The 57671-nt window shown below is 36.7% G+C and carries 49 protein-coding genes and 5 pseudogenes (1 of these 54 running past the window's edge); 21 read left to right on the forward strand and 33 right to left on the reverse strand.

Annotated elements, in window-relative coordinates:
* From BLT04_RS14085 to BLT04_RS14095, 3 genes and pseudogenes are all read left to right on the forward strand, one after another.
* Window positions 1-213, forward strand: a pseudogene (locus BLT04_RS14085) (peptidoglycan-binding protein LysM); the annotation flags it as partial.
* A 361-nt stretch (window positions 214-574) separates the two neighbouring features.
* Entirely contained in the window at window positions 575-2110 is a 1536-nt protein-coding gene (locus BLT04_RS14090; RefSeq protein WP_228421960.1) for a gluconokinase, read from the forward strand.
* Between the two features lie 14 nt (window positions 2111-2124).
* Window positions 2125-3447, forward strand: coding sequence for a gluconate:H+ symporter (locus BLT04_RS14095; RefSeq protein WP_089756451.1), 1323 nt, complete (start codon window positions 2125-2127; stop codon window positions 3445-3447).
* Here the strand turns inward: BLT04_RS14095 and BLT04_RS14100 are convergent.
* Window positions 3444-3698: a hypothetical protein gene (locus BLT04_RS14100; protein WP_089756452.1), complete on the reverse strand. Its 255-nt coding sequence runs from the start codon at window positions 3696-3698 to the stop codon at window positions 3444-3446. The two genes, BLT04_RS14095 and BLT04_RS14100, sit on opposite strands and share 4 nt — an antisense overlap.
* Window positions 3699-3939: 241 nt before the next feature.
* On the opposite strand from BLT04_RS14100, the gene BLT04_RS14105 reads away from it, so the two are divergent.
* The 5 genes from BLT04_RS14105 (at window position 3940) to BLT04_RS14125 (ending at window position 8344) form a co-directional block, all read left to right on the forward strand.
* Window positions 3940-4854, forward strand: coding sequence for an NmrA family NAD(P)-binding protein (locus tag BLT04_RS14105; protein WP_089756453.1), 915 nt, complete (start codon window positions 3940-3942; stop codon window positions 4852-4854).
* Entirely contained in the window at window positions 4851-5588 is a 738-nt protein-coding gene (locus BLT04_RS14110) for an SDR family oxidoreductase (RefSeq protein WP_089756454.1), read from the forward strand. Before BLT04_RS14105 ends, BLT04_RS14110 begins: the two co-directional genes overlap by 4 nt.
* A 69-nt stretch (window positions 5589-5657) precedes the next feature.
* Window positions 5658-6569 carry a helix-turn-helix domain-containing protein gene (locus BLT04_RS14115; RefSeq protein WP_089756455.1) on the forward strand — a complete coding sequence of 304 codons (912 nt, stop codon included), beginning with the start codon at window positions 5658-5660 and terminating at the stop codon, window positions 6567-6569.
* 374 nt (window positions 6570-6943) lie between these two features.
* Window positions 6944-7174 carry a hypothetical protein gene (locus BLT04_RS14120; protein ID WP_089756456.1) on the forward strand — a complete coding sequence of 77 codons (231 nt, stop codon included), beginning with the start codon at window positions 6944-6946 and terminating at the stop codon, window positions 7172-7174.
* A gap of 849 nt (window positions 7175-8023) precedes the next feature.
* Entirely contained in the window at window positions 8024-8344 is a 321-nt protein-coding gene (locus BLT04_RS14125; protein WP_185114306.1) for a hypothetical protein, read from the forward strand.
* Between the two features lie 376 nt (window positions 8345-8720).
* Here the strand turns inward: BLT04_RS14125 and BLT04_RS14130 are convergent, their stop codons facing one another.
* From BLT04_RS14130 to BLT04_RS14155, 6 genes are all read right to left on the reverse strand, one after another.
* Window positions 8721-10841 carry a cation:proton antiporter gene (locus BLT04_RS14130; protein ID WP_089756457.1) on the reverse strand — a complete coding sequence of 707 codons (2121 nt, stop codon included), beginning with the start codon at window positions 10839-10841 and terminating at the stop codon, window positions 8721-8723.
* 7 nt (window positions 10842-10848) lie between these two features.
* Window positions 10849-11421 (reverse strand): hypothetical protein, encoded by a 573-nt coding sequence (locus BLT04_RS14135; RefSeq protein WP_089757285.1) that lies wholly within the window; start codon window positions 11419-11421, stop codon window positions 10849-10851.
* Between the two features lie 203 nt (window positions 11422-11624).
* Window positions 11625-12476 (reverse strand): helix-turn-helix domain-containing protein, encoded by an 852-nt coding sequence (locus BLT04_RS14140; RefSeq protein WP_139166251.1) that lies wholly within the window; start codon window positions 12474-12476, stop codon window positions 11625-11627.
* Between the two features lie 91 nt (window positions 12477-12567).
* Window positions 12568-13683 (reverse strand): alanine racemase, encoded by a 1116-nt coding sequence (locus tag BLT04_RS14145; protein ID WP_089756459.1) that lies wholly within the window; start codon window positions 13681-13683, stop codon window positions 12568-12570.
* Between the two features lies 1 nt (window position 13684).
* A complete protein-coding gene (locus BLT04_RS14150) occupies window positions 13685-14131 on the reverse strand; it encodes a GNAT family N-acetyltransferase (protein WP_089756460.1) in 447 nt (148 codons plus the stop codon).
* A 10-nt stretch (window positions 14132-14141) separates the two neighbouring features.
* Entirely contained in the window at window positions 14142-15050 is a 909-nt protein-coding gene (locus BLT04_RS14155; RefSeq protein WP_089756461.1) for a universal stress protein, read from the reverse strand.
* Window positions 15051-15323: 273 nt separating this feature from the next.
* Here BLT04_RS14155 and BLT04_RS14160 point away from each other — a divergent pair, with 273 nt between their 5' ends.
* From BLT04_RS14160 to BLT04_RS14170, 3 genes are all read left to right on the forward strand, one after another.
* Window positions 15324-15878 (forward strand): DUF421 domain-containing protein, encoded by a 555-nt coding sequence (locus BLT04_RS14160; RefSeq protein ID WP_228421961.1) that lies wholly within the window; start codon window positions 15324-15326, stop codon window positions 15876-15878.
* Between the two features lie 78 nt (window positions 15879-15956).
* A complete protein-coding gene (locus BLT04_RS14165) occupies window positions 15957-17189 on the forward strand; it encodes a DUF2254 domain-containing protein (protein WP_089756463.1) in 1233 nt (410 codons plus the stop codon).
* A gap of 77 nt (window positions 17190-17266) precedes the next feature.
* A complete protein-coding gene (locus BLT04_RS14170; protein WP_317040697.1) occupies window positions 17267-18490 on the forward strand; it encodes a cation:proton antiporter in 1224 nt (407 codons plus the stop codon).
* A gap of 1491 nt (window positions 18491-19981) precedes the next feature.
* Here the strand turns inward: BLT04_RS14170 and BLT04_RS14175 are convergent.
* Both BLT04_RS14175 and BLT04_RS14180 read right to left on the reverse strand, forming a co-directional pair.
* A complete protein-coding gene (locus tag BLT04_RS14175; RefSeq protein ID WP_170828484.1) occupies window positions 19982-20908 on the reverse strand; it encodes a mechanosensitive ion channel family protein in 927 nt (308 codons plus the stop codon).
* 1175 nt (window positions 20909-22083) lie between these two features.
* Window positions 22084-23121, reverse strand: a complete 1038-nt coding sequence (locus BLT04_RS14180; RefSeq protein WP_228421962.1) for an AI-2E family transporter — start codon at window positions 23119-23121, stop codon at window positions 22084-22086.
* A gap of 675 nt (window positions 23122-23796) precedes the next feature.
* Between BLT04_RS14180 and BLT04_RS14185 the strand changes: the two genes are divergently transcribed.
* Both BLT04_RS14185 and BLT04_RS14190 read left to right on the forward strand, forming a co-directional pair.
* Window positions 23797-24237: a Crp/Fnr family transcriptional regulator gene (locus tag BLT04_RS14185; RefSeq protein WP_228421963.1), complete on the forward strand. Its 441-nt coding sequence runs from the start codon at window positions 23797-23799 to the stop codon at window positions 24235-24237.
* Between the two features lie 207 nt (window positions 24238-24444).
* Complete coding sequence (locus BLT04_RS14190) at window positions 24445-25179, forward strand: SDR family NAD(P)-dependent oxidoreductase (protein ID WP_089756466.1); 735 nt, start codon at window positions 24445-24447, stop codon at window positions 25177-25179.
* A 181-nt stretch (window positions 25180-25360) separates the two neighbouring features.
* On the opposite strand, the gene BLT04_RS18935 is transcribed toward BLT04_RS14190, so the two are convergent.
* Genes BLT04_RS18935 through BLT04_RS14200 form a run of 3 tightly spaced genes read right to left on the reverse strand, consistent with a single transcriptional unit; the run spans window position 25361 to window position 27638 of the window.
* Window positions 25361-25729 (reverse strand): hypothetical protein, encoded by a 369-nt coding sequence (locus BLT04_RS18935; RefSeq protein WP_089756467.1) that lies wholly within the window; start codon window positions 25727-25729, stop codon window positions 25361-25363.
* Window positions 25722-25892 carry a hypothetical protein gene (locus BLT04_RS18940; RefSeq protein ID WP_170828485.1) on the reverse strand — a complete coding sequence of 57 codons (171 nt, stop codon included), beginning with the start codon at window positions 25890-25892 and terminating at the stop codon, window positions 25722-25724. The genes BLT04_RS18935 and BLT04_RS18940 overlap by 8 nt, the downstream gene beginning before the upstream one ends.
* A gap of 57 nt (window positions 25893-25949) precedes the next feature.
* On the reverse strand, window positions 25950-27638 hold the full coding sequence (locus tag BLT04_RS14200; RefSeq protein ID WP_228421964.1) for a chloride channel protein: 1689 nt from the start codon (window positions 27636-27638) through the stop codon (window positions 25950-25952).
* Between the two features lie 380 nt (window positions 27639-28018).
* On the opposite strand from BLT04_RS14200, the gene BLT04_RS14205 reads away from it, so the two are divergent.
* Window positions 28019-28789, forward strand: a complete 771-nt coding sequence (locus BLT04_RS14205; protein ID WP_089756469.1) for a 4-hydroxy-tetrahydrodipicolinate reductase — start codon at window positions 28019-28021, stop codon at window positions 28787-28789.
* Window positions 28790-28851: 62 nt separating this feature from the next.
* Here the strand turns inward: BLT04_RS14205 and BLT04_RS14210 are convergent.
* Window positions 28852-30137, reverse strand: a pseudogene (locus BLT04_RS14210) (DUF389 domain-containing protein).
* Window positions 30130-31473 carry a Na+/H+ antiporter NhaA gene (gene nhaA / locus BLT04_RS14215; protein WP_089756470.1) on the reverse strand — a complete coding sequence of 448 codons (1344 nt, stop codon included), beginning with the start codon at window positions 31471-31473 and terminating at the stop codon, window positions 30130-30132. Before nhaA ends, BLT04_RS14210 begins: the two are co-directional and overlap by 8 nt.
* Before the next feature lie 237 nt (window positions 31474-31710).
* Between nhaA and BLT04_RS14220 the strand changes: the two genes are divergently transcribed.
* A complete protein-coding gene (locus tag BLT04_RS14220; RefSeq protein WP_089756471.1) occupies window positions 31711-33447 on the forward strand; it encodes an APC family permease in 1737 nt (578 codons plus the stop codon).
* Window positions 33448-33499: 52 nt separating this feature from the next.
* On the opposite strand, the gene BLT04_RS14225 is transcribed toward BLT04_RS14220, so the two are convergent.
* The 9 genes and pseudogenes from BLT04_RS14225 to BLT04_RS14260 all read right to left on the reverse strand — a co-directional run bounded on the left by BLT04_RS14225 (window position 33500) and on the right by BLT04_RS14260 (window position 41128).
* Window positions 33500-33814, reverse strand: a complete 315-nt coding sequence (locus BLT04_RS14225; RefSeq protein WP_317040698.1) for a DUF305 domain-containing protein — start codon at window positions 33812-33814, stop codon at window positions 33500-33502.
* Between the two features lie 277 nt (window positions 33815-34091).
* Window positions 34092-34646: a YciE/YciF ferroxidase family protein gene (locus BLT04_RS14230; protein WP_089756473.1), complete on the reverse strand. Its 555-nt coding sequence runs from the start codon at window positions 34644-34646 to the stop codon at window positions 34092-34094.
* Window positions 34647-34909: 263 nt separating this feature from the next.
* Window positions 34910-35284, reverse strand: coding sequence for a response regulator transcription factor (locus tag BLT04_RS14235; RefSeq protein WP_228421966.1), 375 nt, complete (start codon window positions 35282-35284; stop codon window positions 34910-34912).
* A gap of 95 nt (window positions 35285-35379) precedes the next feature.
* Window positions 35380-35754, reverse strand: a complete 375-nt coding sequence (locus BLT04_RS14240; protein ID WP_089756475.1) for a sensor histidine kinase — start codon at window positions 35752-35754, stop codon at window positions 35380-35382.
* A 946-nt stretch (window positions 35755-36700) separates the two neighbouring features.
* Window positions 36701-37870: an amine oxidase gene (locus BLT04_RS14245; protein ID WP_089756476.1), complete on the reverse strand. Its 1170-nt coding sequence runs from the start codon at window positions 37868-37870 to the stop codon at window positions 36701-36703.
* Entirely contained in the window at window positions 37854-38984 is a 1131-nt protein-coding gene (glf, locus tag BLT04_RS14250) for a UDP-galactopyranose mutase (RefSeq protein WP_228421967.1), read from the reverse strand. Before glf ends, BLT04_RS14245 begins: the two co-directional genes overlap by 17 nt.
* A complete protein-coding gene (locus tag BLT04_RS14255) occupies window positions 38953-40053 on the reverse strand; it encodes a glycosyltransferase family 1 protein (RefSeq protein ID WP_089757288.1) in 1101 nt (366 codons plus the stop codon). The genes glf and BLT04_RS14255 overlap by 32 nt, the downstream gene beginning before the upstream one ends.
* Before the next feature lie 520 nt (window positions 40054-40573).
* Window positions 40574-40729 (reverse strand): hypothetical protein, encoded by a 156-nt coding sequence (locus tag BLT04_RS18945; protein WP_170828486.1) that lies wholly within the window; start codon window positions 40727-40729, stop codon window positions 40574-40576.
* 3 nt (window positions 40730-40732) lie between these two features.
* A pseudogene (locus tag BLT04_RS14260) lies at window positions 40733-41128 on the reverse strand (NAD(P)H-dependent oxidoreductase).
* Window positions 41129-41210: 82 nt separating this feature from the next.
* Between BLT04_RS14260 and BLT04_RS14265 the strand changes: the two are divergent.
* Window positions 41211-41558: pseudogene (locus tag BLT04_RS14265) on the forward strand (winged helix-turn-helix transcriptional regulator); the annotation flags it as partial.
* A gap of 177 nt (window positions 41559-41735) precedes the next feature.
* On the opposite strand, the gene BLT04_RS14270 reads toward BLT04_RS14265, so the two are convergent.
* Both BLT04_RS14270 and BLT04_RS14275 read right to left on the reverse strand, forming a co-directional pair.
* A complete protein-coding gene (locus BLT04_RS14270) occupies window positions 41736-42926 on the reverse strand; it encodes a cation:proton antiporter (protein WP_089756478.1) in 1191 nt (396 codons plus the stop codon).
* Between the two features lie 70 nt (window positions 42927-42996).
* Window positions 42997-43455 carry an Hsp20/alpha crystallin family protein gene (locus BLT04_RS14275; protein ID WP_089756479.1) on the reverse strand — a complete coding sequence of 153 codons (459 nt, stop codon included), beginning with the start codon at window positions 43453-43455 and terminating at the stop codon, window positions 42997-42999.
* 881 nt (window positions 43456-44336) lie between these two features.
* On the opposite strand from BLT04_RS14275, the gene BLT04_RS14280 reads away from it, so the two are divergent.
* Window positions 44337-45830, forward strand: coding sequence for a sensor histidine kinase (locus tag BLT04_RS14280; RefSeq protein ID WP_228421968.1), 1494 nt, complete (start codon window positions 44337-44339; stop codon window positions 45828-45830).
* Between the two features lie 413 nt (window positions 45831-46243).
* Here the strand turns inward: BLT04_RS14280 and BLT04_RS14290 are convergent, their stop codons facing one another.
* Together BLT04_RS14290 and BLT04_RS14295 are read right to left on the reverse strand one after the other, a co-directional pair.
* Complete coding sequence (locus BLT04_RS14290; RefSeq protein WP_089756480.1) at window positions 46244-47896, reverse strand: T9SS-dependent choice-of-anchor J family protein; 1653 nt, start codon at window positions 47894-47896, stop codon at window positions 46244-46246.
* Between the two features lie 149 nt (window positions 47897-48045).
* On the reverse strand, window positions 48046-49461 hold the full coding sequence (locus BLT04_RS14295; RefSeq protein WP_089756481.1) for a hypothetical protein: 1416 nt from the start codon (window positions 49459-49461) through the stop codon (window positions 48046-48048).
* 269 nt (window positions 49462-49730) lie between these two features.
* Between BLT04_RS14295 and BLT04_RS14300 the strand changes: the two are divergent.
* Window positions 49731-49906: pseudogene (locus tag BLT04_RS14300) on the forward strand (histone H1).
* A 369-nt stretch (window positions 49907-50275) separates the two neighbouring features.
* Here the strand turns inward: BLT04_RS14300 and BLT04_RS14305 are convergent.
* From BLT04_RS14305 to BLT04_RS14315, 3 genes are all read right to left on the reverse strand, one after another.
* The gene (locus BLT04_RS14305; protein WP_089756482.1) at window positions 50276-51172 is read right to left on the reverse strand and encodes an NmrA family NAD(P)-binding protein; all 897 of its coding nucleotides are present in this window, start codon (window positions 51170-51172) and stop codon (window positions 50276-50278) included.
* 7 nt (window positions 51173-51179) lie between these two features.
* The gene (locus BLT04_RS14310; protein ID WP_089756483.1) at window positions 51180-52109 is read right to left on the reverse strand and encodes an alpha/beta fold hydrolase; all 930 of its coding nucleotides are present in this window, start codon (window positions 52107-52109) and stop codon (window positions 51180-51182) included.
* 70 nt (window positions 52110-52179) lie between these two features.
* Window positions 52180-52776, reverse strand: coding sequence for a Crp/Fnr family transcriptional regulator (locus tag BLT04_RS14315; protein WP_228421970.1), 597 nt, complete (start codon window positions 52774-52776; stop codon window positions 52180-52182).
* A 284-nt stretch (window positions 52777-53060) separates the two neighbouring features.
* Between BLT04_RS14315 and BLT04_RS19180 the strand changes: the two genes are divergently transcribed.
* The 3 genes from BLT04_RS19180 to BLT04_RS14330 all read left to right on the forward strand — a co-directional run bounded on the left by BLT04_RS19180 (window position 53061) and on the right by BLT04_RS14330 (window position 55264).
* On the forward strand, window positions 53061-53267 hold the full coding sequence (locus BLT04_RS19180; protein ID WP_089756484.1) for a response regulator: 207 nt from the start codon (window positions 53061-53063) through the stop codon (window positions 53265-53267).
* A gap of 139 nt (window positions 53268-53406) precedes the next feature.
* Window positions 53407-54162: an alpha/beta fold hydrolase gene (locus BLT04_RS14325; RefSeq protein ID WP_228421999.1), complete on the forward strand. Its 756-nt coding sequence runs from the start codon at window positions 53407-53409 to the stop codon at window positions 54160-54162.
* Complete coding sequence (locus BLT04_RS14330; RefSeq protein WP_089756486.1) at window positions 54155-55264, forward strand: PAS domain-containing sensor histidine kinase; 1110 nt, start codon at window positions 54155-54157, stop codon at window positions 55262-55264. The genes BLT04_RS14325 and BLT04_RS14330 overlap by 8 nt, the downstream gene beginning before the upstream one ends.
* Window positions 55265-55883: 619 nt before the next feature.
* On the opposite strand, the gene BLT04_RS14335 is transcribed toward BLT04_RS14330, so the two are convergent.
* The 3 genes in view from BLT04_RS14335 to BLT04_RS14345 are tightly spaced (at most 16 nt apart) and all read right to left on the reverse strand, a layout consistent with a single transcriptional unit that may run on beyond the window.
* Window positions 55884-56882 (reverse strand): NADP-dependent oxidoreductase, encoded by a 999-nt coding sequence (locus BLT04_RS14335; RefSeq protein ID WP_089756487.1) that lies wholly within the window; start codon window positions 56880-56882, stop codon window positions 55884-55886.
* A gap of 4 nt (window positions 56883-56886) precedes the next feature.
* A complete protein-coding gene (locus tag BLT04_RS14340; protein WP_089756488.1) occupies window positions 56887-57654 on the reverse strand; it encodes an SDR family oxidoreductase in 768 nt (255 codons plus the stop codon).
* A gap of 16 nt (window positions 57655-57670) precedes the next feature.
* On the reverse strand, window position 57671 holds a 1-nt sliver of the coding sequence (locus BLT04_RS14345) for an SDR family oxidoreductase (protein WP_089756489.1). The gene runs 728 nt beyond the window's last position; just 1 of its 729 coding nucleotides falls inside the window; its start codon lies beyond the right edge, outside the window — the gene reads right to left on this strand; its stop codon straddles the right edge of the window (only 1 of its three bases is visible, at window position 57671).

The following is a 57671-nucleotide window of genomic DNA, read 5'->3' on the forward strand; positions in this document are numbered from 1 at the left end:
GCTACAGCTGCCGGAACAATGGGCGGAACAAAAACACCTGTCGTTTTATCTGCAACGGATCAGACTTTAGTAGCAAACGCTCCGCTTGGAAGCGCATTAACACTTAATTTAGACTACACGATTCCAGCGGCGAAATCATCTTCTTCTGATATTTTAGGTAAACCAGCCGGAACTTATACGCAGACAGTAACTTATACTGCAACAGCTTTATAAATAAATTTTTCATATTAATATTTTGTGATTTGGTGTTTCGAAGGCTTCCTACAGGAGGCCTTTGATTTTGTATGTATTGATACCGATCTAGAGAAAATTCAAAAAAGTGTCTGTCAACAGTAAGGTAGAATCTATGTTTTTGACATTTAAATCTAATTAATATATCATGATAAACATTCAGTAAATTTATTAAGCCGTTTTATATTTTTTCAAGTTATCAAATCCAAAAAACGATTAAATTACTGAATATTTGGAGTGCTTAATACAGCGCGATCTAATTAAATATATTAGTTATAAAAGTTATATAATGAATATATTTAAATTTATGTTTTGTCTTTTATAATGATTGTTAACATATTGCATGACTTTTGTATATTTAAAACAATTACCTCACAAAACGATTATAATTATGATAATAGGATTAGACATTGGTACTTCATCTACAAAAGCCGTTGCATTTGACCTTGAAGGCAACGTTTTGGCAATACATAGTATATCTTATCCTATACTGAATCCTTTGGAAGGACATTACGAACAGGATCCTGAAGTTATTTATAGAGCGTGTATAGATTCTATTGCGCGTGTGATGATTGAATTACAGGACCTTAATAAGATGCTACAACCTATGTGTATTTCGGTTAGTAGTGCCATGCACGGATTAATAGCTGTTGACAAATTGGGCAAGCCACTCACAAATTGTATCATTTGGGCTGACCGGAGAAGTGAAGATATAGCTGTTGAATTGAAGGCCAATGAAAAAGGATCACTATTATATCAACAGACTGGAACGCCCATTCATCCCATGTCTGTGCTTTGCAAATTAATGTGGATAAGGTCCTATGATGAAAAAGTGTTCGTTCAATCGCATAAATTCATTGGTATTAAGGAATTTCTTTTTTACCGGCTCTTTGGTGTCTATCTGGTTGACCATTCCATTGCATCGGCTACGGGACTATTTGACATACACCAATTAGTATGGTCGGACTTAGCATTGAATGTAGCGGGAATCTCTGCCGAACAACTATCGACGCCTGTACCTGTTGATCATGTTTCAAGATTGCTCGATCCAGGCATCGCAGTCTCTATGCATATCCCCGAAGATACTTTATTTGTTATTGGCGGTAGCGATGGTTGTCTGGCCAATTTGGGAGTTGGAGCTGTGAAACCGGGAGTGGCTTCTGTAACTGTTGGTACCAGCGGAGCTATACGGGTAACCAATCCTCTGCCAAACCCGGAGAAAAAGCAGCGTTTATTTAGCTATCTCCTTAGGCCGAATGAATATATAATTGGAGGAGCTGTTAATAATGGGGGTATTTTACGGAACTGGTTTAGAGATACTTTCTCATACGAATTGGTTGAAAATATACAGGATAAAGATCCTGACGTTTTATTAAATGAAATGATAGATTCCATCGATCCTGGATCAGAAGGCTTGATTTTTTTGCCCTATTTAACCGGTGAACGTGCTCCTCACTGGAATTCCAATGCAAAAGGCGTTTATTTTGGAATACAGTTGCAACACACCAAGGCCCACTTCGCTCGTGCAATGATGGAGGGCATGCTGTTCGCAATCTATAGCGTTGGAATTGCGTTGGAGGAAAACACTGGTCCAATTCACAAAATATATGCAAGTGGCGGTTTAGCACGTTCTCAGAATCTGGTTCAAATGTTAGCAGATATTTTTAACAAGCCTGTTTTCATCAAAAACACAGTAGAAAGCTCTGCATGGGGAGCGGCACTAATAGGTATGGAAGCATTAGGAATTGAGTGTAAGCAATCGGATATGGCAGATAATGCTGAAAAATTTTATATGCCAAGTGGGGAAAATCATGCGGTCTATTTGAGAAATTTTGAACAATTTCAACGACTTTATCATAAACTAGAAGACGAGTTTTAATTATATCAATCGCTATGCCTTTATTAATTATCATATTTGGGGTGGTTATGCTACTCATTTTAGTAACTGTAATCAGACTAAACACTGTATTTTCCTTGCTTATAACATCTATCACCGTGGGCTTTGCCATGCGAATGAGCGTTGTGGAAATCCTTAAATCTGTTGAGACAGGAGCAAGTAGTACTATGGGACAATTAGGACTTTTACTGGCCTTCGGATCAGTTCTTGGAAAATTGATGACAGAAGGCGGTGCTGCAGAACGTATTACAACGGTATTGACAGCGGTATTTGGCAAAAAGAATTTACCGTGGGCAATGGTGCTTACGGGCTTTTTGGTAGGCATACCGTTATTTTACAATGTTGGATTTATCGTATTGGTGCCATTTGTTTTTATGGTTTGTGCGTCTAACAAATTGCCTATGCTGTATGTAGCCATTCCACTATTGGCAGCGCTATCCGTAACGCATGGTTATCTGCCTCCCCACCCTGGCGCTATGGCCATAGCGCTTACCTTTAAAGCTAACATAGGCTTGACGATGGTCTATGGTATTATAGTGGCGATTCCTGCAATCCTTATTGGCGGGCTTTTATTTGGACGAACGCTTAAAGGCATCGCAACTAACCCACCCCCAGAATTTTTTCCTCAAAAACGTCATGATGATGAAATAATACTTCCGGGGTTTGGAATTAGTCTGTTCACAGGCCTGTTTCCAGTATTGCTGATAGCGTTGGGTTCTTTTTCTTATTTGATACTGCCGGAAGGGTCATTTTGGCTGATAGCCCTAAAGTTTTTAGGGGATCCTGTTATTGCTTTAATGGTTGCATCACTATTGGCTATGTACACGATGGGCATTCGGCAAGGTAAAAGCTTAAAGCAACAGTCGGAAAGTGTGGAAGAAGCCTTCCGTGGTATAACTATGATCCTTTTTATTATTGCAGCATCAGGCGTTTTCAAGCAGATATTAGTGGATAGTGGTGTAGCTAACTATATAGCAAGTTTGACAAACAATCTCAGTCTTTCGCCGCTGGTACTTGCGTGGTCTATCGCAGGGATTATTCGCCTGGTTATAGGTTCAGCTAGCGTTGCCGGGCTTACGGCGGCAGGTATTATGCTGCCTATAGTACAGGCTGGCGGGGTTACTCCGGAATTAATGGTGCTGGCAACCGGTGCAGGCAGTCTGATGTTCTCACATGTTAATGATCCAGGTTTTTGGATGTTTAAATCTTATTTTGGAGTTAGTATAAAGGATACGTTTCGCTCTTGGACACTTATGGAAACCCTAGTGTCCATTACTGGATTAGCTGGCGTGTTAGCATTACAATGGCTGGGAATTTAATAATCAATGTTTCTATTGCCGACGGATTTCCAGTGTGCATGTGACGTGTCACAGAAAGACACCATTTGTGCGCTGAGGTCATTTAATTCGTTTATTGCTGCTCTACGATTAAGTTCGCTCTCGATTAGCTCATTCAGTTTTTCCGGCTCTATTTGCCCTTTATACATTTCTCTTAATTGCAGCTCTTTAAGCTCGCAAAGAAGATCAATTCCTTGTTCTGAAGCAACCGTAAATTTCGAAATTATATCCATTATTTAATTTTATTTTTCAAGCAAAATTAAATAGTTATACAATATCATGTGCAGTACAGAATTGTAGCAAATGATAGATACAGTTCAGTAAATATTTCGCTTCCTCCAGCCGAAATCGATTTTAATGAATTAGAAATTAACTTAACTAAAAAGCCGTTTCGCATTTTGGTTAAGTGTTGCCCCGATTCTGTTCATTCTATGAGTAATGTTTAGCGCAACTTTGTACTTATAAATCAAGATAATGAAAATAGTATTAACAGGTTCTCTAGGGAACATCGGAAAACCCCTTACCCAATTATTGGTTGAGCGGGGACACGAGATTAAGGTCATCAGCAGTAAAGAAGAAAGAGCTTCTGAAATTGAAAATCTGGGCGCTGTTGCAGCTGTAGGAAGTATTAAAGATGTAGAATTTTTAACGGAAACCTTTAAAGATGCTGATGCGGTATATTTAATGGAAGCCTGGGAAGGTATCGGAAGCCTTTTCGATAAAGAGATTGACTTCTTAGCAGAATTTAAAAATATTGGCCAAAATTATGTAAAAGCAGTCCAACGGTCAGGTGTCAAAAAAATCATCCACTTAAGCAGTATCGGGGCACATTCTGATAAAGGCAACGGAAGTCTTTTGGTGCATTATAATGTTGAGCAGATTTTACAGACACTTCCCAAAGATATTGCGATCAAATTTATGCGGCCTGTAGGGTTCTTCAGCAATATTTATCGCTGGCTTCCGACCATAGAGTCTCAGGGAAAAATTATTCAGAGCTATGGTGGATCACACAAGGAGCCTTGGGTTTCACCTTATGACATTGCAGCGACTATTGCAGAAGAAATGGAAAAGCCCTTCAGAGGAAGGACAGTTCATTATATCGCAAGCGATGAGGTTTCTCCTGAAGAAATTGTCAATACTTTAGGAAAAATAATAGGTAAGCCAGATTTGGAATGGAAAGTAATTCCGGGTGAGGAATTATTAAATCAAATGTTATCTGCCGGTGTCAATGAATGGATCGCTAAAGGAATGGTTGCCATGCAGAAAGCGCAGGGGGACGGTAGTCTATATGAAGATTTTTATGCCAACAAGCCAATATTAGGAAAAGTGAAATTAGAAGATTTCGCAAAAGAATTTGCTTACATCTATAAAGAAAATAAATTAAAATGAAAACAGCATTCATAACAGGAGCCAACAAAGGAATAGGATTTGAAACGGCTAAACAACTTTTAGAAAACGGATATTTTGTCTTTATCGGAAGCCGGAATATCGACAACGGCGAATCTGCAGTACAACAATTAAAAAAAGCAGGTTTCGAAAATATCCACGCAATCCGGTTGGATGTTTCTGACATTACTTCCATAGAAGAAGCAAGAAAAGAGATCGGAAAACAGACCGATATACTGGATGTACTCATCAATAACGCAGGAATAAACGGTGGGATGCCACAAGCTGCTCTGGAAGCGCCGGTAGAATCTTTTCAAAAAGTTATGGATACCAATCTGTACGGTGTTATCAGAATGACCCAGGCATTTATGGATCTCCTTAAAAAATCCGAACAGCCAAGAATTGTCAATGTCTCTTCCAGTGGCTGCTCGCTCACGCTGCATTCCGATCCAGAATGGATTTATTACAGTCACAAAGCCGCCGTTTATACTGCTTCAAAGGCTGCTATGAATATGTATACCATCAATCTCGCATACGAACTTCGCGATACAGCCTTTAAAGTCAATGCGGTATGTCCGGGATTCGTTGCTACGGATTTTAATAATCACAGGGGTACCGGAACGGTGGAAGAGGGTGGACAAAGAATAGCAAAGTATGCAATGATCACCCAGGACGGGCCGACTGGAAAATTCATCAGTGAAGAATATAATTCCGAAACAGGTGAAACACCTTGGTAATTAATTCACTATTTTTACACTACAACACCTGAAAAGTTTTATTCAGGTGTTGATTATTGAGATATAAAAATGAAAAGCAATCAAAATTATCTGCATAAATTTCAGTCGGTATCTGAATTCCATAAGATGTTCGGATTAGCAAAACCTGAACATCCATTGGTCAGTTTTATCCGTCTGGAAGATATGACCCTACCAGCAGAAGGACTATCGGAAAATATGATATTGGACTTTTATAAAATAGCCTACAAAGATACTATCGGCAGAGCTAAATATGGCCAGCATCAATATGATTTTGGTGAAGGAGGTCTGGTATTTACTGCTCCGGGACAGGTTTTTGAAAAGCCGAAGAATAATAAAAGTAAAGGGTTCATCATTCTGCTGCACCCTGATTTTTTGCTTTCCTATCCATTGGCAAAGAAGATCAAGCAATACGGCTTTTTTTCCTATTCAACGGACGAGGCATTGCAGGTGTCAGAAAAAGAAAAGGAGACCTTATTTTCAGTATTTAAGATTATTGATGAGGAGCTTAAAAGCAGAACAGATGACTTTAGCCAGGATGTTGTCATCTCGCAGCTAGAACTGCTTCTGAATTACAGCAGGAGGTATTATAAACGACAATTTATCACGTACAAGGCAGTCAATGATCATCTCATTGAGAAGTTTGACAAAATTCTGGACCATTATTTTAATAATGATGAGGAATTGCAGAACGGAATGCCGACGGTGCAGCACCTGGCCGATCAGCTAAATGTCTCGGCAAGCTACCTGAGTGATATGCTGCGTTCTTTGACAGGACTTAACACGCAGCAGCACATTCACAACAGATTCATTGAAACCGCAAAGGAAATATTATCAATCACTGATATGTCGGTATCTGAAATTGCCTATCATATGGGTTTCGAATATCCGCAGTCTTTTACCCGCTTATTCAAAAGCAAGACCAATCAGACCCCTTTGGAATTCAGAAAGTCATTTAATTAGGGTAATTCCTGAATATAAATCAATACAATAGGTGTTATCATTTCTAAAATGATGATTTGTTATCAGATTCTAATTGATTAATTTAAAGAATATTTGAAAAAATATGGTAATATATGCCTACATTTCAACATAAACCGGGAAATTTGTTCAGGAAATTGAATGATAGAAATTCAATAGATATCTGTAAAATTGTCTGAGTAAAATGTGCTATACCTTTCTACTTTTCTAAAAAATATCAGCAGTTTCAATGGTAAGGCGTCTATATCAGGCAATGATCCTAATTTTAAAAGCGTATACAAAGCAATGACTGAATTTAATAGACGTAATACTAAATAATTATGCGATCATATATTTTTTTATTAACCATTTTTATTATGTTTTCTTGTGAAACTAAGGAAAACAAATGTTCTCTTGAAAAAAAGAATATAGGAAATATGAGTTTTCAAATGCCATCGGATTTTCAATTAAAAAAATCCAGTAGTATAGATTCTGAAACTTATAATATTTTTTATAAAAACAAGCGTATTGGTTCTTGTTATTTAGGTGGCTATTACAAACCTTTTGTAGAAGACTATTCAATTACAGAAGAAAAAGAAATTTATTAACAAGTTAAATCAATAAAATATAGCTCAAATAATGTTACCAAAGAAAAAAAAATAGAGGTCTAATTGGGATTTATTTTGATAGTATAGATGTACATAAAAATAAATTTACCATGGTTACTAATGATTTAAGTAATGAAAATAAAAATAAATTCTTAGAAATTTTTAAAACAATAAAAGCTAAATAATTTAAAGCCACCTCTATTTTAGTGGCTTTAAATTTAATAATACCCTTATCCTATGGTGCAGTTGCTGCAACGGTAGAAGCCTCAATTCCTATGGAACCACCGAAGATGACAGTTGGAAGCCATTGATATAGTGTGAAGGAATTTTAAAAGTGGCAAATGATCTTTTCTATGGTATACAGTTTTGTAAATTTCAGTAATTCCCTTATTTCTTCTGTTTCGAAAAATGCTCACAAAGACCCAAATCGAACAGTTAGAATTGGAGCTTCAGCATATTGTATCAGAAAGCAAAGAACTTGATCAGAACAAAAATAGAAAATGCACTCGATTCAATGGAAAACCTTGCAAACCTTTATCCCCAGGGAGATCTTTCAACAAAAAGAACAATAGGGTTTTGATATTTCCCCAAAAAGTCGAATTTGCCGGAAAAAGTTTTCAAATACCTAAAATGAATATTATTACCCAATATATCCATCAGTATAACAACGGATTAGGAAATAAAAAAACCGACAAAGAAGTGAAAAACTTCAAATGTCGGTCTTGTGAACATAACAGGACTCTATTCAAACCAATTATTAGAAGATATTGATAAAATTTTAAATATATTTAATATGATTTAGAAAGAGAAGATGCAGAGTTTTTATTTAAGTTGTATTCGAAGATTTTTTTGTTATATATACCGGAAGATTTAAGGATCTATTTAGAGATCCATTATGATGTGGTCAATAATTTTATCTATGGCGTGATAGGGCAGAAAAGAATTGTTTCTGATTATATGGTGGACGATGAAAACTTACCTGATTTGGACAGTAACTTGACTTATTTTCCTAAAACATATTTTGGTGATTCACGGGAAGGATACGATGTTCAGTACTTTACCAAAAATGAATTAATAAGCGATGTTCTAAAACACTATGACCGGTTCCTTAAGATAGTTGCTGAAGAGTCAAACGAAATGTTTATAAGCAGCGACAATAATTCTCAGTAGACTTAATACTTTAATCCAGGTTTCAACCAATCGGATTTCGGTTCACTTAAAAAAGACAAATATTTTAAAAACCATTCAATATAATTCCGGATTGGATAGCTAATCTTAATTAGTTATAAGAAGATTTAGTGATTATATGGCATTTTCGATTGATGATGTCTCCCCTAAAACATTCAAAATAAGATAATACAACATTTATTATCAAGCATTTCTTGCTATAATCAGGCTGATGTTGCTTTTTCATATTTTGTGAAAGCCATTTTTGAACTTTATGATTATGATAAACTGATTCAGAAAAGTTACTTATCAATGTTGATTATCTTGCTGCCTTATCATTTTACCTCTAACTTTGAGGGCTACGGAATGTTCTATAATTTTACTTAAATATTTTTTTAATTACATTTCCTATTTCTATAAAATCATCATGATTGGAAACATTTCGTTTTTCAATATTACTATTTTCGTATTCTGAGAAAGGGAAGATCAACAGATAATTTTTATTGAGTAAACTTCTGTTAAGTAATTCAGGGATCATTCTCATCCGTGGAATATAGGAATGCATTCCTCTTTTGGCCATAAAAATGATCAACCCTTCGTCATCTTTAATGCCTGAAGCCATTTCTTCGCTGTCTTCCCAGGTGTGTATCATTATAAATTCTGCTTCGATATTGGATTTTTTTATGATGCGCTGCAAAAGATTAGTGGTATTTTCAGGAGCATAAAAAACCATTTTTGCTCCAGAATTTTTGGCAATATTCCATACTCTGACCAGTGAGTGAAAAAAACCTGCTTCCTTTTGCGCATTTTTAGGAATTATCACTGCGTATTTTTTTATAGTAGATAGAGGCTGGACAGCATGATAGATGAAGATGTTTACATTATCGTTCTGTAGGTAACCATTATAAAGATTTTGTGCAAATGAAGTGGAAAACCCTTTTTCATCTTCCAAACCGATCATTAAATCAGTGATATTGTGCTCTTTGATCACATTATTAATTCCATTGATCACATCATTGTCATACCTTTTTAAGGCCTGAAGTGTTACATCTGCCGCTGCTGCTGTATATTTTGCCTGATGTAGCAACTTTTCGGCATTTTTAACTGAGGATTCATTCTTATCTTCATTAATAACATTAAGAGCAAAAAAATCCTGAGTATTCGAATGCGCCTTGATCAAAATTCCGAGATTAACCATTTTTTCAACAGTTTCTTCGTAGTTAATAGCCAAGAGAATATTTTCTTCTTCATGATTGTTACCCGAAACCGTATCTTCGTTGCTGCTTTCTACAATCTTCTGTCCAGCTGACATGGTAATAAAAGACGATATCGTACATGAGACAAGGATTAATAAAATGCTTCCATTCAGTACATGTTCGTTCAGTAATCGTACAGGTTCGCCGCTCTCAGTTTCAGAGATGATAATATTGTATCCTACGATCACAGTCGCTAATGTAGCAGCTGCGGAAGCAGAACTCAGTCCGAAAATCAGTTTACCTTCATCTTTTGTAAACCGAAATGTTTTCTGAGTGATCACAGCAGAAATGTATTTCCCTCCTATTGATGCAACGATCATGATCCCTGCGACTATCAGAGTATCGAAGCTGTTGAAAAAAACTTTAAAATCGATCAGCATTCCTACACTGATCAAGAAAAAAGGTATAAAGATAGCATTACCGACAAATTCAACACGGTTCATCAATGAAGAACTATGCGGTATTAGTCTGTTTAAAGCCAGACCAGCAAAAAATGCTCCTATGATGGCTTCTACGCCGGCTAATTCTGCTAACAAAGCAGCCAGATATATCATAACCAATACGAATATGTATTGTGAAATTTTATCATTAACTTTTTTGAAAAACCATCTTCCTAAGATTGGAAATACCAATAGGACAATCAGTGCGAAAATAGCAAAAGACCCTGCGAGCTTAATCCAGAACGCCATATTCACCTCACCTGTCACCATGCCCACGACTACTGCAAGTACTAGAAGAGTTGCCACGTCAGTAAGCATTGTTCCACCTACGGTAATATTTACGGCTTGGTTTTTTGCGATGCCCATTTTACTGATTAACGGATACGTTATCAATGTCTGTGAAGAAAATAGACTTGCAAAAAGTACGGAAGTAAGTACGGAAAAACCTAAAAGAAAGTAGGACCCTATAAATCCGAGGATAAAAGGAAAGATAAAAGCATAAGCTCCATAGCCTAAACTTTTCCACTTGTTTTTCTTAAAGTCTCCAAGATCTATTTCCAGACCTGCTAGAAACATAATGTAAAGAAGTCCCGTAGTTCCTGTAACAACGATGCTGCTGTCTCTGGTCAATACATTAAACCCATTTGGGCCGATAACAGCACCGGCAATAATCAGTCCGAGCAGATGGGGAACCTTGATTTTATTCAGTAAAATCGGTGCAGCGAGAATAATGACCAGAACCAAAAAAAACTTAAGGACAGGATCTTCAAACGGAAGATTTAGGTGTTGTAAGCTTAAAATCATAGGTGTTTTATTTTGAAGGTCTTGTCAATTCCACGTTAAACTTCGTCAGGCATTCATTATCAATCGTGACGGTTCTGGTCCCTTTTATTCTGGTAGACGAAATTTCATTGAGAACAACATTCATTTCAACGCTCTTATCGGCTGAAGAATCTGTTTTATACTGCAGGTGTACCTCGCCGTTTTCATATTTGCCAGAGTATAATCTGACCAATTTATTATTATTTATAATTTTACAAACCAGCGGCGTGGAATCATTATCAAACTCCCAGTTATCAACCCGTTGATCACCTATCACATAATCAGTGCAGTTTGATTCTGTGCAGATTACTGTTCCGGTCCATGTCCCCAAGACTTCTGGCGGCCATTCCTTGATCAATTTTACAGAATCTGTTTTCCTACTTAGAATACTGTCTCTCATCCTTAACAAGGATTGATAATCGGATTCTTTTTCAGCAAATGATTTTTCTTTATCCAGCAGCTGGAGTTCACGCTTGGCGATCTGCTGTTCTTTTGCTTTATCCGAACAATTCAGGCAAAATATAAACAAACAAAGAAGTATAAGTGGATATTTTTTTGACATGATATCGATTTTGGTTTTAGTAATATAAGAAATATGGCTGACATTACATAATGCATTTGATTTAATTTTCAGTTCTATAATCACTGGTTTTATTGATTTTTGAAACGCTTATAAATCTTTGTGATCACAATTTCGGGAATTGATTTTAACGTTTGCGCAGTATAATATCAATTGAATAAAGATGTGTAACTTAGTGTAATCAATTATTTTAATTGGACTTTCCGGAAATTATTTGGAGATACACCCCTGACAGATTTAAAATACTTTCCAAAATGAGAATTATCATTGAAGCCCAATTCATACGAAATCTCAATGATTGAAAGGGAGCTGTGAAGCAACAATCTTTCTGCTTCCAGGATAATTCGGTTTTTGATGACCTGCCCAGCTGTTATATCGAGGATTTCCTTTACCAACGTATTGAGATAGCTGGAATTTATATTTAATTTCTCTGCATATTTTGAAGTGGTTTTCAATTCCTTGTAATGCAGGTTTACAAGATCATTGAAATCATCTACCAATTTCTTCTTATGATCTACAGATCGGTTGATAAGGTCTTTTTTGGATGAATTTCTAATATATTTCAGTACAAAAACTTTAAGGAGCAGGCATAGGATCTCTTTTCTGGATTGTTGGTGAGATTGATATTCGCTCCTAAGTTCCTTTAATGTCTGCTTAATATCTGATATGTTTTCAGGTTTTAATGAAATAAAAGGTGGAACGTTATGAAGAGCAGTGTCGCTTTTGATCATTTTATTACCTGTATAAACGTGGTTGTAAAATGATTTGGTAAATAAAATGACTTCACCCTCAATAGATTGTTGGTCTTTGAAGTAGTAGACCTGATTATAGTTGATGAAAAAAAAAGTGTGTGATTTCAACTGGAATTCCCGGTTATCTATGATGATGGAGCCATCTGCATTTTCGAAAAGCAAGACGGCATAAAATTTATTTTTATAATGCAACCCTGACTTTAATTTACCATTAAAAGCAGAAAAAGGCATCATCAGAAATTCATTCCTCGTTTCTGAGTATATGTCGAGCCTGCCTAATGTCAAAGAAAGTATGTTTGGAATCAGATTCTTCTATTTATAATCAAATATATGGATATTAATTCAATTGCGATTTTAGGGCAAGAGTAAACTACAGTTAATTTATATTTTCTAAAATCTTAAGTTCTGCAGGATGGATTTTGTGATCGATCAACTTGTCAACATATTCGGAATTCATCGCCCGTAAAACAGCCAGATAACTCATGCTAAAATCTACAGTATCACCAACTTTCAAATTATTTAGGTTATCCGAGAGATCGAGGATCATCATATCCGAACTTGCACCTATGATCTTGACATCCTGCGTCATTGGTTCAATGTGTTTGTGGTCAATATCCAGCACACCCACGTCAACAATAGCTCTCACAGATGTTTTTCCTTTTTTTGCTATATCGTGTTGCGGTGTTTCGCCGGTAAGATTAGTTCCCGCGTCACCTGCAGGTATCATTGGCTTTTCTGCAATTTCAATGATCTCGGCGGTGAGTTTGAAAACATCCTGGTACATCCCGCTGATGATAGAATCGTTATAGACATCCGTTCCAAAAAATAAAGACTCTCCAATTCTGAAATGATTGATTCCGGAATGGATCTTATTCTGAAATATCAAAGGGATGGTGACCGATGATCCTGCGGAGATGAAAGGTATTCTTGCTTGATGTGATTCTTCGATGATCTCTTTAAAACTATGGAGCTTCATCAACTTTTTCTCATCCGGTAAAATACCATTCAGGCAATTAAGATTGGTTCCGATCCCGACAACATCGATGTTTGGAAATTTTTTCACTTTACCGAAAAAACGGGAGAGATCCCTGACCATAATGCCTTCCCGCAATTCACCCATCTCTACCATGATAACAATCTTGTGTATCTTGTTTTGCAACACGGCTTCTTTCGAAAGTGCTTTGATGGTTTCAATTTCACTGTTGAAACTGACATCGGCATATTTTACAATGCTTTTTGCCAATCGTTTAGCTGGCGGTTTTATATAGACAGTTTGTGTTTCGGGTGATATTTTTTTGATGTGCTTCAGATTGGTCAGTCTGGAGTCACAGATCTCCTTATCAGAAAATTCGAGCAGACATTCCAGAAATTTCTCGTTTCCACACAATAGCTTGGCCACTACCGCCCATTCGATGTGGTGTTCTGCAAAAAGCTGATCAAGATAATGGTAATTATATTTTAGTTTATTTGAATTGAGAGTGATGTATGACATTTTATTTTTTTAATCGCATTTCAAGATATTTGGTGGTAAAACCTAATTTTTTGTAAAGCTGCATGGCGGGATTTTCCGGTTCGCAATGTAGGGCAATGTCTCCCTCGCAAGAGTCAATGGCGTTTTGCATTAGAAGTTTGCCGATTCCCTGTCCGCGCAATTTCTTATCGGTTGCGATGTAAACAAGTATGTTTTCAGGGATATAACCGCCCATTCCGGTTTTGTTCAAGACTACTGCTCCCACAAGACTTTGATTGTTTTGGTCTGTTGCCGTAACAATGGTTCCGCCCGTTTTGTTTTGATAGCCTAAGGAATAGTTGACTGCGGCAGCAATGTCGCCTTGTGGATCGCCATATTGTTCCAGATGTTCAAAGAGAAATTTTACAATCTCTTCCTTCTGATTTTCTTCTATTTTATTTTTTTCTGAATATTTTTGTATTGTGATCATAGAATTGATTTTATCCCGGATGCGGAAGCGTGATATCATAACCGACATTGGCATTTGACGGGCTTTGCTTCTTTTGATATTTATTCTTTAGAAAAAATAAAGGAATATCCGTATTGTTGATTATTTGTTTGAGGAAGTTTTCCAGGAAAAATGATTTCCAGCTGTTTTCATCCTGGTAATTGAGAATGATAATGTCTGCTTCATCATCCTTGGAATGTTCTGAGATCTGTATTGCCTTTTCGCCGGTCATAACAAACTGAGATCTATATTCCTGCGAACTTTCTTCAAGTGTCCTTTTGACTTCCAGATAGGCACTTTTAATTTTACTGACATCTTCCTGATCGCTTATCCCTAGAAGATTAATGACACCTTTATTCTTTTCGGCAATAGTTACAGAAAGATCTATCTTATCTGAAAAATCGTCCAGTACCCTTACCGGAACAAGTATTTTTTCAAATGTATATTTTCTGCAATTTTCCGGAACTAAAAGCACGGAAGTGTTTGAACCCGTCAGGATCTCGTAAGATAATGAACCAACAATGACCTGAACAAAGTTTTGTTTTCCGGATGTAGCACAGACTACCAGGTCTACATCCTGATCTTCGATGACTTCGTTAATGCCATGTATCAGACTATCATTTTTAAGCATGGTTTCAATGATTAATGTTGGATACTGAGCCTTTACAGACACTTCGATTTGGCGCAACGCATTTTCGGCTCTTTGCACATTGTCTTTTACAATATCGGCACCCAATAATTGTTTTCCGGTCTTGTCGATCACAAAGAAATTATCAATATTGTGCAGTACAATCAGACGTGAGTGATGCCTTACTGCAATATTTAGTGCCATCAACAATGCATTCTGCGATTTTTCTGTGAAATCGGTGGTTAAAAGGATTGTATTGATTGAATTATGCATTTGAAATGGTATTTACATCAGTATATTATTTGCAAATTTCGCTAATGCTTATGATAATGTATGTTAGAAAATGCTGTGAAAGTGGTATAATTTATAGAAAAGCTTGTAGAATGAATGAAACTGAAAACTGTATATTTGATAACTACTTTGTTGTTTCTGCTAGTGAGATGCGTTCTGAAAAAAGATAATTTGAGAGCGGTTACTTTCACAAAGTTTGCGGGTTTAATATTAGCGTAAACGTTTTAAGGGATATAATGAAAGTAAATAGTTCTATTGATCTATTTTTTAAATCTTATTAATTATGATAGAGAATGTCTTTTTAGCAGTTGGGAAAGCCTGGTAAGAACTTTTATTGTAGGCTTGTTAGTTTTCTTTGCACTGATACTGATGCTCAGGATATCTGGTAAAAGAACATTATCTCAAATGAAAGAGTTTGATTTTATTGTTACCGTTGCTTTAGGTTCAACGTTGGCCACAGTAGTGCTGAGTAAAGATGTTTCGCTGGCAGACGGTACTTTAGCACTGGCGATGCTGATCTCTCTACAATATCTTCTTGCTTACCTATCCCTTCGGTCAACCAAAGTTTCGAGGCTGATCAGTTCAGATCCAACGCTCTTATTCTACAGAGGAGAATTTCTGTGGGATGCTTTGAAAAAAGAACGTGTGACGGAAGGAGAAGTACGCTCTGTATTGCGAAAAAATGACATCAGCTCATTGCAGGAAGTTGAAGCCGTCGTAATGGAATCAAACGGCCAGCTGACTGTAGTAAAAACCGGTTCTCTGTCAGATGTAGATTCTCCATTATACAATGTGACAAGAATTGATTAATTTTCATTTTTTGTCAACAAATAATTTCTGCCATACTAAGGTAGAGTGTTATTAATCAATTGTCATCCAAGTTATATTATGAATAAAAAAGCATTGAAAAATCTGAGAATTTTATATAAAAATATTACCACAAGCATTGCGTTTATTCCGGGAACGGTAGCAATTGGCTTTTTACTGCTTTCATTTTTGATGGTGCAGTTTGATTTCTCTGAAACGGGAAAAGCAATCAAGAGTAATGCACATTGGCTGACCTTAAAAGATGCCAGCACCGCAAGAACTATTATTTCAACGATTACCGGGGGAGTCATATCGCTCACGGTCTTCAGCTTCAGTATGGTCATGATCCTTCTAAATCAGGCAGCTTCCCAAATGAGCAATCGTATTCTTGACAAACTTATAGGAAATCCTTTTCAGCAGACCATACTAGGTTTTTACATAGGGACAATCGTTTATGCGCTTTTTTTACTAAGTACGATTAGGGATATTAATTCAGGTATTTATGTGCCTGCAATCAGTACCTACTTTTTAATCGCACTAACTGTAGTCGATATTTTTTTATTTATATATTTCCTTCATTACGTCACACAATCAGTAAAATATGACACCATTATTCACCAGATCTATGATGCAACAAAACAATCATTAGAAGAGATTTGTACCAGAGAAGATTCTGACTACAGTCCAGAATTGTTTACAGAAAAACAGGTGTCGGTCAATTCTTACAAATCAGGTATATTTCAGGGATTTTTGCGCGATGGTCTACTGAGTATATGTGAGAGAGAGGATTTGGTAATATCTTTTAATTACCCGGTAGGGACGTTTATTTTAAAAGATTTACCATTCTTGGTCGTCAACAGGGAAATGTCTGCTGAAGTGCAAAGTGAGCTTAATAGCCTGATAGATATCCACCGAGGTCAGAATATCGATTCTTCCTACCATTATGGTTTTAGACAATTGATGGAAGTAGCTGTGAGGGCATTGAGTCCGGGAATCAATGATCCGGGAACTGCTGTTTTGAGTCTTCAGTCGTTAAGTCACCTCTTAGCCTTCCGCTTAAAAAACATGCCGTCAAATCAAATTAAGGACGATAATGGAGTCATAAGAGTGCGTACGAAAGAACGTTCATTTAGTGATCTTCTTAATGATTATGTCTATCCCATCTGGGACTATGGCAAAGGAGATCGTCTTTTGGTGAACGAGATGTATCACATACTTGTGCAGTTGCATACGTTGCAAAATATAAAAGAAGTAAGTGAACTGCTGACCGTTGTGGAAGCTGTAAAACTTAAAATGGATTTAAGCGCAAGCTAAGTGCTGCTTTTATTGCACTGTCATATGATAAATAATGCTGAAACAAAGATTAATTTAAAAACAATAAAATTATGGGAATGCTGGAACTGATCTCTCTAATTATCGTATTGTCGGCCGCATTAGCCTACTTCAATATCCGATTTCTAAAACTGCCTTCCACCATCGGGCTGATGATTTTGGCATTGGTTCTATCTTTATTTATCCTGATGCTTGGTGCAATTTCTCCTTTGGGAGGGTTTATGCAAAATTTGGTACTTCAGATAGATTTCTCAGGTTTCCTACTGGACTTTATGTTGGGCTTTCTGCTTTTCGCTGGTGCTTTACATACAGATGTGAAAAAACTTCGCCGGGCAAAATGGGCAATCATCATTTATGCAACGTTCGGTATTCTGATCTCAACTGTATTGGTTGCCGTCGCTGTTTACTTTTTGCTTCCGGTTTTTTACCAACAGATAGATTTCATTTATTGCTTACTTTTCGGTGCACTTATCTCACCTACAGATCCGATAGCTGTACTGTCTATTTTGAAAAAAGCAGGTATTTCGGAGTCAATTGAAACAAAGATTACAGGTGAGTCATTGTTTAACGATGGGATAGGTGTCGTGGTATTTCTGTCACTTTTCAGTATTGCGAGTCAAGGTTTTGATGAGGTTAGCACTTCTCATATTGTGATCCTTCTCGCAGAAGAGATTGTAGGCGGGATTTCATTGGGGCTTCTGTTGGGATATGTTGGTTTTGTAATGTTAAAGAAAATAGACCACTATCAGACCGAAGTATTGATCACCTTGGCCATGGTCATGGGTGGGATTTCAGTTGCACCGGTTTTTCATTTTTCCGGTCCACTTGCCATGGTCGTGGCAGGATTATTCATAGGGAATAAGGGTGCGCTCGAAGCTATGTCAGAAGAAACAAGTGACTATATTCATAAATTCTGGGAAATGGTAGATGAGATTTTTAATGCTATTCTGTTTGTACTGATCGGCTTGGAACTATTGGTGATTCCGTTTGAATTATCTTTTTTGTATGTTGGGCTGTTGGCTATAATCATTGTCATCCTTAGCCGTTTCATTTCTCTGGCCGCACCTTCATATATTTTCAAGCTGAATTACGAGTTTCCCAAGAAAACCTTCTTAATAATGACTTGGGGTGGTCTTCGCGGTGGCATTTCAATAGCATTGGCGTTGTCTCTGGCGTCAAATATGGAGCGGAATCTGATCGTTTCTGTTACCTATATCGTTGTTCTGTTTTCTATAATTGTTCAAGGACTCACCTTGGGTAAATTAGTCAAAAGGCTGAAATAGGAGGGTTTGATAAGGATATTTCTTTGTCGCGAGCATTGGCAAAGTTAAGAAGAGCACCATACGAAATATAGATCAGGTAAGCGCCGCAAAACAATTTTATTAGCCCTGACATTGATCTTTAATCATTTTTACATTATTAGCACAAAAATAAAGGCGTGAATAGGTACTGATTATAATTTTTAATTATTGTTCTATCGGAGTTCTAATTTCAAAAACAACAAAATAAGCCGTGGTGGGATATTTGTTATTTTACCTCAAGCCGCTTGAGTATTACAGCTTCGCCTAAACGTACTGAATATTATAGTAATTCACAAAATCCTTTTTAGCAATAATAAATTTACGTCCTCTATGGATCAATATCTAATTATTTTAGTAATACTCGACGCTGCTATTTTCAGTGTGGTGTGGATGCCCAAAATGACAAAAAAAACTGGCATCTAGTACTCTATTTTTTATGTAACAACAGGATTTTCACTTTATCGTGTGGCTCCCGGTTCTTTTCCGGATCCCCTGCGCCAAAAAAAGAAGAACTGACGCTCCATTTAACAGATTGTAATTATATCGCAGATGTGTACTGGTAACAGATAGACCGGAAATTTTCTTTTAAACATGGTCATCCCCTTTGAGACATTGCTACGGCAGTTGTACAACAGCCTTACGAAATTACCGAAACACTTGGTACCGAAATAGCTGAGATCAGTTTAACTCTAAACATTTATCCAATCCGACTCAGGATGTCCTTAACCTTACTTTATATTTTAAAAATTATAATAGGTACCGCTACGATCTCTTTGACGGCACTGGAAAATTCATCACCGGTAATATGATCAGTCAAGCGAAGACACTATACAGATGATTGCACTCCCCGCAGCACTTTATAAACTTAAAGTTTTAATTGGCGGCAAAGTGATTAAAATCTTCAAGTCGTAAAAACAGATAAATAATTACTAACATAAATTAATAACCTATGAAAAAGCTTTCTTTTTTAGCGGCCTTTTTGCCTTTTCGCAAGCACAAGATGCGATGAGTACCAGGCAATCATTCGAAATTCAAGCAACCAATTAGTAAAGAATCAAAGAATTTCGCTGCGTTTTTCGATTTTGAAAGGATCGGCAAACGGAACAGTCTTTTATGCTGAAACACAGTTACATCCAACAAATGTTAATGGGTTTATTACTATCAAGATTGGAGTTGGCAATCTTCTTAGTGGTTCATATTCTGAAATCAATTAGGGAGCAGATACTTACTTTTTAGTAAAGCTTCTTTATTTTTGACATTCAACTTGATTATGTAGTAGGATTGTCCCACCCTCACTAGAAAGTTGCAATCCTGAACCATTTGCCCGTAAGCAAGTCTATAAGGCAAGATTCTGAATTTTGGTTGAATACTACGTAGATTCTGTTAATTCTATAAATATTGTTTAGCGTATCGACTACTTAAACATAACTTTGAGCTATGCCTATTACGATCCATCATCACTCTTCTGGTTTTTTACTGTAGAAGTCCTCTTATATCATCCGAAGAGGGCTCTTCGAATACTTCCAGATCGAAATAGTGAATTGCAGCGAACAAATGATCAAAAATATCGGACATCGTATCTTCATAAAAAGCCCAACTGGTACCTTTGGTGAACATATATAATTCAACAGGAAGACCTTTTGAAGTAGGAGGCAGCTGTCTGACCATTAAAGTCATTTCTTGATTGATATCAGGATTGCTTTCAGAAAAGAAGGTAATGTACTTTCTGAGGAGGCCGATGTTTGTCATTCTTCTTCCGTTTACTTTTACATCGCTATCAAAATTATGCTTTGAATTATATTCTCTGATGCGCTGTTCCCGCTCTTCAATAAATGACGTTAATAAGGAGATTTTTTTAAGTTCTGAAAGATCACTTTCATCCATGTAGCGAATGGTAGAAATTTTTATATTGATCGCTCTCTTGATACGCCTTCCCCCGGTCTCCTGCATTCCCCTATAATTTTTAAAAGCATCACTCAAAAGGGTATATGTCGGTATGGTCACAATAGTTTTGTCGAAGTTCTGGACTCTGACATTATTTAAATTGATTTCAAGAATATCTCCGTCCACGCCATATTTCGGCATCTCAATCCAATCACCGACCCGTACAGAGTCGTTTGCTGAAACCTGTATACTGGCCACAAATCCCAGAATGGTATCTTTGAATACCAGCATAAGGACTGCTGAGGCAGCTCCCAGAGAGACAAGGAAGGACCAGGGCGAGCTACCTGTAAATATAGAAACAGTAAGGGTAAGCAGTATGAAAATTAAAAATATCTGAAGCACCTGCAAATAACTGTCCACCGGTTTGTTTGCAAATGCCCGGGAAGTTCTCAGTGCATCCCTTCCCGCTCGGAGTAGGCTGTTGGAAAATTTGTACAGGAAGAACAAGAGCAACACGCTCAGGATTTTGTCAAGCAGGCTGTTTAAATTAGGGAGGCCATTAAATATCACGGGACAAAGCTGCTGCGAGACTCCGGTGAGAATTAACCTGATTAGATAAGTTAATATTTTATTTCGGGACAGATGATTCCCCCATCTCTCATTTTTTTTGCGAATGAACCGCAGAAGTACGGAGTTTAAGAAGAAGCGGAGGATATAATCTACGAGTAGAAGAAACAAAATTAATGAAATGAGTAATATGGAAACTGTACTTAATTGTGCAGCCTGATCGCCAAGTCCCATAAAATGAGAAAGTTGCAGTGTCCAATCGTATAGGGTGCTCGTCTGTTCTTTAATGCTAATCATCTTAGATTTTTAGAATGAGCAGTCTAATTTACAAAAAGTAAATTTCACGAACTTTGCTCAAGATTATGGATGTCCTAAGCAAACAATTTTTTTTTTTAGTTTCCCCAATTACAATGCCAAGTCTTATGATAGATTCCGTGCTATGTCTTTAAATATTAAGTATTTTATAAATTTACTTTACAGGCAATTATATGTTTTTTTAATAATATGATTGTCATCTCCCCAGTTCACTTATGGAAATAGTCAGTGCAGAACACCCTATCAATGTAATATTAATATTTCCCATTTTACCTAGAACATTTTATTTGAAAACCTTCGGATTCCGTCCGAAAACAATCATACTCGCTTTTTTCGATAATAAATCTTGATTTATGGCTTCTATTGATATTTGAAATTCCTTGAAAATATTTATCATTTATAAGAATCAGATCTATCTATGCTAAACCATTTTATTTTTGCTTATAATTTTTTTTAAGAAAGTGTTGTTTTTATGATGATCCTTATCTGTAATTTCTTTCAGCAATTTATCGTTCGAAGATTGGTGCAAAATTTTTTATTGCAATTGTTTGAATAATTGCAAACCTTTGGCTTTGCAATTGGATGATCTTTCTCACATTATACTGCAGACTTTACTGTATATCCGAAGTTTTTTCAAATCTTATAGTTTGCGCTTTACTGCCTGCACAACTAATTATAAGCAATAATTCGTTTTAAATTTATTGCATTGAAAAGTGAGACTTTCACAAATAATATCTTTATACAACGAATGATTTCCGTTTTCTATTTTGATGTTGTTAAAATGATATCTGAGATATTATCGATGCATATTAATTGGGCTTTTTATTCAGCAAATAAGCATACGCCTCCATTCCTTTGGTGTGCTCGAAAATTACTTTCAGTACTGCAATTAATGGAAGCGCAATAATCGCACCCACCGCGCCCCAAACTGTGGAAAGTACAATGACCCCAAAAATAGTAATGAAAGGATTGAGATCTGTTTCATCCCCGATAATCCAGGGCGTTAGGAGATAATTTTCTACCAATTGTGCAACAGAAATAACTGCCACGACGATTAGTGCAGGAGTAGTACCAGCATAAAGGTAGCTCATGATCACCGCGATCCCACCGCCTATCAGATTTCCCACGTAAGGAATAATAGAAAATAGCGACGCAAATAGGGCAAGAAATAAAGCGTATGGAACGGAACCTACCAGAAAACCGATATAATAAATAACAAATAAAAAGAACATAATCTTTCCTTTGCCCACTAAATAATTGCTGATATTTTTGGAGGCCTCTGATAAAAGGGAAGACATTGCGTCTGAATCGGAGACAACTTTTTTGAAAAAGTTGATGAACATTTTTTTCTGGAGTAGAAGTACAATGATATAGATGAAAATGACAAGAGATTGAGAAAGTACATTAATAAGCGATTTTATGACGATGCCCGCTGCGCTTTCTACGCGGCCAATGATTTTGCTATTATTGCTTACATAATCTTTATAATCCCAGTTGAGGTTCTCATTGGCCCATTCACTCAGTTGGTTAAGTTTTTCAGTTCCTTTTTCTTTTAATTCCGGCCAGTCACCTGCCATCGTGTTGAGTTGGGAACCGATGAGCCACGAAAGCAGAAAAAACACCACCAACATTAAAGTGACTGAAATCACGATTGCCCAAATGTTTGGAATGCCCCAATTTGTAAATTTTTTGGTCGGTTTATCCAGTAGCACAGCTATAATTACCGCCACCATCAAAGGCAGTAATAATCCTGACCCTATGGTCATCAGTGTTAAAATACCACCGGCAATCAAAAGAGTTTTAATGATTATGTTTGCGGATATTTCAATTTTTGAGTTGGTCATCATGTATAAAAGGAATTAAGGTTACAGAGTTTGTTACAAATCAGCATTTATTCTTGGTTTAAATGAGAAAGGAGGGTTAAAGATACAGAATTTTAAAGACTCTTCGTTTGTCCCATTTTATTGATACTTATGATCAAAAAGCGATGCCTAAAGCCGAATATTCCGGAGGAATAGACACAGTGGGGGGGGGAAGCATCTTATCTGGTATGTTAAAATCAAATATAACCGAGCAGTTACCACTTGCGGTAATGTGGCTTCTGCTGAAATTTCAACAATTATTTTCCCATTTATTTTTAGGAGAATAAAACTTATAGAGATAGATTCCGTCAAGCAACCCATCGCATTTAAGAGTGAAATATGGAATTTACTGGCTCAGGATTGGAAGCCAACACATTTGAAAGAAATAGTCAATGAAATTACTATAGAGAACTACCTGATGTTTTCACCGAAATTTTAAATGGAAATGCCAAAGGTTTGTTGTAAAAACATTCCTATTAGATTTATACATGATCCAAAGGATACTTTTTCAAGCAGAGAATTAGATAGCGGGCTTAACGTCTTATGTTTATGTCCGCTATTCTACTTCAATTTTAAAGTCTGATGTTAAGGAACAAAGGATTCAGCATAAATTGAATGGTAACTTAGTTATCCGGCTATAAGTTGTATTAACTTTGTCTAATGAGGGAATTTATAAATTTTCTGCTGCAGTTTGGAAATCTTGAACAGCACCAGATTGAATTAATAACAAACAAGTCGATAGAACTGGAACTGAAAAAAGGCGGATATTTTTGGGAAGCGAAAAAAGCTTCGAAGCATGTCGGTTTTATGAAGTACGGTATTCTTCGCGTTTATTATGACAACGATAAAGGAGATGAAGTCACCCATTACTTTGTGGAAGAAAATCATTGGCTGTCAGACTGGGATAATGCAGGTCACAGTACTATACCTGCTGCAAATTTACAGGCAATAACTCCATGCTCTTTTGTTGCTTTCTTAAAAAAAGACTGGAGCGAGCTATTACAGTCGGTTAATGGATTAAATGAAATCATTCAAAAGATCATCATCGGTCATAAAATCAAAAAAACTGGAAAGAAGAAGTCCATTGATCTCAGAAGATAGCACCGAACGCTATTTGTCTTTTTTAGAAACATATCCAAATATGGTCAACCGCATCCCCCTGTCCTATGTTGCCTCATACCTGGGAATGAAACAGCAATCCCTAAGCAGGGTACGAAAGGGTATACGCTAAACACTTTTTCACAAATGTTAAAAGAAGTAATTTTTTGTTGACCCAAATTTGCAAAGTCAAATTTAAATCAATAAAAAATGAAAAAAGTATTTATTACAGGAGCAAATAAAGGAATAGGTTTCGCTACGGCAAAACAACTTTTACAAAAAGGATTTTATGTGTATCTGGGTTGTCGAAGCCGGGAAAGGGGGTTAGAAGCATTGGATAACCTAAGATCTGAGGGACTAATCCATTCTGAAATCATGCAGATTGATATTACCAAGGACGAGTCTGTAAAAAATGCTCGGATTGAACTTGGAAAAAAAACAGATCGATTAGATGTACTCATCAATAATGTAGGTATTACCGGCAATATGCCGCAAGATGCGCTTTCTGCAACTGTTTCTGAATTTGAAAAAGTCTTGGACACCAATTTATATGGCACTTTAAGAGTCGTTCGGTCATTTATTGATCTCTTACAAGTATCTGCAGAACCACAAATCATTAATATCAGTTCAAGCATTGGCTCACTGAAGCTTCATAGCGATACCAGCTGGAAATATTATGAAAATGCCAATCTATTTATGGTATATGCTGTATCAAAAGCTGCGCTTAATATGTACACTATTTCGCTGGCAAACCAGCTTCCAACATTCCGGGTTAATCTTGTTGATCCAGGATTTATAAAAACTGATCTTACTAATAATCAAGGTACTGGAACGCCTGAAAATGCTGCCAATACGATTGTTAGTACAATGCTAGATAAGAATTTTCCAACTGGGAATTTTATAAGCGCAGACCATGATCCTGAAAGGAAGGAATGTCCGTGGTAAAGTTTTTATGCATGAAAACTGATTACAAGAGAGAGTATAGGAGCACTGAGTTTAAAATTATGATATTTTTTCTTCCAGAATTAGCAGGAATATTTTAATACATATATCTATCAAAAAAGAGTCTGCCTGAGTTTAGATAGACTCTTTTTTTTGTCAAAAAATATATATCGCCATACATCAATTACGACGGCTTTGGAAAATAAATTCTTTGTAACACTAAATGATATATTAGCGCACCGGCAAAGTAGCAAATAACATCCATAAAATCAGCTGTATATCTTGCTGATAGTAACGGACATATAATTTCAAATACAATGGTCAGATTAAGTGCTGCTCCCAGCAAAAACTTCAGATCAGGTCTCCAATCCGCATAAAATGTAAGCTTCATGATTTTCATTATGGTATAACTGAACATAGGTACACTGTAAAGATCAGTCAGATGATCATTGACCAATGGTATGATTATACCATTCCTTTTCAATAATGCGATACTTCCCCAAATGATAAGCCCTCCAATAAACCAATAAGAAATATTTAATTTTTTAAACATGCATTGCGCCTAAGATGATGCTCAATATAATTTGAATAACTTTTAGAAAAATATTGACGTCAGGTTTTTTCTTCTCCTCAATGGAACTATCTATATTTTCGCTGTCTTCGTAATTAAATAATTGCTTTCCTTCCATTTTTTTCTCGATCATAACAAAATTCATTCCTACTCCAATTGTCTATCAATAGGTACATAATGTAGATTCTTTTTATAGCAATGTTTAATTAGAATATCCTTTCAGCAACTGCCTGTAAGACATTAAAATGGATGATTTTGAAATAAATCCAAGAAAGATATTCTGCTGATCGACAACAGGCAAGCTCCAAGTACCAGTATTGTCAAAGATCTGGAGGATTTCTCTCGGTTTATCTTCGGGGTGAATGAACGCTGCCGGGGCTCTCATTATTTTCGTTATCTTAAGGGTCAAATCATTTTCATCATTGAAAAAATAAGGTCTGATATCGTCTAACGTTAGAATGCCTCTTAGCTTTTTATGGTCATCGATAACTGCGAAAAAATTTTTGTTTCCGTTCTTAACTAGATCAGACAATTCTTCTATTGAAGCATTTTCATTAATGGTTTGGGAATGTCTATCAATGAAATCTTCTGTATGGAGTGAGAAAAGAAGATTCTCGTCATGCTGATTCGTGAAAATCTTACCCTGGTCGGCCAAAGATTTTAACTCTGGAGATATGGGTGAATACCATTTTGCAATGAGGTATGAGATCACTGAAACGATCATCAAAGGTATAAAAAGGTCGTATCCAAAACTGGACTCAGCAATGAGAAATATGGCAGTTAGCGGGGCGTAAAGAACACCGCTCATCGCACCGGCCATTCCTACCAAAACTAAGTTTGTGACAGGAACGTCCTCAAAGCCGATCTGCTGGCAGATTACGGCAAATAGAAATCCGACGGTTCCTCCTGCAAAAAGTGATGGTGCAAAATTACCTCCATTTCCGCCGCTGAAAATGGTGAAAGATGTTGCGAAAGCCTTTAACAGACATACACAAATTAGAAAAACAATGATCGTCCATTCTTTGATATCAAAATATCTAAAGAGACTGTTTTCAATGATTGAGTTGGTATTACCATTGGTAAAGGCCTTGACTGTGTCATACCCTTCTCCGAACAGTGGCGGAAAAAGCACGCAGAGTAACGATAGGATCGCACCGCCCAGCATTGCCTTCCTCAATCTGGACATTTTCATACCTTTGATAAAATGCTCTACCTGTTGGGAAACCATTAAAAAATATCTTGCATAAAGCCCTGTCACGATACCCAGAATAAGATAGTAGGGAAGATTCCTATAATCAAATGCTTCTCTGGTATGGAACCTAAAAAGGATATCTTCCTGAAGCAGAATTCTTGATAAGAGGCTACCACATACCGCAGCGACTACCAGCGGGATAAAATCCGTAAAGACCACACCTGTCAATAGGATTTCGAAGGCAAACATAACGCCGGCAATAGGAGCGTTGAATGCCGAGGCAACACCAGCCGTGGCTCCGGCTGCCAAAAGTAGTGTTCGTTCCTTGTAATTCAGGCGGTAGGTCTGCGCATAATTGGAACCAATGGCGGCACCGGTCACAGCAATAGGGCTTTCTAAACCGGCAGATCCTCCTAGTCCTACGGTTATCGCGCTTTGGACAATTTGGGAATAGGTCTTGACGTATGAGACAATACTCGAATTCTGAGCGATCTCATACAATATGGCACCTATCCCTTTTCTGTCCTGCCCTTTGAATATCGTTAACACGATACTCGTTGTCAATACGATTCCCAAAAAAGGAAAAATGATATAGAACAGGATCTGATATTCAAAATGAACCTTGTTCGTGATAAAGAAATGGATATTGTGTACTATTGTTTTCAGCAGAACGCCGGCCAGACCTGCTGTGCAGCCCACTAGAATTCCGGAGAGAAGTAAAAACTGGCTGCGGCTGAGCCTGTTGTTGAGCCAGTGGATGATCAATTCGTAGCTGCGGGCTTTTTCAAGTCCATATTTTTGGAAGTCTCTCTTGAACCTGAGAAAACTTATATATCTTTTTTTATTGTTGATATTCACTTACTTTGATCGCTTTTATCCGCGCTAGGATCTTGATTAGAATGCGCAATTTTTAGGGTTATTGCAAATATACCAAAAGCTTATGGGATAGGCATCTCTATATCTGCGAAATCAATAAGATCTGTATCCTAAAAGTATGGTAGAAAACGATCTTTCATTTTTTTTGTATCTTACTACGGTCAATTCGAAATCATCAATTAAAAAATATAAAAATTGTAATTATGAAAATAGGATTATTAGGATTTGGGAAGGCAGGTAAAGCGGTAGCAAATGTTATTCTTCAGCACACGGATTTTGCATTGGAATGGGTTCTGAAGAAAACTGATACGCTGAATAAGCTTTCTGCAAAAGATATTCTTGGGATCTCAGCATCGGACGATGCATTGATCTATTCTCAAAGCAGCACGGATATTGAGATATTACTTGAGGATCATCCTGTAGACTTTGTTATTGATTTTTCCAACGAAGAAAGCATCCATCTATATGGTCATGTGGCAGCCCGTAAAAAGATCAAGATCATCTCGGCCATTTCGCATTACGGAGAAAATGAGATCAAAGTTCTGAAAGAACTTGCAAGGGACACTGTTGTGTTTTGGTCACCTAACATCACTTTAGGCGTCAACTACCTGCTGTTTGCGGCATCGCTGTTAAAAAATATAGCGCCTGGTGTTGATATTGAAGTGGTCGAGGAACACTTCAAAGCCAAATCCGGCGTGTCTGGAACAGCAATGAAAATTGCTGAAACTTTGGATATAGAGACAGAAAGCATCAATTCTGTCAGGGCTGGCGGTATCGTTGGAAAACACGAAGTTATCTTTGGGTTTCCCTACCAGACCGTTCGACTTGTCCACGAATCCATATCACGGGAAGCATTTGGAAGCGGTGCATTGTTTGTCGCTGAGAACCTTAAAAGCAAACTCAAAGGATTGTATAATTTTGAAGACATCCTGCGACCTTACTTTTTCGCTCAGACTCCAGATTTGTTATCTTAAAATCTATCAATTGAAAAATGCCATTCCAAAATTGGAATGGCATTTTTGAACTATATTTCAATCTAGTTTTCAGAATTGTTTAAAAGTTTGACATTTTTCTCATGCAGCCTTTTTTCAAGCCAGCTTTTGAGCTGTAATTCATTCACTTTCTTTCCCGAGTAGATCATCACAAATTGGAGCCTGGCACTGTCCGTTTCGGGATATTGTGCTATCTTTCCATAGGAAACGCCGGACATATCCGGATATAGGATTTGTATCTCTTTCCCCAGTGTGGAGTCTGAAACTTTATAATTGTCGAGTTCTGACCGCAGGCTGGATAAGGCTATGTCCTTTTCTGACAGGTTTGAATTGTTTTTGTTGATTTCACTCAGTATCTCTGATTTCAGATCGGAATTGTTTTGCCTGATGTTGATCTTTGTGTTTGCAAGCCCGTTATCAGACAGCATCTTGTTGTAAGACTTGATATCTTCAGCAGTGAATTTTTTATTTAGGAATGCAACGTCGATGGTCTTGGGATTGGTGTTGTAGTTTATCTTTTTATAGATCAATGTGTATCCATTCTTTTCAAATTCTTTTTGGAGGAATAGTTCTGCGGTCTTCGTGAACTTCTTTTCATTATAAAGGTTGTAGGCTAAATACGAGCTGGGAACGATCATTATCAGTATTAACAGCGATATGCTGTACCTGATCCTTTTTTCATATTTGTTGTCGACAATAGAGGAGGGATAATGCAGATATTTCACGACAAGAAAAGTAGCAATGCATATAAAAAAGCAATTGATACTGTAAAGATAGAAAGCGCCGATGAAATAAGAAAAATTAAAAGTAGCAAGACCAAATCCGGCCGTACATAAGGGAGGCATCAATGCCGTTGCAATGGCAACACCCGGAATAGGATTTCCTTTTTCTACCCTTGTTATGGCTATGACACCTACCAGTCCTCCAAAAAAGGCGATCAGAACATCGTAAATGTTGGGTGCTGTCCGCGCCAAAAGTTCCGACTGTACATCTTTGAAGGGACTTATATAAAAGTAAAATCCAGAAACCAATAAGCTCACTACTGTTGCAATGGTCAGGTTCTTAAAAGATTTCTTGAGCAGAGGAAAATTATAGGTCCCAAGAGCAAATCCGGCACCTACAATTGGACCCATTAACGGAGAGATTAGCATAGCCCCGATAATGACCGCGGTGGAATTGACGTTAAGGCCGATTGATGCGATGATGATCGCACAGGCCAGGATCCAGAGATTTGAACCTCTGAATGAAATATTGGACGTGACATTTCCAATACCTTATCCTTTTTCTCCTCACCATTGTGAAGATTAATAAAATTAAAGATATTATTCATCGTTTTGCATCTTTTTAGAATCCTTGTTAAGAATGATATAGCCTATTACACCTCCAATTAGGGAAGCTGCAAATATGCCGATCTTTGCCTGTGTCTGGTATTCTTCGTGGCTAAAGGCAAGGGAGGTTACAAACAGGGACATTGTAAATCCAATGGATGCCAGAAAACCAAGTCCGAGCAGATTACGGATATTCATCCCCTCAGGTAATTGGGCAATTTTTAGTTTAATGAAAACAGCAGTGAATCCTACAACACCTAACACTTTTCCGACCAACAAGCCCAATGCAACACCCAATGCGATATTGGTATTAAATAAACTGTTAAGGTCAATATTTAACGATACCCCGGCATTGGCTATTGCAAAGATTGGTATGATAACGAAAGTTACAACAGGATGCATCGCGTGTTCCAATATCTGAAGGGGGGGAGTGGCGGCATTTGTTGCCTCATTGATCTTTTCCAAGACATGCAGCTGGTCATTGGTCAATGTAGGTGTATTTTCAGTAGGGTCTAAATTTTTAAACCTTTCCAGATAGCTGCTGATCTTGGAAATGAACAGATTTTCCTTGATCTTTACATCTGCCGGAATCGTAAAAGCAGCCAGAACAGCAGCGATCGTGGCGTGAACACCTGAAATCACAAAGCATGTCCATACACCGCAGATGCCAAGGAATGCGAAAAAGAAGATTGATCTTATGCCAAGTTTATTTCCCACATACATCACTGCAAGAATACCAAGTCCTACAAACAAATAGGTCATTTCGATGTTCGATGTATAAAAAAACGCGATGACCAGGACTGCGCCCAGATCATCTACAATGGCCAAGGCAGTTAAAAATATCTTCAAGGAGAGTGGAATCTTTTTTCCCAACAAAAAAAGTACGCCCAAAGCAAAAGCAATATCCGTGGCCATAGGGATTCCCCAACCTTTGTGCATTTCCCCAGTCGGGTTGAGCATGAGGAATATCAATGCCGGCATTACCATTCCCCCAACTGCCGCAACGATTGGTAGTATGGCCTTTCGCGGATTGGAAAGCTCACCACCGATGATCTCACGTTTCAACTCAAGTCCGACAACGAAAAAGAAAACAGACATCAAACCGTCGTTGATCCAGTGATGGACAGTAAAATCGAAAAAACTTTCCCCATTCCATTGAAATCCAAAGGTCTGATCCAAAAAATGATGGTAGCCATCGGATAAGGGTGAATTGGCCAAAATTAAAGCAATGATCACACTGATTCCTAAAAGTAATCCTCCAGACTTTTCCTGCTGGATAAATCGCTGAACGGGCTGTGTGATCTTGTCGATCGGCTTTATGGGGTAACTTTTGATCATAGTTCATTAAAATAGATAACTGCAAATTTATGAATACTAAAGGGAAAAATAGAGGAACATTGCGAAAGTTATTTTTGAATATTATTAGATAATTACCTGGCAAATTTTTTATAAACTAAAATAACAGGTGATCATGGGGGCAAATTTTAAATTTAAAGTTAATTTTCAGAAAACAATGAACGTTTTAAATTAATTTGTTTAATATTATAGGCTTGAAATCTGATCAATCTATAACAAATGTCAACAAAAAAACTCAGTGAATGGTACGCTACCGCTATTTGTGGAAATGATATAACTTCCTCTTGTCTCTATGTTTCAGCCCTTGCCATCGTGGCGGCAGGTCAATATGCCTGGGTCGCTCTTTTGATGGTGGCAGCGGTACTATTTTTATTCAGAAAGATCTATGGCGAGGTGGTCGGAGCATTGCCCCTCAATGGTGGTGCATATAACGTATTATTAAATACTACAACGAAAAGTAACGCTTCTATTGCAGCTTGTCTTACCATCCTATCTTACATGGCAACGGCTGTGATATCCTCAAGCGAGGCAATGCACTACCTGCATCATATTTTGCCTTACTTCAATGTGAACATTGCTACTTTTGTCCTTTTACTCATATTTTTAGGACTTACAATTTTAGGGATCTCTGAAAGTGCGGTGGTGGCATTGGCCATATTTGTATTCCATCTGGCAACAATGGCTGTACTGATCGGTTCCTGCTTTTTCTTTGTCTGGCAACATGGATTCTCAATATTGATCGATAATTTTCATCTCCCGGCCAGAAACGGAAGTATACTGACCGCTATCTTCTTTGGGTTTTCAGCGGCAATGCTTGGGATCTCAGGATTCGAGAGCTCCTCCAATTTTGTGGAAGAACAGGAAAGAGGGGTATTTACAAAAACACTGAGAAATATGTGGATTGCAGTCTCAGTACTTAATCCGTTGATCGCATTTCTTGTGATATGCATTATTCCAATATCTTCAGTTGAAGCGCACCAAAATTCTTTTTTAAGCTATATTGGTACTTTGACCGGTGGAAAATGGCTGGCAATGATCATTTCGATAAATGCAGTCTCTGTTTTAAGTGGCGCGGTATTAACTTCATTTGTTGGGGTCAATGGTCTTATCAAAAGGATGACGTTAGACAGGATACTGCCAAATTACTTTTTGAAAGAAAATAAAAGGGGCAGTACCTATAGGATCCTAATTCTTTTTTTTCTTTTATGTCTTTCAGTGCTATTGGTGACCAGAGGGCAATTAGCACCTTTGGCCGCCGTCTATGCCCTGTCTTTCCTGACTGTCATGGCGTCATTTGCCTTAGGGAATATCCTTCTTAAGCTTAGACGGTCACGATTACCACGTCCCGAGTATGCCAGACCGGGAATTGTCTTAATTGCTTTTGCAGCAATAATCATAGCGTTATATGGTAATATAATGACCAAGCCACAGTATCTTGTCACATTTCTCCAGTATTTTATCCCGTCAGTACTTATTATCTTAGCGATGCTGTTGAGGAAGGATATCATGCATTTTATTGTCAATCTGATGCAGTCCCTGTCAAAGAACTATAAAAAATATACGCTTACAAGACAAAGATCGCTTTATCGAAGCCTCAAAAAACTATATGAGCAGGATTTTGTCTTTTTCTCAAAAGGTGATGATATAGCCACGTTGAATAAGGTAATGATGTACCTTCACGAGAACGAAGTGACCAATAAGATGAAAATTGTAACGGTACTTCACGAAGCACAGCAACCGGATCCTAAATTCCTCGCAGATTTTGATACCTTGGACCGGGCGTATCCAGAGGTCGATATGGAATATATTACTTTATTGGGTGACTTTACGCCGCAGCTTGTTGAAGAACTCAGTAACAAATGGGGTATACCAAAAAACTTCATGTTCATTAGCAGTCCCGGGGAAAAATTCAGTTACAGGGTGGATGAACTTGGTGGGGTAAGACTCATTCTTTAATAAATGGTCATTGAATGTACTATGACTTCCTCAAGTTCTATATAAAACAACTTTATTTTGAAAGCCTTTGAAGTATTGAGTTCATCTCATCGATCTCTCTTTGCTGCGAAACAGCAATACTGTCAGCCAATTTACGTACCTCAGGGTCTTTGATATTTGCGCTTATGCTAGTCATAATTGCTGACGAATGATGTGGTATCATTGCTTTGAGATATTGAATGTCATTTACTGCCGTCTGATTTCTTAGAGCTGTGAAAGAGCCGGCAAAAAATACTATTGAAAGAAATATTATGAGTCTGTTGATATTTTTATTATCATACATTTTCGGCATCATGACCAGCATCATGACAGTCATAGGACTTATCATAAGGATGGTCATATATATCCTGGTTAAACTGGTGTAGTAATCTTTGACATTATTCATATTTAGAAACATTATAAAATACATTATAATGAAAGAACACACTATCATTAAAGCAAATTTTTTGTAATTCATCAGTCTAAAATTTAACATTAAAAGAAGTTTAATTAGACACAGGCTAATTGATAGATCCGCTGCGGTTTTCTGCCTTATTAAAACAACTCCGGCTAAATTAATATATAAAATAAGCTGCGAACCGCAGCTTATTTTATATCTACCATCATCATTCAGAGTCTTCTTCCGAAGCTTGAAAGTTGATAGAATTGTACGCTGAATCGGTCAGTAGAGCGTCGGCCTCTTTTTCTTCTGCTAATGTTGATTCCAGAAGAGATGCTATTTCGTTTTCACCAAGAGTTTTTGCAAAAGCGATCAAAGTTCCGTAAGATGCGATCTCATAATGCTCAATTTTCTGTGACGCAGAAATGATTCCTGCGTCTCGCACCGCACCAGCTTCAGTTTCCTCCAAGATACTTTCCGCTTCTTTGATCAAACCTTCCATCGCATCACATTTTTTGCCTCGGTTTGATTCTCCCAATATCTCAAAAACCTGCTCCAAACGTTTAACCTGACCTTCCGTAACACTTACGTGTTGTTCAATTGCTGAAATTAGTTTTGGTTCTGTGGCATTGTTTGCCATTTTAGGCAATGCCTTCAAGAGAGCACGTTCTGCATAAATGATATCCTTGAGCTCATCAATAAATAATTCTTTAAGTCCTTCTGCTGCGTTAGATTTGGCAGCAACTTTACCTTTACCGTTCTGGGTGTCTGTCTCTTTCATAACAATAATTTTAATGATTTTTCAATGCAGAAGTGCAAATATCAGACCTTAGTCATTTAATGATGCTTCAAAATGAGTTATACTCTTTCTAAAGCCACTACAAATGAACGTAAATAAAAAGCTTTTGTAGATATTAGAGAAAATTTTACAGGCTGTAAGATAAACTTAAAGAGAGGTATCTTGAAATGTAAAATATTCTAATGCACTAGTTATATTTTAATAATGAGCATTATTATATACTAAAAATATAAGCTTTAATAGTCCTACTTTTTAATTGCAAATTTTATCCTACTGAGAACCATGTCAATATCAAAGGGTTTGGCAATAAAATCGTCAGGCTCACATAAGTCCTTAAATTGGTTCAGCTGTGCGTGGGCACTCATAATGATGACAGGAATACCATTGTTATGGTGACTTTGTTTTATTTCTTTACACAGATCTATTCCTGACCCGTCAGGTAACATCACATCGAAAAGATAAAGGTCGGGTAAATAACTCTGGTCACGATTCAAAAATTCGTTTACTGTTGAGAAAGACCTTACGGCATAATATTCTGACTCTAAAAAAATAACTAAAAATTCTCTAATTGCCTGATCGTCTTCTACCAAAATAATTTTTCTCATACTTATACTAAGCAATTACGGAACCGTTATTAAAAACCACAATCATTTTCAATAATTAACGTTAAGTTGTCATTGCAAAGGCATAGTAAACCAAAATTCACTCCCTTTCCCTAATTGACTTTCAATCCAATATTTCCACCGTGGGTTCTTATAAGTTCTGCGCTGATATATAGCCCCAATCCCGGGCCTGTAAATTTTTGTCCCTTGTAATAGGTCCTGTAGTAACGTTCAAATAAATGTCCGACTTTTTCCTCAGGGATTTCCGGCCCACCATCTTTGATCGTTATTTTGACCTTATCATCATTTAATAAATGTACTCTAACCGCTACATCTGAATCAGGTGGATATTTGATCGCATTGCTAATGAAATTCATCATGACCTGTCCGAGCTGCTGATTGTCCGCTTCAAACATTATGGATGAATCACCTTCGAAGGTTATTTTCCTTGTAGTTTTTTGAGGAAATGCAGGCTTTGGCGGATGCATTTACAGAGTTTAAGAATCAGGCGGTAAAGTCAAAAAAAATGTTGCTCTTAAAGGCGTTAAAAAGAATGCCGGAGCAAAAGGAAGCGAAAATAACTTTCTTATCAACTTTTTCATACTTTTCTCCTCGAAGAAATGCCCATAAATAGTTTTATGGGTTATTTTTTATAACTACTATACTATGAACATTATTTGATGGAGTATGCGCCAGCGCTATCGAGGATACTGAAAGAATGCAAAATTTAAGGTAGATAATTATCAATAAGAACGTACATTGAATAGGTGTTGCCATAAAACAAAATTAGCTTCTTTTTCCTATCAATTATACTATATAAATCTACAATACTTATCAGATTATTTACTTCTTAGACACTTAGTGATCTTAGTCATAAATCTATTCTACTCGGATAGCTTCTTTTACCTATTATCTTCTTCTAGTTCTAACTGCCAGATCAGATATCAATGGTAAAATTTTATATCTCTTATATAGGAAAAGAATTATCTTTAAATTAATATTCTTAAATTATAGCTGCGGCTAGTACTATTTCATAGTTTAAGAAAATACAAGTAAGAGAAAAAATTGGTACACTTTATGAAAGCAATTTGCAAAAATGATGACAACTTCATTCAAAATTTAATAACATTAAAAAATAGAGTATATGAAGGCAACATTAGAAGCTGGTACCGACGTACAAAGTATGAGAGCCAATATATGGGCTTTATTTTGGATGGCCAGCATCCTTGCATAATCGCAAAAGCAATGTACAAGATGAATATATCATCTGGAAGTATGAGGATATGTAGGATCCCAAAAGCCTGAAAACGCTCATTACGGATTAAAAAATACCTGGTTTTTATTACCAGAACCTAAAGAGAAGCTGTTGATACTTCGGAAATCATCTTGATTTGCCGACAAAGTCCATCTCATTAAACAATAAATATAATATTATTACATATTTACAGAAAAATTCGAACGGAAAGTATTTATTATCTGAAGACTTTCTGTATGCATTTCCCTTTCCAGAGTGTTGGGATTTCCAATGTCCCAAAGTCCGCTGTGATGCCAGATATGTGGAAAATCCCAATCCGGACGGTCTATAATTGGATAGATACAACATCCATACAGCGGAAGGCCGGCGTTGTACATCGCTGCACACTCTCTTTGGATCATTTTTAACCAAAGAAATCTGTCTTCTCCCGGATGACTGGTTTCCGAAATGACAACAGGTCTCCCATAGCTAATAAAAATCTCCTCGATCAAAGAATGCAGACTTCGCCAGAATGGGCTTGGAGGCGTGTCATTCCATGGAATGAATTGATGATTTTCATAAGTCCACTGGTTGTTATAGTAGAAATTGACACCAATGATATCCAGATATTCCGGCTTTCCTCTCAGTTCGGGGCACAATTTACCGGTCAGCATTTCAAGAACCTGAAACTGTTCCTGATGTTTTCTGTTGGCTTCGAGAACTGAAATTGAATCTAATGGATTTTCAGAGGTAATACTTACCAAAGGCTCTGTGGTCATTATCCTGATAGTCGGATCCGTCTCCTTCATCATTTCGATCCCTTCGATATAGGCTTTCATCAGCATATATTTCACTTCCCAGCCTTGGTTTACACAGTACGGACTAGTGCCTTTTGCATCGCCGCCCAGCCAGGACAGAAAACTCACTTCATTAATGGGTGTTACGATCAATTCGCCTTCGGGAACAAGACTTCTGTATTTCAAAACAAAAGCCCTGCACAAATGGGAAAACCTCCGCGCAAACATGGGATGCAACGGCGTCAAATCATCCGGGAAACCAAAATGACAGATGTCCCAAATGACCTGAATACCATTAATTTTTGCAGCAATTATTATTTCCTCAACCTGTGTCCAGTCGTAGTTGTAAGGCGTTTTTTCCACGTAACTCCAGCGGATTCCTTCCCGTATGGTTGTGATTTCTATTTCCTTAAGTCTTTGATAATCTTCATTAATAAAACGGTCGTGCCCTGTTAATTTTATCAGATCAATGCGTTCACCAAAAGCGTTCTGCTGATCTGCACATTCAAAACCGGCCATCAGGAACGACTGAAACGGATTTTTGGTATGAGGATAATTATTGCTGTACTGCATTTTTCTCTTTTATGATCTTTCGGAATAATGCCAGCGACTGCGCTACAACCTGGTCCATATTATAGTATTTATAGGTTCCCAGACGGCCTGTGAAATAAACATTGGGCGTCTCGTCTGCCAGCTTTTTATATTGATTATAGACCTCCTGGTTTTCCTTTCTCGGGATCGGATAGTAAGGATCGCCCTCCGCTGTTGGATATTCGTAAACAATACTGGTTTTATGATGAACCTGTCCTGTAAGATGTTTGAACTCGGTAATTCTCGTATAAAGATTCGAAGTCGGATAATTGATGGTTCCGGTCTCCTGATAGTTTTCCTGATCCAAAGTCTCAAACTTAAAATCGATCGATCTGTAAGGTAATTTCCCAAACTGGTAATCAAAATAACCGTCAATCGGACCTGTGTAGATCAGTTTTTCATGAGGAATAATATCGACTATATCTTTATAGTTGGTGTTCAGCATAATGTGAATATTTTCGTGGGAAAGCATTCTTTTGAACATTTCCGTATAGCCGTGCTTAGGCATTGCTTGGAGAGAATCCGTAAAATATCGGTCGTCTGAATTGGTTCTTGTAGGAACTCTTGCAGTTACAGAAGCATCTAATTCTGAAGGGTCAAGATCCCATTGTTTTTTTGTGTATCCACGGAAAAATTTCTCATATAACTCTTTTCCAACGACATTCAGCACGACATCTTCGGACGTCAGAACAGGCTTTCGAAGTTCAGCTTTTGAGGCTAAAAATTCAACAACCTGATCTGAAGTCAGATTTTTCCCATACAATTTATTGATGGTTGTAAGATTAATGGGAATCGGAACCAACTGCCCATCCACACTTCCTAAAACACGATGTTCATACGGTCTCCATTCTGTGAATTTGCTGAGATATCTGAAAACATCCTCCGAGTTGGTGTGGAAAATATGCGGCCCGTATTTGTGGATCATAATGCCTTCTTTATTGTAAAAGTCGTAAGCGTTTCCTGCAATATGATCGCGTTTATCAACAATTAAAACTTTTTTCCCGGCATCAGCCAGTCTTTCTGCCAAGACAGATCCGGCGAATCCGCAGCCAATAATTAAAAAATCATACATAGATTCCGTTGGTTTTTCTAACATTATTTATTAATAAATTCATTTTTTCGAAAGTGTTGTCCCAGGACTCATCGGCCAGAAATTCATCTACTTTTGTAAGCCATTCTTTTCGTGACGTTTTGCTAAGTTCCTCTTCCGCGTATGCGATAAAATTTTCTGCATTCTCTGCAATATAAACTAGGTTACTTTCTCCGTAAGGTTTTATCACATCCTTGATTGGTGTAGAGATCACGGGCAGTCCTGCTGCCAGATATTCCGGCGTTTTAGTCGGGCTGATAAATTCCGTTGATTCGTTGATGGCAAACATCACCATTGCAATATCCCAATGGCTGATATAATTTGGCAATTCCGAATATTTTTTGGATCCGAGGTAATGGATGTTTTCTGCTCTCGGAAGATCTTCCTCATTGATTTTAACAACAGGACCGATAATCACGAAATGCCAATCCGGTCTCTTGGCAGAAACTTCCCTTAGCAGTTCGATGTCGAATCTTTCATCGATTACACCAAAAAAACCAAACCTTGGATTCGGAATGTGTTCCTGATCTTCAGCATCAATTTTATTTGATCTGGCCTGTAGAAAATGAGCTTTGTCAATACTGCTCGGAAAGGGATGGATATTGTGGTGGCGATTTTTTTTGGCTTGATAAAGCGTATGTCCTCCGGTGAAAACAACGTCTGCTTTCTTGAACAATTGTTCCTCTAGTTCCAATAATTGTGGCGGTGCAAATCGGAATGCAGACAGTTCATCCATCGAATCATAAATGGTAATCTGAGGTTTCAGATGAGAAGTATATTCCAGAGCCATTGGTGTGTAATACCAACACGAATAGGTTTTAATATTTTGATCTGTAAGAACTTTACTAATTAATTTTTCCAACCTTAGATTTCTTTCACGGTGATCTTCAGAGAGAAAAACCTGAATAATTGAAACACCGTCCTGGAGATTGATTTCGTAAAAGTCGGAAAGGCCGTTTTTAGGTTCTTCGAAATAATAAACCTTGTTCTGCTTTGCAAATCTGGTTAATAAATGCTGAGGTCTTTGATAAACGAAATTCCACTGTAAATGGCTAAAACATAAAATATTTTGCATATAGATATAAATAAAATTTATAATATTGTAATAAAAGGAAATTAACATTTCGAATAAATCAAAAAAAAGACCAATTATTATTGCGATGCATCTATATAATCACTTTTTTTACCTGATGAATAAATTAGTTAACTGTAAACATTCTATCTGTAAATATATTTTAATGTATTCTGTTAATTCTTAGCATGTTTCATTATAAATCGAATTTTATTAAATATTTTTATCGCTATAATTCACAGTTCATTTTATTTCGGCATCAGTTCCGAAACTTCCAGTTGAATGAGTTTTAAAATGAAGTTTATTTTTTCCTGTAAGTTTCGCATAAATGCCGTCACTGAACTAACATTGTAATCTACCGGAAACTTTACGAACCGGCAAGATTCTTTCAGAAATTTCGCAGGACCCTTTGTTGGAAACCACATGTGCCGTGAAGCCAATTCTACCAGTCGATCAAGGCTTATCGGTTGACTCGTGACTGAGTTGATTTAAAAAGTATATATTCGATATTACGGATATACTATCAGCCTGCTGCGTTCTGTATTTCAAGCTCCTTTAAACTCGTGATAATATTTTTAGCATGCTGTTGAATTTTTGCCTTCAAATTATTTACATTTTCAGATACAGTCCCATAGAAGCAAAAAGGATCTTTGTAATTCATCTGGGCATACATTGCCATATTTTACAATCCTTTACAAAATTCATAAATACGTAAGTGGTGTTTCCCCGTTACTCTATATTCTGCTTCGACCGCACCAGTTGTAAAGCTGAGCATAAAATCTTTATTTTTTAGCTTATCTCCGTTGGGACCATACGCAAATCCATATTGAAAGACTTCATCAATCCAAAGCTTTAAGATTGCTGGTACGCTGAGTCAATACATTGGATATTGAAAAATAATGGATTGATGTCTTAGTAGGGCTTCCTGTTCTGATTTTATGTCAATCTTATAGTCAGGGTATAAGTTGTAGATGTTCATGATTTCGATATCTAGATCGCTTTTTTGTAATTCTTCGATAATCGTTTTATTGGCTAAAGAGTTGTCGAAAGCTGGATGTGCTAAAATTATTAATGGCATACTATATAAAATTTAGCAACAAAACTATTTATACCGAATATTTGCAATAACTATCAAAGTAGATAGGTTAAAGTTTCTAAGAATGAACTATGTTAAGATAAATGAAAAATTATATCCATGCGCAGTAAGTTTAGCTATGGATCTGGTTGGTGGTAAGTGGAAAGCGGTTATTCTCTATTTTCTAAAAGATGAAGAAAAAAGGTACAACGAACTTCGTAAGGATATGCCTACGATTACGGAAATGACGCTAAGCATACAGCAAAAGCAGTTGGAAAAAGATGGACTAATTACACGCAAGGTATATGGTGAAAAACCTCCTGTTAAAGTAGTTTATAATATGACCGATTTAGGGAAGACATTTATTCCGGTCTTAGTCGCTGTTAATGAATGGGGAAAACATGTTATCTGCGAAAAGGGTGAATTTGTTAGTATGCCATACGGTTCCACTCTGATCAACTATTTTTACAGAGTTATTGTCTCCGTACTTTTTCTCAGAAAGAATTTAGTCGTAAACGGTAGAAGTATAGAGTATTTTTATATAAATTGCTAACGCAAGCTCAAATAAAATCTTGGAAAAAAGTAAAGATCTCAATATATATATTCTAATTTATTGTAGGTCTTGTTCATATCCGTTATGGATAATGCTGGGAGGTCTGTTTACAATTTTTTTGAGTATAGCAATCCAAATTGTAGAAAATAAAAGGGTAAGACAGGTGATCGCGAGACCGGATTTGTAAAGCTCATACTCGATAATGTTGCCTTTATAGGCAATGGCGAGTGCGAGAATGCCAAATTCTCCAGTCTGGGATAATAGGGCGCCACCATACCAGCTTTTTCTCCAGTCAAACTTTAAAAGACGAAAAATGATTGCTGAGATTACGCTGTTACTTAATAATACGAAAAAGGTTCCAAATACAATGATATCTTTATGGCTTAGGAAATATGACAAATCTAAGCGCAGACCAATAGACACAAAAAATAATGCGACAAAAAATACTTTAAAGGAAGCGAGGGAATGCTCAAGCCAATTAAATACTTTAAGTTTTCCGACGAGAACACCAGCTATAAAACTTCCCAATGCACTGCTTAAGCCAATGGAGTCAGCTAGTAAGCCAAATCCCATGCATACTAGCAATCCCACAAAAAGTTGAAGATCGTGGTCATTGGTAATCTTGGTGAAATATGCAGGAAGTTTAATTTCCTGCACATTCCTAATTCTCTTAAAAAGCAGAAAAATGGCAGCACATACAATTACCGGCAGAATAACATTTATAGTAGTGAAATCTTTACCACCCCAGACATTCAACAAGGTCAAGACAGGTGCTAAAAGTAAATCCTGAAGCAACAATATGTTGAATATCGTACTGCCAAAGGCAGTATTAAAAATACTATATTTCTTTAAAAATTCCGTCACTACTGCTGTGCTGTTGAAAAAGAAGAGTATAGCGATCAAAGTAATATTCTTAAAATTGAGCTTCAGCGCGTATCCTATCAGTAGTGCAAAGGCGAAACCAAGCAGTACTTTCATGCCTTGTGCAATAACGGGTTTTATGATGAGATGTCGTTTATTGGGTATGTTAATTTCCAGGCCTAAGAAAAACATCAGCAAAAGAATTCCCAATTCACCGATCAGTTCTATCTCTTCTACATTGGAGAAAACGCCACTTATGTGCGGACCTAGTAAAACACCGGCCAAAATGTAAGCAATTAAATAAGGCTGATTAAAACGTTTCAGGATAAATCCCAGAATTAATAAAGAAAGGGATAAAATACAGATAGACCATAGTAATTCATTCATAATTGTAAATTATAAATAACATTTAAATAAAGATAAAAGGTTTTCCGGGCATCCGGAAAACCTTCAAAAATTATTGGATTTCGATCAGTCTCGGCGACTGTGTTTTGGCATCTTCTTTTTTTGGAATGATAAGTTTTAAGACCCCATTTTCATATTTAGCCTCAATATTTTCATCATCCACAACATCTTTTGCAAGTTCAAAGCTGCGCTGAAAAGACTGGTAACTAAATTCTCTACGGGTATAATTGCTGTTGTTTTCCTCATCTCTTTCTTCCTTAGAGGACGAAATGGTAAGAAGATTTCCATCTAAGGTAATTTTAAAATCGTCTTTCTGCATTCCAGGAGCTGCAACTTCCACTTCAAAGGCTTCGTCACGCTCTTTGATATTCACGGATGGAAGTGTCGAACGTGAATCAGAAAAATTATTATTACCCCAGTTAAAGAGTTCGCGAGTGAAAAAATCGTCGAACAATGAACGTGTGTTAGCAGGACGTAATCTGCTGTCGTTTCTTTTTACGATTGTTGTCATAACAAACAAATTTTAAGGTTAAACAATATTTAAATGATCTCGTTTTTCCAAAATACAAAGGATATACCAGCAGATAATTTTGAAAAAATTGTCATATTTGCTTTTATTTTATTATCAAATTGTCATACTGGAAACCTTATTTGTGTGAAAAATTGTCAGATTTTATCGTGGTGCTAAGTAATGGCTGTATAATAAGCTAAAGAATCATTACAAAAAGGAATCTCTAAGAGTTTATTTAATTTTAAGATTTCATTTTATGTTTGCTTATCCAATTCTTTTCTTAGCGGATGAGACAAAACGGCGCAGAAATCATCACAAAAGAGATGCTGGCTTTCGAATGGTTGAATAGAGCTGATCATCCGCTATTCAGAGAGATTCTTCACAACTTTATTAATGACAAATCTTGACATTTAAAAATAATTAAAAAGATTTACAGTTAGTTTTGATAACGCTTAATGTCTTAATGACAGACAATAATTACTATTTTTGCATATATTAATAAGGCAATTATATACTTAAATGTACCTAATCAAAAAACTAAAGTATTCTTGTCTTAATAGTCCACTTATTTGTCTATCAGTCGTAAAAATGTTATGTTATGTAAAAAATATAATCTTGGTACATTCAAGTACATTGTCACCTAACCGGTTTTTGTAATCAGTGAATCTTATTGGGTATATTGATTTTCTATACCTAAGAAACACATCAACATAGGATCCTCAGTTCACCGATCAGTGCTGTTTCTTCTATATATTGGAAAATACACAGATTATATGAGACCCAGTAATTAATATTCAGGCCACAATATAAGCGATTACATAGTGCTTATTAGACGATAATACCACCTTGTGAGATAATATACAAATATCTAACTTTGAGATATGGAAGGGAATACACATTTACCGAAAATACAAATGTCTGTTTTGAGTCCAGTAGAAGAAAAACAGGCGATGCTTGCTGCAATTATTGCGTCAACAGATGATGCGATTATTAGTAAAACCCTTGATGGAATTATTACCAGTTGGAATCCTGCGGCCATCAAGATGTTTGGTTATACCGAAGAGGAAGCCATTGGTAAGCATATTTCCCTCGTGATTCCTAATGATAGAATAGATGAAGAAAATTTTATTATCAGCCAGATAAAAGCTGGAGTAAAAGTTGAACATTTCGAAACTGTCAGGGTGGCGAAGGATGGCGAATTTCTTTTCTTGTCATTAACTGTATCTCCAATCCTAGATGGAGATGGGAAGGTTATTGGTGCTTCAAAAATAGCCCGTGATATTTCGGAACGCAAAAGAGCTCTGGTGAAACAGGCAATGTTAGCATCCATTGTAGCTGCCTCAGATGATGCGATCATTAGTAAAACGTTACAGGGAATTATTACCAGCTGGAATCCGGCAGCGGAGCGTTTGTTTGGTTTCAAGGAGGAGCAAGCCATCGGTAAACATATTTCATTAATTATTCCTGATGACCGCCTCGATGAAGAAACCTACATTATTGGAGAAGTTAGCAGAGGTATAAAAGTTGACCACTTTCAAACGATTCGTAAAACAAAGGACGGGAAATTAGTGCCACTCTCTTTGACGGTGTCTCCGGTTATTGATGAAAGTGGCAATATCATTGGAGCTTCTAAGATCGCAAGAGACATTAGCGCAGAACAGGCGTCGCAACAGGAAACAGCGAGGCTGTATGAGCATTTGAAAGTACTTAATGCAAAAAAAGATGATTTCATAGCACTTGCAAGCCATGAACTGAAAACGCCTCTCAGCAGCATGAGCGCTTATTTGCAACTTCTTGCAAGGTTGGAAACAGATGCGAAAAATAAAACATTTGTGGATAAGCTGCAAAGTCAGCTTACGAAACTTTCCTCACTTGTAGATGATCTGCTGGATGTTTCTAAGATCGAGGCAGGTAAAATGCACTTCGCTAAAGAAGATTTTGATCTTCGGGAGGTTGTCGAAGAAGCTATCGATCTAATCGTTCACTCAAATCCCGGCTATAGTGTAACTTTTGAGTGTTTAAGTTCCAAATGTGCCATCATTGGTGATTCACACCGGATTGAACAGGTCATTGTTAACCTCCTTACCAATGCTATACGTTATTCACCCGATGGCAACAGTTTAAAAGTATACCTGGTCGAAGAAGATGATCAAATAAAAGTAGGTGTAGAAGATTACGGAATTGGCATAGCACAAGAAAAACTTCAAAACATCTTTTCCAGATATTACCGTGTCGATGAAGGCAACGGTAAGGTTTCAGGATTAGGTATTGGTCTATATATCTGCCATGAGATCGTAAGGAGACACAACGGGAAAATATGGGCGGAGAGCAAATTGGGTGAAGGCAGTACATTTTGGTTTACATTACCTCGCTAACGCAGCCTAACTGCTTAATATATAAGCCAATTTATTTGCTACCATAGCCAAAGAATTAGCCAACAATATTGATAATTTCAGTCAGGACGTTTTGATGTCGTAGATAGAATTGTTATTGAATTATAGCAATCGTTTTTACAATAGGCAAATTTATTACGAGGAAAGTCGTCAATTGCGACATCACTACTTCTTTGGAGAAACCTTTACATATCTATTTTGATGAAGAAAAAGAGTTTAAAAATGGTTTGCCCTTGGTGAAATATATCAGCTCAGGGTTATTAAAAATTCCAGTGATATTGACCACCCTTAATTTTTATAAAAACTCTTGTTTTTTATGTGTTAATTAGTATTCAAAGATTAAAAAAAATGTCCGGATAAACCGGACATTGAAAAAAGGATTTTTACACTTTTATTTACTTTTTAATTACTTTGATTGTTTCTGACTTTCCATCGATAAATGTTACCGTGATCATATAGATGCCCGGAGAGTATTTTCTCATATCCAATTTGTTATCGATCGGTTTTAATGTCTGAGATACTTTTTGACCAGCAACGTTGTAAAGGCTGATATCTTTGATTTTTTTACCAGATTGCAGATTTAGCTCCTCACTTACTGGATTTGGATAGTATGCTATTTTATTTTGTAATGGATTGTCTTCGGTTGCCAGGTATTCGGAGCAAATGATATTATAAGCGAAGTCAACACCTGTCTCTTCCATACTAACCCAAAGCCCACCAGTTTGATCATTGTTTCCAACACCAAAATTTCCAAAATGAGAAGTACTGATTGATTGCCATCCTGTCGCATTTGACTCGACTTCCATCCAATAAGTTTTACCCGCATTTATCACCACTGGTGTGTCAAAAGCCAAAGTGTACTTGTTAAAGTTCCCTGCCACCAGTTCTTTTTTAACGGAAACTGGTGTTTTGACCGTGTAAACAGAACCTGGAAGATCAGATGTGGTGTTTTCATAAAATGTAATCTTGAATGTCGTTGCATCCGCAGTCATAATAGGCTCTAAACCATATACTGAAAAACTACCCGTACTCGGTGCACTTACATCTACGGCCAGTCTCTGATTTGATGTACCACCCAACTCAAAATATTGACTGGAAGTTCCCGTAACTTTGTTTTGTTCACAAGCCGTCAAGGTTCTTACATACCTGGCAAAGAATACAGAAAGATCTCCTGCACAAGCCGTATTTTTATGTGAATAGAAACGGATGTTCTGGTCAATAGCAGGTGTATAAGGCAACTCGCCAAATCCGCTGGCCAGAATTTCTTGTGATTCTGTAGCGATCGTATTATAAATAGTTGCATTAGATGTTGAGAAAAAGTAAGAAACTCCAGCCTTTAACTGAACCAAGGAATATTCTCCCGTAGCACCATCACTTACAATCGTATTCCTTATTCCATCTAAAGTGGGTATAAATAGAGATTGTGGATATTGGCCAAATGTAGCAGTGGTACAACCAGAAAAAGCTGATACCTTGAGATCATCAAACCTAACCGCGGAGTTGGGTTGATCCACTGCGATATCAAAAGTCAAATTGTGATGTCTGATACCAATATATATTTTTTTTCCTTTCCATTGATTAATATTGATTGATCTTGATTCAGGCTGAAGAGGTACATTGGTTTCCTCATAAACTTTCGGCTGAGCTAACATTCCGGCCAGAGTTTTTTCTTCAGAAATATAGATCTCGTAATGCTCTTCGTTTGGGGATGGAGTAAATCTGTTTTCTGACAACAGCCAGCTGAATTTTAACTGCCCGCTCGCATTCGTAAGATCAATTTGTGGGCTTATTGCCCATTCGTCGGGATGTAAATATCCTATATTGTTGAATTGTGTATATGATACTGAAGATAGAAAAGGTGTTCCCGTAGGTTGGAAGTTACTATCCAGATATTGAAGAACACTCCAGCCATAACCCTCCCCTGAAGATATGATCCTTGTCCAGTCTGAGATATCCTTTTCATCAAAGTTATCTTTCCAATAAGTTGTTTCTTGTGCGTTAGATGCTCCTATAAGTAGAAGTAATACGAAAAATAGAATTTTTTTCATTGTCTTTAAATTATTATTTGTTAATGAAGACAATTTTATAACAATTTTATATATAAAGGTAAAAAGTAGGTTCTCTAATTCTTCTCTAAATCTCAAAATAGAATACTCGATATCTACTCTATATTCTAATTAGTTAATTTACAATGAAATTATAAGTCATTAAACCATTGGTAAATGTCGATTTCTTTTGGGATCGCTAATTTTTTCCTAATAATATATTTCTTATTTTGTACGGTTCTATGGGCAATGTTCCAGTATCTTACAATGTCCTTTGTAGGAATATTCAGTTTTAAAAGAGCACAAAATTCAATGTCAGATTGTATGATCTTGGGATTGATGTCTAAAAGTTTTTTTGAGAAATCAGGGAAAACGTCGTTAAAATATGTAATAAATGCCAAGTCACCCTTTTTAAACATTTCGATAAGCTTTGAATATTCCTCACTCTTATTTGGCTCTTGAAAACTAATTACATCTCTGTGCTCTTCAATTTCACTTTTTCTTTTATGTAAAGCCAGATAAATAATCAAAGCAATTGCTATGGGAATTACCAAATAGAGCCATTTCCAATTATCCAAATCAATTTTTTGTTCTTTATCAGAAATAATTTTGTGAAGAGATTTGTTTTGGTTTTCGACAATGTTGATTTTTAGTGAATCTAATTTAATTTGATATTGTTGTTGATTATGGACATCCCCTAGCTTATTATATATAGAAATTATTATTTCATACAGTTCTTGTGTATTCAGGTGATTTCTGTTATTTTTCAGTTTTTCTGCTTGTTTAAGATATGCAAGAGCCTGGGCGTAATCTTTTTCCTCTTTAGAGATCTTTCCAAGGATAATATAGTTGGAATATTTTATGTCATTTAATTGGTAATCCTTGTCAAGTGCCAAAGATTGTTGTGCATAATATTTTGCAGAATCTTTGTTTAACTGATCGTAAACCGTAGCAAGATTAGAGTAATCGATATACTGAAGTTTCTTTTTATAGTTTTTGTCGTTAAAATTCTGATGTTCTTGGATTGCCAATTTAATATATTTCAGTCTTTCTCTTGGCTTATCAATAGTGATGTAATAATTTGAGTAAGAGATGAACAAATTTGATTTGGTATTAATTACCAAAGAATCTTTTTGATCAGGTATAGTATTTAATATACTAAGTCCTTCATCCAGCTGAAGTAGTGCTTTATCTTTCAAATCACTGAAAATATAGGCTTTGAACTGAAACTCTTTGGCAATTGCAACGTATACTTTGTTTTGAGAATTTTTAGCTTCACTCTCAAGATGTTGGCTAGTGTCGAGCAAATTTTTAAAATCATATTTCTTTTCAAAATATGAACATTGCGTCTGTAAAGCTAATAGAAATGCATTTTCATTCTTCGGACTAAGTGCTTCTGCTTCCTTCTCAATATTTTTTGCTGTTTTAAATGCGATCTCAGGAGATTTTCCTAAGTTCTTAAAATTAATCTTAGCCTTTAAATATAAGATATTCGGCTCATTTTGGGATAAAACAAGGATGCTTAAAAAAAGAAATAGAAAAGTTTTAATGTGTTTTAAATGTTGCATATGGATACAAAAATATTTAAAAATATGCTATTAACAATATATTTAAAAAATTGTCTTTGAGAATAGGAAAGATGCATGATCTAAATAATCTTTCATACAAATTAACTTTAGCTAATCTTACATTTTTACAAGTCAATAAAATTTTTATCATCATTAGTCAGTAATGCAAATTTCGATTGGTAGTTTGAGAGTTCTTACAATATGCACTTAGATATCATTTACGAGATTCACGGATGAAATAAATTTGAAAAAATTTAAATTATCAAATTATGAAAGAACTTATCGAAAAGATAACGCTGAGTTTGAGGCATTTTCAACTGAAGCAATCCAACAATCTGAAAAAGGGAATAAGGCCGCAGGTACAAGAGCAAGAAAATCTGCTTTAGAACTGAGCAAGCTTTTCAAGGACTTCAGAAAAGTTTCCGTTGAGGAATCAAAGAAATAGACCCTTCCCGAAAGTGTTAAGACCCTGCAAAAGCAGGGTCTTTTATTAAAGCTGAAATTTGATCAGACATATTGTGTAATGGAGCATCAAAAAGTTAGATCAAATGAAGTAATTCCTTCTGAGGTAATTCCATTTCAATAATTTGCTTAAAATATTCTTTTAAAAGTTAAAATTGGTTTGAAAATATTTAGTCAAACTGAGTGATAAGAGTATAGGCTATCCTGAATAATGGTGTTTTTAAAGGTGATCTCATTCTTATCTGGCGAAATCGGTAAGTAGCCAAGAAAAACGTAAGAATATTATTAATTTACTAGCTGTAAAAGAGATTAAGATTTTCATAGCTGGCAAATCAATATTTTTAAGGAATTCCTACTTTAAAAACGTTTTTAAATAATCAATGCTTGAAGTCCATAAGATTCCATTATAACGGTCAGTTGCTAAATCATTGTGCTGTGTCGTAAACATCGAGTACATATACTGTCCCTGCTGAAACTTTGCGTAGAGTTCGGTTTCACCGGTCGGATCTGCTGCTCTTTGCTTCCTGATGTATTCTGCGAAATTCTCTAATGTTGCCAGTTGACGCAAATTGAATTCTTGTCCGGTAATTTCTTTAACATCATCAAAGATCATATTCGGACTGATCTGGAAACTGGCGACCTGAAGATTTATTGGGGCAGAATCATCTAAAGCAACTTCCGCTGTAAATGCTGCTGTGTCATCCATTGTGGTGAAATCCAATTTCCAATCAGCTTTATCACCCCAATATCCGATACTTTTTTCCTTCAGATTGAGTATCGGTGTATTGTACTTCAAAATATCTGCAAAACAGCCATTAAAAATAGATGTGGCTTGGATAGACGATTGATCAATGTACTTTTTAAAAGTTCTTCTTAAATCGAAATTTCTATTTTCGCCTTCAGGTAATAAATTGTAATCAGTACAGAAATCGGATGGGATAAATCTTGGGACACCTGCTTTTATAGCGCCGTCCAAGATCTTTTTCTGAAGATCAATAATAACATCTCCTAATCCTGCGACTGCGGAAATGACACAGTCGGCATCTGCGCATTCTGCAGCTATGGCATTCACATCATTTAAATCAATTATCCTTACCTCAACGCCTAATTTTTCAAGAATTTCTATTTTATCTGTATCACTTGATTCGCGGACAATTGCTTTAACTGTGGCGCCTCGTTGAAGTAGTTCTCTGCAGATTCTGTGTCCTAAATTACCTGTTGCACCTGCAACTAAAATTGTCTTTTTCATATTTTTTTTACGATTTTAAGAAGGTCAATACGATATCGAGCACTTCCTGTGGTCTTTCTTCAAACAAGTAATGTCCGCTGTCCATAATCCCAACGACCTTAAGGTCAGTTGCAACAAAAGGCAGTCCGTAATTCATATAATTGTAGCTGATGTAGCTTCCAATTCCTAAAACCGGCATCGTCAAATGTGGATAATGTTTGGAATCCTCAATATCCTGCTGAAAAGTCTGATACCACGCGTTGGACGCTCGGATGCTTTCTTTATCATTGTAAGCTGCTGCATAAACCGCTCTTTCAAGTTCGGTCATTTTGCTTTCGTCAATCATCACATAATTAAAAAGCCATTCCTGCAGCAAATGAAACCTGCCTTCCAACAATTGCTCGGGCAAACCTTTTACCTGATTAAATCCCATCCACCAGGCATAAGGCATTTCGCCGTCCATTTTTTCATTGAAAGTTCCGGAAGAGGGTATGAGTGGCATTTGGTACATTCCTTCACTTGGATGTGAGCCATCCAGAACGATTAATTTTTCCGTGGATTCAGGGAAGTTAAAGGCGAAACTCATGGCAACCATCCCTCCAATGTCGTGGCCCATCAAGCTGACTTTTTCAAGACCTAATTGTAAAACCAGCTGATGAATATCTGCAGCCATTGTTTTTTTATCATAACCTGACTGCGGTTTTTCTGATGTTCCCATGCCTCTCAGGTCAACTATAATAACACGGTATTCTTTTGCAAGCTGCATCGCAACGGGTTGTAGTGAATACCACGTCTGTGGCCATCCGGGCAGGCAGATGAGTGGTTTGCCAGTTCCACCTTCAACATAATGTAGTCTAATACCATTTACAGTGGTGTATTTGTTTTCGAAGCCGGGGAGATGCTTGATCAGTTCGTCATCAGCATACTTTTCTCCTTTACTATTTGAATTTTCGTTCATGTCGATTTTTATTTGACACAAAGATAAATCGTCTTTTTGTACATAAATCTACCATCTGGTAGTAAATACTTTATCTGATGTTTTTTCGTATTCTGCTCAGAGCATTGGGCGTTATCCCTAAAACACTTGCCAACTGTTTGACCGGTATCTTTTTTAACATCTCTGTGTTGTTCATGAATTCCAGATATCTTTCTTCCGCAGTAAGGGTCTGAAACTTCAGGATCTGATCGATCATTCGAACTGATGTTTCTTCCCATATCTTCCTGCTGAATTCCTGCCATACAGGTACGTGCGCATAAAGAAATTCCATATCTTTTCTATCGATCACGACGAGTTCTGTATCTTCCACAGCGCTGATGTTAAACCTTGTTGGTTTCTGTGGGTTAAGGCTCGAAATTTCAGTGAAAAATTCATCTTCAAAAACGACCCATGTTGTATTTTCACCGTTCTCGCCTTCATAATAGAAACGCAGTCCTCCTGAAATAATAAAAAAATACTGTTGGGCGATCTGTCCTTTTTTTAGGACGAGTGTTCCTTTGCTAACGTTTTTTCTCCTGCATTTAGAGAGCACAATTTTCAGTTCGGTTTCGTCAATACCGACCATTGTTTTAATAAATTTTACAAATTTCTCCATTAATTTTTTCAATAAATCATTTTTTAAACGCATGGGACTGACTTAAGTTTTTTTTTGAAAAGAAATGATATGATCTTCCATGACATTCTTTAAATCCCGGTGTGATTCATACATTAAAGACCCTCGCACAAAGATAATTTACAAAATAAACATAATAAATTTTCATTTTTAACATTTTTACTGTCTACTTTGCTACTGAATAATATTCTTTATAATTATGTCACTGTTTTTTTTTATTGGTTTCATTATTACTTTATCAGGAAATGAAAAAGATTTTTGTGGTCGAAGATGACATATGAATAAGGCAAGTAGTTGAGATGATCTTTTCTTCTGATTATGATGTGAAATCTTTTTCGACCCTAAGCGAATTTACGAAACGAGATGCCAATATAGATCCAGATCTCTATATATTTGATGTTAAGCTTCCTGATGGATCTGAAATAGACCTCTGTGCGGATATTAAAAACAATAACCATGGAAAAGATCTTCCGGTGATTATGATGAGCGCTAACGCAAAGAACTGATGCACTCTAATGACAGACACGCAAACTTAAATTATTTAATTGAAGAAGAAGGTAATTTGATCTCAATTAAATGATTAGATTTGCAAAAACTATTGTGTCCATGGATGTTCTTAAAAGAAATAATGTTACTATAAAGGGAATGGGAGAGGACATTATTTTCTTTGCCCATGGTTTTGGCTGTGACCAAAATATGTGGCGTTACGTAGCACCTGCCTTTCAGGAAAAATATACGACCGTTCTTTTCGATCATGTGGGTGCCGGTAATTCCGACCTTTCTGCGTATTCTTTTGTAAAATATGATCAACTTGAAGGATATGCTGAAGATATTGTTGAAATTGCAAGAGAACTGAAGGTTTCTAACGCTGTTTTTGTAGGGCATTCGGTCAGTGCATTAATTGGTCTTATGGCAGCAAAGATGGCGCCTGATTTATTTACAAGGCTGGTGCTGGTTTCACCGTCACCATCCTACATCAACGATAAAGATTATATAGGGGGCTTCAGCAGGACTGAAATTGATGAACTGCTTGAATCACTGAACGACAATCATTTGGGCTGGTCAGCGACAATGGCACCTGTGATCATGGGCAATCCTGAACGGAAAGAACTAGGAGAGGAACTGACCAGCAGTTTTTGTAAAACCGATCCGGAAATAGCAAAACATTTTGCCAGAACAACTTTTTTAACGGACAAACGTCATATACTGACGGATACAAAAGTTCCTGTCCTTATTCTCCAATGCCGTGATGACGTAATTGCTCCGGTAGAAGTAGGCCATTATATGCATAAACATATGGATGGGAGCAAGCTGGTTATCATGAATGCAACAGGCCATTGCCCCAATTTGAGTGCTCCGGAAGAAACGATTTCAAAAATTAGAGATTTTTTAAATGACTGATAAACATTACCCCGATCTTTCAGAGGATTTTGACGATTTTTTTGAATCGTCATTGTGCGGATTTGTCATTACTGACGGTAGTGGAAAGATTACAAGAATGAACCAATGCGCAGCAAACTGGCTGCATGGCACTCCCGACCATTATACAGGCAAGCGTTTCTCAGACATTCTTTCAATAGGGAGCAAAATCTATTTTGAAACACATCTCTGGCCGATGCTTCGTGTACAGGGGAAATTTGATGAGGTGTCTGTTGAACTGACCGATACAGGTAAAGGAAAGCTTCCTGTATATGTCAATGGCTATGAGAGAAAAGATCAAAATAATAAACCCGTTTTTATGCGTTTTACCTTATTTAAGGCCACTGACAGGCGCCTATATGAGGAAAATCTTAAGATGTCCAAAAAACTTATGGAAACAAACTTAAAGAGCGAACAGGAACAGGCCTTAATTCGTGAACAATTTATTGCTGTCCTCGGTCACGATCTGCGAAACCCTCTTGGCGCGGTGATGAGTGCTGCTCAGTTATTGAACAGGTCTGAACTGAGTGACCGGGATAAAAAGTTAATGAATATCATACAATCAAGCTCTAAAAGAATGTATGAAATGATCAGCAATATTATGGACCTGGCTCGTGGCAGGCTGGGAGGGGGGATCTCTATCAATCCGGTAATGGTTGACTTGTCATTGCTGCTCGATGAGGTCAGCAATGAATTAAAAGTTTCATTTCCAGACAGAACTATTGAATCTCATTTTAATATTAAGAATCAGGTAAAATGCGACCCAGGCCGTATTTCGCAATTGGTCTCTAATTTATTGGCAAATGCCATAACACATGGCTTCTCAGATTCTCCAATCATACTCAATGCTGATGCTACTGATGAATTCTGGCAGATTTCGGTTATCAATGGTGGTCAGAAAATAGAACAAGAAGCAATAAAGAATATTTTTAACCCTTTTCACAGGGTCGGCACAGAATCTAATCAAAACGGACTGGGGCTGGGACTATACATCGCATCAGAAATATCAAAAGCACATAACGGCGATCTATCCGTCACTTCAGACGATGATAAAACATGTTTTTCTTTAAGGGTTAGATCGTAAGTATCTATATTTGTTACAGACATGACTTCATGAGTTGACTTGTGCTTTCTCTGCTTATTTAGATTAGGATTGCTCTATATTGTCACATTATTACTAGGATCTTGTTTTATCAGTTATATTGAGCAAAACACCTGCATGGAAAAAAAGAGGTGAATTATTTCTTGTAATCCGCTAAGATGTGATAATCTCTTTTAAATAAAAAAACAATAAATGGCTATGCATCCCGAAACCATTAGGAGTACGGCTGTCCGCATCCCAGGAAAATAATAGCTTCCTGTAGTTTTGAAATAGAGTTAGGCATGTCAGTATACGACTGCATAGAAAAATTCTCTTTTGTTTCAAAAGTAGATAGAATTTAGTAGAGTAAATAGCAAAATCAACAAAAATAAAGTAATAAAACCGTTGGAATATTGAAAAAATTATGCATCTTGGTAAGTTTAAAAGATTCCCGAAAATTGATATCATGATTTTCTATGTTGTTTATTGACTTTTTTTGATGATCCTGACACGAATACATACTTTTACCTTTTCTGGTAGCTCATTATGTAGCGTCCTTTTCAGGCATAGGTTGAATTTTAAACGTTAATTTGATATTTGCTGTAAAGAAATTTTACTGACTTTACTTAACTTTAATGACGACCTTTCCCTTAGAACGCCCACTTTCAACATATTGAAGGGCATCACTGGTCTGTTCAAAAGTGTAGATTTTATCGATTACAGGTTTGATGATATCGGCTTCAATAAGTTTTGCGATGTTTTCCAATTGATTTCCGCTGGCTTTCATAAAGAGAAAAGAGTAGTCGATATTTCGCTTTTTGGCTTTCCTTCTGATGCTGAAACTAAGCAACGACATCACAATCTTTAAATACCAAGGCAATCCCATTTCTTTGGCAAAATCCGGAGTTGGCGGACCTGAAATAGAAATCACCTGACCGTTTGGTTTAAGAATGTTGATTGATTTTTGTAATGTCTTATTATCCTGACTGTTGAGTACGACATCATAATCTTTAAGCAATGTTTCGAAATCCTGCGTTTTGTAATCAATCAAAACATTTGCTCCGAGACTCTTCAATAGTTTAAAACTTTTTTCACTCGCGGACGTTGCTACATTTGCTCCCAGATATTTTGCCAATTGAATCGCTACAGTTCCCACGCCACCTGAACCGGCCTGGATAAAGATTTTTTGTCCCTTATTCAAATTTGCTTTTTCAACCAATGCTTGCAACGCAGTCAGTGCTACCAAAGGAATTGAGGCGGATTCTTCCATCGTCAGGTTTTTTGGTTTAAGGGCGACATCTTTTTCATTAATGGAAATAAATTCCGCAAAAGTTCCGATGTGAAAATCTGAAACTCTTGAATAAATCTCGTCACCCACCTTGAATTTTTTGACATTTTTTCCAACTTGCGTGACGATTCCTGCAACATCGTGTCCTAAGATCAATGGAAATTTGTAAGGTAAAAATAATTTGAATTCGCCCTTTTTGATTTTCGAATCCAAAAGATTGATGCTGGCAGAATGGACTTCTACCAAAACGTCATTGTCACCGACTGTTGGCGCAGGAACATCTGCAAGCTGAAGTCCATCTTTCGTGTAATTGTTGATGAGGAAAGCTTTCATTTTATTAATTTTTTAAAAGTTGATGACTTTGTTTTGGATTGATGATATTAAAGCCAATTTTCGGGAAGAATCTATTAATAAAGCTAAAAATTTTTGCGTCACCTACCCGGATGGTGTAATGGTCTTTTGACAAACCATTGATGAGACCTTCGATCATTTTTTCAGGCGTTATTTTTTTATCTTTTCTTTCTACGGTCATTTCTGTTGCAACAAGTGGTGGAATCAATTCAAAGATTTTCACTTTGCTTCCAATGATCTTTAAATGTTCCCGAAGCGAAATGGTGTAAAATGCCAATGCGGTTTTAGAGGAAGAATAAGTTGCCTCAATTAATGAAGGCGTGATGCTCAATATCGAAGTCGTATTGATGATTGCAGATTCATTTCTGGAGTTTAGCATATCCAAAAAAAGATTATTCAGCCTGATGACACCCATATAATTAACTTCCATTTCGTACGTTGCCCCTTCAAGATGTTTATCATTTGGAATACCGAGATTTGCAGGCGGCACAAGGACGCCTGCATTATTGTATAAAATATCAATTCCTCCTAATGCTTTTACTTGTTCAAAAAGAGATTGAGCATCAGCTTCTTTTCCGGCATCACTTTGTATCGTGACGATAGATGGAAATGCTTTTTTCACCGCATCCAGTTTCGATTGGGTTCTTCCTGTAATGATCACCTTGGCGCCAATTGCTAAAAATTGCTTCGCCGCTTCGAGTCCAATTCCTGACGCGCCACCTGTGATCAAAATGCTTTTTCCTTGTAATTTCATAATAGAAAATTTAAAAT

The organism is Chryseobacterium soldanellicola, assembly GCF_900100115.1.
Taxonomy (GTDB): domain Bacteria; phylum Bacteroidota; class Bacteroidia; order Flavobacteriales; family Weeksellaceae; genus Chryseobacterium; species Chryseobacterium soldanellicola.

Bases quoted from the DNA above. Each gene is read 5' to 3' on its own strand.
- BLT04_RS14205 (WP_089756469.1), top strand. From the start codon at position 28,019: ATGAAAATAGGATTATTAGGATTTGGGAAGGCAGGTAAAGCGGTAGCA.
- BLT04_RS19180 (WP_089756484.1), top strand. From the start codon at position 53,061: ATGATCTTTTCTTCTGATTATGATGTGAAATCTTTTTCGACCCTAAGC.
- BLT04_RS14310 (WP_089756483.1), bottom strand. From the start codon at position 52,109: ATGAACGAAAATTCAAATAGTAAAGGAGAAAAGTATGCTGATGACGAA.
- BLT04_RS14100 (WP_089756452.1), bottom strand. From the start codon at position 3,698: ATGGATATAATTTCGAAATTTACGGTTGCTTCAGAACAAGGAATTGAT.
- BLT04_RS14305 (WP_089756482.1), bottom strand. From the start codon at position 51,172: ATGAAAAAGACAATTTTAGTTGCAGGTGCAACAGGTAATTTAGGACAC.
- BLT04_RS14110 (WP_089756454.1), top strand. From the start codon at position 4,851: ATGAAAACAGCATTCATAACAGGAGCCAACAAAGGAATAGGATTTGAA.
- BLT04_RS14130 (WP_089756457.1), bottom strand. From the start codon at position 10,841: ATGATTTTAAGCTTACAACACCTAAATCTTCCGTTTGAAGATCCTGTC.
- BLT04_RS14295 (WP_089756481.1), bottom strand. From the start codon at position 49,461: ATGCAACATTTAAAACACATTAAAACTTTTCTATTTCTTTTTTTAAGC.
- BLT04_RS14245 (WP_089756476.1), bottom strand. From the start codon at position 37,870: ATGCAGTACAGCAATAATTATCCTCATACCAAAAATCCGTTTCAGTCG.
- BLT04_RS14230 (WP_089756473.1), bottom strand. From the start codon at position 34,646: ATGAAAGAGACAGACACCCAGAACGGTAAAGGTAAAGTTGCTGCCAAA.
- BLT04_RS18935 (WP_089756467.1), bottom strand. From the start codon at position 25,729: ATGTTTAAAAAATTAAATATTTCTTATTGGTTTATTGGAGGGCTTATC.
- BLT04_RS14105 (WP_089756453.1), top strand. From the start codon at position 3,940: ATGAAAATAGTATTAACAGGTTCTCTAGGGAACATCGGAAAACCCCTT.
- BLT04_RS14155 (WP_089756461.1), bottom strand. From the start codon at position 15,050: ATGCATAATTCAATCAATACAATCCTTTTAACCACCGATTTCACAGAA.
- BLT04_RS14225 (WP_317040698.1), bottom strand. From the start codon at position 33,814: ATGATAAGTCCTATGACTGTCATGATGCTGGTCATGATGCCGAAAATG.
- BLT04_RS14275 (WP_089756479.1), bottom strand. From the start codon at position 43,455: ATGACAACAATCGTAAAAAGAAACGACAGCAGATTACGTCCTGCTAAC.
- BLT04_RS14315 (WP_228421970.1), bottom strand. From the start codon at position 52,776: ATGCGTTTAAAAAATGATTTATTGAAAAAATTAATGGAGAAATTTGTA.
- BLT04_RS14150 (WP_089756460.1), bottom strand. From the start codon at position 14,131: ATGATCACAATACAAAAATATTCAGAAAAAAATAAAATAGAAGAAAAT.
- BLT04_RS14220 (WP_089756471.1), top strand. From the start codon at position 31,711: ATGTCAACAAAAAAACTCAGTGAATGGTACGCTACCGCTATTTGTGGA.
- BLT04_RS14335 (WP_089756487.1), bottom strand. From the start codon at position 56,882: ATGAAAGCTTTCCTCATCAACAATTACACGAAAGATGGACTTCAGCTT.
- BLT04_RS14240 (WP_089756475.1), bottom strand. From the start codon at position 35,754: ATGCATCCGCCAAAGCCTGCATTTCCTCAAAAAACTACAAGGAAAATA.
- BLT04_RS14165 (WP_089756463.1), top strand. From the start codon at position 15,957: ATGAATAAAAAAGCATTGAAAAATCTGAGAATTTTATATAAAAATATT.
- BLT04_RS14135 (WP_089757285.1), bottom strand. From the start codon at position 11,421: ATGTCAAAAAAATATCCACTTATACTTCTTTGTTTGTTTATATTTTGC.
- BLT04_RS14145 (WP_089756459.1), bottom strand. From the start codon at position 13,683: ATGTCATACATCACTCTCAATTCAAATAAACTAAAATATAATTACCAT.
- BLT04_RS14340 (WP_089756488.1), bottom strand. From the start codon at position 57,654: ATGAAATTACAAGGAAAAAGCATTTTGATCACAGGTGGCGCGTCAGGA.
- BLT04_RS14120 (WP_089756456.1), top strand. From the start codon at position 6,944: ATGTTTTCTTGTGAAACTAAGGAAAACAAATGTTCTCTTGAAAAAAAG.
- BLT04_RS14180 (WP_228421962.1), bottom strand. From the start codon at position 23,121: ATGATGACCAACTCAAAAATTGAAATATCCGCAAACATAATCATTAAA.
- glf (WP_228421967.1), bottom strand. From the start codon at position 38,984: ATGTTAGAAAAACCAACGGAATCTATGTATGATTTTTTAATTATTGGC.
- BLT04_RS14330 (WP_089756486.1), top strand. From the start codon at position 54,155: ATGACTGATAAACATTACCCCGATCTTTCAGAGGATTTTGACGATTTT.
- BLT04_RS14280 (WP_228421968.1), top strand. From the start codon at position 44,337: ATGGAAGGGAATACACATTTACCGAAAATACAAATGTCTGTTTTGAGT.
- BLT04_RS14090 (WP_228421960.1), top strand. From the start codon at position 575: ATGACTTTTGTATATTTAAAACAATTACCTCACAAAACGATTATAATT.
- BLT04_RS18945 (WP_170828486.1), bottom strand. From the start codon at position 40,729: ATGGCAATGTATGCCCAGATGAATTACAAAGATCCTTTTTGCTTCTAT.
- BLT04_RS14185 (WP_228421963.1), top strand. From the start codon at position 23,797: ATGAGGGAATTTATAAATTTTCTGCTGCAGTTTGGAAATCTTGAACAG.
- BLT04_RS14270 (WP_089756478.1), bottom strand. From the start codon at position 42,926: ATGAATGAATTACTATGGTCTATCTGTATTTTATCCCTTTCTTTATTA.
- BLT04_RS14190 (WP_089756466.1), top strand. From the start codon at position 24,445: ATGAAAAAAGTATTTATTACAGGAGCAAATAAAGGAATAGGTTTCGCT.
- BLT04_RS14095 (WP_089756451.1), top strand. From the start codon at position 2,125: ATGCCTTTATTAATTATCATATTTGGGGTGGTTATGCTACTCATTTTA.
- BLT04_RS18940 (WP_170828485.1), bottom strand. From the start codon at position 25,892: ATGAATTTTGTTATGATCGAGAAAAAAATGGAAGGAAAGCAATTATTT.
- nhaA (WP_089756470.1), bottom strand. From the start codon at position 31,473: ATGATCAAAAGTTACCCCATAAAGCCGATCGACAAGATCACACAGCCC.
- BLT04_RS14170 (WP_317040697.1), top strand. From the start codon at position 17,267: ATGCTGGAACTGATCTCTCTAATTATCGTATTGTCGGCCGCATTAGCC.
- BLT04_RS14255 (WP_089757288.1), bottom strand. From the start codon at position 40,053: ATGCAAAATATTTTATGTTTTAGCCATTTACAGTGGAATTTCGTTTAT.
- BLT04_RS14325 (WP_228421999.1), top strand. From the start codon at position 53,407: ATGGGAGAGGACATTATTTTCTTTGCCCATGGTTTTGGCTGTGACCAA.
- BLT04_RS14115 (WP_089756455.1), top strand. From the start codon at position 5,658: ATGAAAAGCAATCAAAATTATCTGCATAAATTTCAGTCGGTATCTGAA.
- BLT04_RS14290 (WP_089756480.1), bottom strand. From the start codon at position 47,896: ATGAAAAAAATTCTATTTTTCGTATTACTTCTACTTATAGGAGCATCT.